The sequence below is a fragment of the Pseudomonas sp. AL10 genome, assembly GCF_029960685.1.
In the GTDB taxonomy this organism is placed as follows: Bacteria; Pseudomonadota; Gammaproteobacteria; order Pseudomonadales; family Pseudomonadaceae; genus Aquipseudomonas; species Aquipseudomonas lactis.
In genome coordinates this window covers 1-57,671 of record NZ_JASBQZ010000023.1, presented here as the reverse complement: position 1 = coordinate 57,671, position 57,671 = coordinate 1, and the positions used below count along the sequence as shown (strand labels likewise).

The following is a 57,671-nucleotide window of genomic DNA, read 5'->3' as shown; positions in this document are numbered from 1 at the left end:
AGGCTGCTCGTAACATCGAGGACTACTTGGCCAGCGGCGATGCCCTGCGCCTGAGCAGTGCCACCCAGAGCCTGGAAAGCCTGCAGCTGCAACTGGGCGAACTGCCGCCCGAATTGGCGCAAAGCCTGCGGCCCAGCCTCGCGGAGTTGGAGACCTTCAGCAAGACCGACCTGTTGGCCGCCGGTAAATTGGCTGGCGACCCGCAAGCCCTGTTGCTGCAAGCCGAACGAGAACTGGGCGCGAACCTGGAACAACTGACCCAGTACGCCAGCGGCGTCAATTCTGCGGAGGCTGCGCGCTATATGCCGCCATTGCTCGCCGCCTCACAGCACCTGGGCAAGCTGTCTCTGGCCCGCGACAAGCTGGTCAGCAGCAGGCGCGCCGAGTTGGCTGCGGATGTCGAGCGCGAAGTGACCAACCTGAGAACCCAGGCCGACCTGCTCGGGCAACTGCCCTTATTGGGAATAAAGGCCAGCGCAGAATCCAACACCGACGATTTTTCCGCGCTGATGGGCCTGGAAAACACCGAAAAAACCGAAGCCCAGGACACTGGCGTCGACCTCAAGCGCGAACTCAACAGCCTGTTGACCCGCTACCCCGCCGAGTTGCAGCGCACCCGCGAGCAGATCCAGCAACGCGCCGACCTCGCCGCCAGCACCCACCTAAAAATCACCAACGTGCAACACGCCATCGCCGGCCTCGAACCCGTGGTGCGCGCGCAACACGCGAAGATTCAGGGTGAAGTACGCGTGATGCAGGGTGTGATGATTGGCCTGATCCTGCTGATCGCATTGCTGGTCGACACCCTGCAGCGCCGCCTGGCGCGCGTGCTGACCAACCTGGCGCCGGCCTTGTCGACCTGGGCCGAAGGCGACTTCAGCCAACCGATTGACTTAGGCAAGACCAACCGCGAGCTGCACGATATCGAGGCCTCCCTTAACCGCCTGCGCGCCTACCTGGTGGACCTGGTCGGCACCATCCGTGGCAATGCCGAAGAAGTGGCGGGCAGCAGCCGCGCCCTGGCCGAACTGAGCAGCGGCCTGCACGACAGCGCCGAACGCCAGGCCGGCGACACCGCGCAAATCCGTGATTCCCTGGGCGAGCTGGAAGCCACCATCCAGCAAGTTGCCGGGGATGCCAGCCAGGCAGCCGGAGCCAGCCGCAGTGCGGGCCAAGCCGTGGAGCAAGGCCAGCGCGTGATCGGCCTGAGCCTCACCGGGCTGCATGCGCTGGTGGGCGAAGTGCAGCAAAACGCGCAGATGATCGAGAAACTTGCCGAAGAGTCCGCCACCATCGGCGGCGTGCTCACGGTGATTCGCTCGATTGCCGACCAGACCAACCTGCTTGCGCTCAACGCCGCCATCGAAGCCGCCCGCGCCGGTGAGGCAGGGCGTGGTTTCGCCGTGGTGGCCGACGAGGTGCGCTCCCTGGCACAGCGTACCGCCGGCGCCACCGCCGAAATCCAGGGCCTGATCGCCGGCCTGCAAACCGCCGCGCACCAGTCGGTAGAAGGCATGCGCGCCCAGGTCGAACACGCCGAAGCCACCGCCCAGCAAGCCCAGGCGGCGGATGGCGCGCTGGATGAGATCGTCGGGGCGATCCAGACCATCTCGGATACCGCCGTACGCATTGCCGATGTGACCGCGCAACAGAGTGGCGCCGTGAGCGAGATACGCGACAACAGTGAGCGGATTCATCAATTGGGTGAGGATAATTTGCTGCGTATTGGCCAGGGTCGCAGCCAGGGCGAACACCTGCTGGTGCTGGGCGGGCAGCTTACTACCGCCGTGCAAGCCTTCCGCGTCTGACCCGATCCAATGTGGGAGCTGGCTGATCGTTCCCACGCTCCGCGTGGGAATGTCGCCCCAGACGCTCCGCGTCCCGCTTTAAAGCCGTGACGCAGAGCATCACTGGATGCGTGCCCACGCGGAGCGTGGGCACGATCAGCTCCCACACTGACCAAATGCCGGCTCCCAGTCACAAATTTTGCGCAATCCTCGCTAATCGTGCCGGCTACTGCATAGAACTGGACAGTCACAAAGGCTTTGCGGCATAGTCGCCGGGTTCTGACGCACCCACACCAATAACAAGGAACAGCCAATGGCGACCTTACTGGTTCTTCACGGACCCAACCTGAACCTGCTCGGCACCCGTGAACCGGGCGTCTACGGGGCAGTGACCCTCGACCAGATCAACCTCGACCTGGAAAAAAGGGCCCGTGAAGCCGGCCACCATTTGCTCTACCTGCAAAGCAATGCCGAGTATGAATTGATTGATCGCATCCATGCCGCGCGCGGCGAAGGCGTGGACTTTATTCTGATCAATCCCGCCGCTTTTACGCACACAAGCGTTGCATTACGTGACGCGTTGCTGGCGGTGAGCATCCCATTCATCGAAGTGCATTTATCGAACGTGCACAAACGCGAAGCTTTCCGCCATCACTCTTACTTCTCCGACGTAGCGGTAGGAGTGATCTGCGGCCTTGGCGCCAGCGGTTACCGACTGGCCCTGGAGGCCGCCCTGGAACACATTGAAGAACAGGCTAAACGCCCCTGACCGACCCTTGGGAGTTGATGATTCATGGATATCCGTAAAGTTAAGAAACTGATCGAACTGCTGGAAGAATCCGGTATCGACGAGCTGGAAATCAAGGAAGGCGAAGAGTCCGTACGGATCAGCCGTCACAGCAAGACCCCGGCCCAACAGTTCTACGCGCCACAGATGCAAGCACCGGCTCCAGCCGCTGCTGCTCCGGCTGCCGCGCCTGCTGCCGCCGCTGCACCTGCCGCCCCAGCCGCGCCTGCGCTGAATGGCTTCGTGGTCAAGTCGCCAATGGTCGGTACTTTCTACCGCACCCCGGCACCGACCTCGCCAGCCTTCGTTGAAGTGGGCAAGACCGTGAAAGTGGGCGACACCATCTGCATCGTTGAAGCGATGAAAATGATGAACCACATCACCGCGGAAAAAGCCGGCGTCATTGAATCCATCCTGGTAGAAAACGGTCAGCCGGTTGAGTACGACCAGCCGCTGTTCACCATCGTTTGAACCGCGGAGCGCCTTCGATGTTGAAACCTGCGAAGAAACTGCAAAAAGTCCTGATCGCCAACCGCGGCGAGATCGCGCTGCGTATCCTGCGCGCCTGTAAGGAAGAGGGCATCAAGACCGTCGCTGTTTACTCGACGGCCGATACCGAATTGATGCACGTGAAACTGGCGGACGAAAGCATCTGCATCGGCCCGCCACTGGCCACGAACTCGTACCTGAAAGTCTCGAACATCATCGCCGCGGCAGAAGTGACCGGCGCTGATGGCATCCACCCAGGCTACGGCTTCCTCGCGGAAAACGCCGATTTTGCCGAACAAGTGGAAAAATCCGGGTTTGCCTTCATCGGCCCCAAAGCCGAAACCATTCGCCTGATGGGCGACAAGGTCTCGGCCAAGGACGCCATGATCGCGGCCGGCGTGCCAACCGTTCCAGGCTCCGACGGCCCACTGCCTGAAGACGAAGAAACCGCTCTGCGCATTGGTCGCGAAGTCGGCTACCCGGTGATCATCAAGGCCGCCGGTGGCGGTGGTGGTCGCGGCATGCGCGTGGTGCACAAGGAAGAAGACCTGATCGAAGCCGCCAAGCAGACCCGCTCCGAAGCGGGCGCCTGGTTCGGCAACCCGATGGTCTACCTGGAGAAGTACCTGACCAACCCACGTCACGTGGAAGTCCAGGTACTGTCCGACGGCCAGGGCCACGCCATCCACCTGGGCGACCGCGATTGCTCGCTGCAACGTCGTCACCAGAAGGTATTGGAAGAAGCCCCGGCACCGGGCCTGGACGAGAAAGCCCGCCAGGAAGTCCTGGCACGCTGCGTCAAGGCGTGCATCGACATCAACTACCGTGGCGCCGGTACTTTCGAGTTCCTCTACGAGAACGGCCGCTTCTACTTCATCGAGATGAACACTCGCGTGCAGGTAGAGCACCCGGTATCGGAGATGGTCACCGGTATCGACATCGTCAAGGAGATGCTGAGCATCGCCGCTGGCAACGTGCTGTCCTTCACCCAGGACGACGTGAAGATGCACGGCCACTCCCTGGAGTGCCGCATCAACGCCGAAGACCCGAAAACCTTTATCCCAAGCCCTGGCCTGGTCAAGCATTTCCACGCGCCAGGCGGCAACGGCGTACGTGTGGATTCGCACCTGTACAGCGGCTACAAGGTTCCGTCCAACTACGACTCACTGATCGGCAAGCTGATCACCTGGGGCGCGACCCGCGACGAGGCCATGGCCCGTATGCGCAACGCCCTGGACGAAATCGTGGTCGACGGCATCAAGACCAACATCCCGCTGCATCGGGACCTGGTTCGTGATGAAGGCTTCTGCGAAGGTGGTGTGAACATTCACTACCTGGAACACAAGCTGGCCAACCAGTAAGTGCTCCACCCAACAAAACCGCCTTCGGGCGGTTTTGTTGTTTATGGGCCACCGACCCCTGATCGTTCCCACGCTCCGCGTGGGGACGCCTCTTGTGGCGCTCCGCGCCACGCCTTAACAACGGGACGCGGAGCGTCCGAGGCGGCATTCCCGCGCCGAGCGTGGGAACGATCGTCGGCGCAGTCGTCTTCTGGCTTGCTCTCGCGTAAACTTGCGCGCTTTCGCGGCCAGCCCGCCGCACACTCATTTTATTCAAAGGTGCCCGCCATGCCTTGGCTGCAAGTCCGTCTCGCCATCAGCCCAGAACAAGCCGAAACCTACGAAGACGCGTTCCTCGAAGTGGGCGCCGTGTCGGTGACCTTCATGGACGCCGAAGACCAGCCGATCTTCGAACCGGAACTCAATACCACGCCGCTGTGGTCCCACACCCACTTGCTGGCCCTGTTCGAAGACGGCACCGACGCCGCCGCCGTGCTGGCCCATATGGAACTGCTCACCGGCGGCCCGCTGCCCGAGCATCACAGCGAAGTCATCGAAGACCAGGACTGGGAACGCAGCTGGATGGATAACTTCCAGCCCATGCGTTTCGGCCAGCGCCTGTGGATCGTGCCAAGCTGGCACGCCGCTCCAGAGCCAGACGCCGTCAACCTGCTGCTGGACCCGGGCCTGGCGTTCGGCACCGGCACCCACCCGACCACCGCCTTGTGCCTGGAATGGCTGGACGGCCAGGACCTGACCGACAGCAACATTTTGGACTTCGGCTGCGGCTCGGGGATTTTGGCAATCGCCGCCCTGCTGCTGGGCGCCAAGGAGGCCGTGGGCACCGATATCGACGTGCAGGCCCTGGAAGCCTCCCGCGATAACGCCGGGCGCAACAACATTGCCGAAGGCAAGTTCCCACTCTACCTGCCTGAGGACCTGCCCCAGGTTCAGGCCGACGTACTGGTGGCCAATATCCTCGCCGGGCCACTGGTGTCGCTGGCGCCGCAACTGTCGAGCCTGGTCAAGCCGGGCGGGCGCCTGGCGCTGTCGGGCATCCTCGCCGAGCAAGGTGAAGACGTGGCTGCGGCCTACGCCAAGGACTTCGAGCTGGACCCGATCGCCAACCGTGATGGCTGGGTACGCATCAGCGGTCGTCGGCGCTAGAATGAGCGCTTGCCTGAATCGGATGGCCGCATGACCGACAGTTTCGTCACCCAATGCCCACATTGCCAATCGCGTTTTCGCGTCAACCACGCTCAGCTGAGCGTGGCTCGCGGCGTGGTGCGTTGCGGCTCGTGCCTGCAAGTATTCAACGCCGCTCGCCAGTTGCTGGAGCAACGGGCCCAGGCGTCTGCGCCGGAGCCTGAAGTGCCGACCACCGCCGAGCCGGCCACCGAGCCGACTGTCGAAACGCCTCCCGAGCCACCGCGGGCCATCAGCCAGAAGCAGTGGACGGCCGAAGAGCTGGACCTGGATAACTTGGACAAGGAACTGGCCAGGCTGGAACGTCGCGAGATCCAGCACACCCAGGCCGTGGGCGCAGAACGTCGCCAGCCAGGTGCCGACCGTCGGCAAAAGGAAGAGTCCTTCAGCGCCAGCCGCGATACGGTCAAGGCCGAGGAAGAAAAATGGGCGGCCAGCCTGTTCAGTGAGCCACCCGAAGAGCGCACCCAGGCACCTGAAGAAGAGCCCGAGCCGGCCAAGGCTCCTGCGTCCAAACAGCGCACCGAACCGTCCATGTCGGCCCACACCGACGACCTCGATGACGAACCGGCGCTGCACGCCACCGCCGTGGATGACGACCTCGACCCGCCGCTGACCCCCACCCTCGACGAGCCGGAACCCGAAGACCGCGCGTTCGCGCGACGCAAGCGCGCAAGAACGGAGGCCGGCGCACACGACGAGCTGCTCCAGGACCTGGAAGACGACCCTCTGCACCTGTATGCACAGAAGCGCCCGTCAGGCTGGGGCCGCCGCCTGGTCTGGATAGTGCTGGTAGTGCTCGCCGCCGCAGGCCTGGCCGGCCAGTACATCGCCTACCAATTCGACGACCTGGCCCGCCAGGATGCCTACCGCCCGTGGTTCCAGGCGCTGTGCCCGAAACTGGGATGCACCGTGCCATCGCGGGTCGACATTACCCATATCAAGAGCAGCAACCTGGTGGTGCGCAGCCATCCCGAGTTCGCCGGGGCGCTGGTGGTGGATGCCATCCTCTATAACCGCGCGACCTTCTCCCAGCCCTTCCCGCTGCTGGAGCTACGCTTTGCGGACCTGAACGGCGGCCTGATTGCCAGTCGTCGCTTCAAGCCCGCCGAATACCTGAGCGGCGAGTTGGCCGGCGTGAGCGAAATGCCCTCGCAGACGCCGATCCACATCTCCCTGGACATCCTGGACCCCGGCAACAAAGCCGTGAATTACAGCCTGAGCTTCCATTCGCCCGAGTGAAACGGCGTGCCCACCGAGGTTTGACGGCGGATTATTGACTTGGCCGCCGTCGACCAAACCGATGGCGATAAAAAAGTAACTGTTCAGATTTTATCCAATTCAGCCTTTAACCCGTCATCGAGAGCGGGTATCATGCCAACCCTTTTTCGAACTCTAATGATCCGGCCCCACAACAGGGAAGTCCTATGTCGGCGGTACGCATCGGCCCATACACATTGCAAAACGGCTTGATCCTCGCCCCGATGGCGGGTGTCACCGACCAGCCCTTTCGTCAGCTGTGCAAGCGTTTGGGCGCGGGTCTAGTAGTCTCTGAAATGGTTACCAGCGACATGAGTTTGTGGAACACCCGCAAGTCGCGGATGCGCATGATCCACGAAGGTGATCCCGAGCCACGCTCGGTGCAGATCGCCGGTGGCGATGCGCAGATGCTGGCGGATGCAGCCCGGGCCAATGTGGAGCTGGGTGCACAGATCATCGATATCAACATGGGCTGCCCGGCCAAAAAGGTCTGCAACAAGGCCGCCGGTTCCGCACTGTTGAAAGATGAGCAATTGGTCGCCGAGATCCTGCAGGCCGTTGTCGGCGCAGTGGATGTGCCGGTGACCCTGAAGATTCGGACCGGTTGGGACCGGGACAACAAGAATGGCCTGACAGTGGCGAAGATCGCTGAACAGGCAGGTATTGCAGCGCTGGCGGTGCATGGCCGCACCCGTGCCGACCTTTATACCGGTGAAGCCGAGTACGACACCATTGCCGCGATCAAGCAGGCCGTGTCGATGCCGGTCTTTGCCAATGGCGACATCGACAGTGCCGAGAAAGCCCGGCGCGTGCTGCACGCGACCGGTGCCGATGGCTTGTTGATTGGCCGGGCCGCCCAGGGGCGGCCGTGGATTTTTCGTGAAATCGAGCATTTCCTGCGTACCGGTGAAGTCTTGCCGGCACCAGAGTTGGTCGAGGTGGAACGTATTCTGCTAGAGCATCTGGCCGCCCTGCACGCCTTCTATGGGGACGTGATGGGAGTACGCATTGCTCGCAAGCATGTCGGCTGGTATCTCGCCACCTTGCCGGGCGCCAAGGAATTCCGCGCTCAGTTCAATCGTTTGGATGAAACGCAGGCACAGGTCGCCACCGTTCGTGAGTTCTTCGCCGGACGCGACAAGAGCCTGGGAACAGGGGATGGAGAAGGGGTGGCCGCATGACGATGATGACCGAGACTTTAGTGAGTGGAACAACACCCGTGAGCGACAACGTCAATTTGAAACAGCACCTCAACACGCCGAGCGAAGAAGGCCAGACCCTTCGCGGGAGTGTCGAGAAAGCGCTGCACAATTATTTCGCCCACCTTGAGGGCGCTTCCGTCACGGATGTGTACAACCTGGTGCTCTCCGAAGTCGAGGCGCCCTTGCTCGAAAGCGTGATGAACTACGTCAAGGGCAACCAGACCAAAGCCAGTGAGCTGCTGGGCCTCAACCGTGGCACCTTGCGCAAAAAGCTCAAGCAGTACGATTTGCTGTAAGCATTCAATCAAACCAGAAAGGCGCCCGCGTAAAACCGGTCGCCTTTTTTGCTGACTTCCTTTGCTTTTGATGGAAATTGAGATGACCGACCAGACCACCCGCCTGCCGATCCGCCGCGCCTTGATCAGTGTTTCCGACAAGACCGGGATCCTCGAATTTGCCCGGGAGCTGGAAGCCCTGGGTGTGGAAATCCTCTCCACGGGCGGGACCTTCAAACTGCTGCAGGACAACGGCGTGGCCGCAGTAGAAGTCGCGGACTACACCGGTTTCGCAGAAATGATGGACGGTCGCGTCAAGACCCTGCACCCGAAAATCCACGGCGGCATCCTCGGCCGTCGCGGTATCGACGACGCCATCATGACCGAGCACGGTATCAAGCCGATCGACCTGGTGGCCGTTAACCTGTACCCGTTCGAAGCCACCATCAACAAGCCAGGTTGCGACCTGCCGACCGCCATCGAAAACATCGATATCGGCGGCCCAACCATGGTGCGCTCGGCAGCCAAGAACCATAAGGACGTGGCCATCGTGGTCAATGCCAGCGACTACGCCAGCGTCCTGGAAAACCTCAAGGCCGGTGGCCTGACCTACGCCCAGCGCTTTGACCTGATGCTCAAGGCGTTCGAACACACCGCCGCCTACGACGGCATGATCGCCAACTACATGGGCACCGTGAACCAGGCGGCGCCAACCTTGAGCACCGAAGGCCGCAGCCAGTTCCCACGCACCTTCAACAGCCAGTTCATCAAGGCCCAGGAAATGCGCTACGGCGAGAACCCGCACCAGAGCGCGGCGTTCTACGTGGAAGCCAAGCCGGCCGAAGTGGGCATCGCCACCGCTACTCAACTGCAGGGCAAGGAACTCTCCTACAACAACGTGGCCGATACCGACGCTGCGCTGGAATGTGTGAAGAGCTTCGTCAAGCCGGCCTGCGTGATCGTCAAGCACGCCAACCCGTGCGGCGTGGCCGTCAGCCCGGACGCTGAAGGCGGTATCCGCCAGGCGTACGAACTGGCCTACGCCACCGACACTGAATCAGCATTCGGCGGCATCATCGCCTTCAACCGCGAGCTGGATGCCGAGACCGCCAAGGCCATCGTCGAGCGTCAGTTCGTCGAAGTGATCATCGCCCCAAGCGTCAGCGAAGAAGCCCGCGCCATCGTCGCTGCTAAAGCCAACGTGCGCCTGCTGGCCTGTGGCGAGTGGTCGGCAGACCGCGCCGCCGCCTGGGACTATAAGCGCGTCAATGGCGGCCTGCTGGTACAGAGCCGCGACATCGGCATGATCGGCAGCGACGACTTGAAAGTCGTGACCAAGCGCGCGCCGACCGAGCAAGAGATCAACGACCTGATCTTCGCCTGGAAAGTGGCCAAGTACGTCAAGTCCAACGCCATCGTCTACGCCAAGAACCGCCAGACCATCGGTGTCGGCGCTGGCCAGATGAGCCGTGTGAACTCGGCACGTATCGCCGCGATCAAGGCAGAACACGCCGGTTTGCAGGTGGTGGGTTCGGTGATGGCATCCGATGCGTTCTTCCCGTTCCGTGACGGCCTGGACAACGCCGCGAAAGCAGGCGTGACCGCCGTGATCCAACCGGGCGGCTCGATGCGTGATGCAGAAGTCATCGCCGCCGCTGATGAAGCGGGCATTGCGATGGTCTTCACCGGCATGCGCCACTTCCGCCACTGATTGATCGTTCCCACGCTCCGCGTGGGAACGCAGCCAGGGACGCTCCGCGTCCCTCGGACGCAGAGCGTCCGTAGAGGCATTCCCACGCAGAGCGTGGGAACGATCATCCTAACGAGGTTTTTGAAATGAATGTTTTGATCATTGGCAGCGGTGGCCGTGAACACGCCCTGGCCTGGAAAGTAGCCCAGGACCCACGCGTGCAGAAAGTCTTCGTGGCCCCCGGCAACGCCGGTACCGCCATCGAAGCCAAGTGCGAAAACGTCGCCATCGACGTGCTGGCCCTGGAGCAATTGGCAGATTTTGCCGAGAAGAATGTTTCCCTGACCATCGTCGGCCCGGAAGTGCCGCTGGTGGCTGGCGTCGTCGATCTGTTCCGCAGCCGTGGCCTGGATTGCTTCGGCCCTACCGCTGGCGCCGCCCAGCTGGAAGGTTCGAAAGCCTTCACCAAGGACTTCCTGGCTCGCCACAAGATCCCGACGGCCGATTACCAGAACTTCACCGAGATCGAGCCGGCCCTGGCTTACCTGCGTGAAAAAGGCGCACCAATCGTGATCAAGGCCGATGGCCTGGCTGCCGGTAAAGGCGTGATTGTCGCCATGACCCCGCAGGAAGCCGAAGACGCCGTGCGCGACATGCTCGCCGGCAATGCTTTTGGTGACGCCGGTTCGCGCGTGGTCATCGAGGAATTCCTCGACGGCGAAGAAGCCAGCTTTATCGTGATGGTCGACGGCAAGAACGTATTGCCGATGGCCACCAGCCAGGACCACAAGCGCGTCGGCAACGGCGACAGCGGCCCGAACACCGGCGGCATGGGTGCCTACTCCCCGGCGCCGGTGGTGACCGCCGACGTGCACCAGCGCGTCATGGACCTGGTGATCTGGCCAACCGTGCGTGGCATGGCCGATGAAGGCAACGTGTACACCGGTTTCCTCTACGCCGGCCTGATGATCGACAAAGCCGGTAACCCCAAAGTCATCGAGTTCAACTGCCGTTTCGGCGATCCGGAAACCCAACCGGTGATGCTGCGTCTGCAATCGAGCCTGGTGCTGCTGGTAGAAGCCGCCCTCGCCCAGGCCCTGGACAAGGTCGAAGCACAATGGGACCCACGCCCGAGCGTTGGCATCGTACTGGCGGCCGGTGGCTACCCTGCCGACTACGCCAAGGGCGATGCGATCGAAGGCCTCGACGCTGCCGCTGCGCTGGAAGGCAAGGTGTTCCATGCGGGCACCGCGCTCAAGGACGGCAAAGTTGTAACCGCCGGTGGCCGCGTATTGTGCGCCACCGCGATGGGTGCCAGTGTCGATGCCGCGCAACAACAGGCGTACAAACTGGCGGCGAAAATCGACTGGAAGGGCTGCTTCTACCGCACCGACATTGGCTACCGTGCCATTGCCCGCGAACGCGGCGAGAACAACTGAGCAGCTACACTTGCAGTAGCTATCCGTTCGGTTAGGTAAGGGCCTTTGGCCCTTGCCGTACCCTGTCGCCCCGCGCATAGTTAACCCGTGCATCCAACTACCGAAGGGATTTCGCCGTGCGCTGGCTCAGGATCGCCATAGGTTTCACAATCAGTCTGCTGACTTTGCTCTGCTTGCTACCGGCCCAGGCCGCCGCGCAAGGCAGTGGCTGGGCGGTATTGCTTGATGAACAGGCCGACCTGCAACTGAGCGACATCCGTTCCGCCCGCTATACCAATCAATTCAGCCCCATCGAACTGAACCGCATCACTGCCGCGCAGCCGGACGGTGCGTTGTGGGTGCGTTTCAGGTTGCAGCCCGGCAAGCACGAACAAGTGCTGCGGGTGTTCGCCCCGGACCTGTCCAGCCTCAGCCTGTACGTGCTGGACGGCGACACCCTGGTGGAGCAACAAATCACCGGCACTCGCCAACCCCAGGCTGAGCGCCCGCTGCCCAGCAGTGACTTCATGTTACCGATGCCCCAGAGCCAACAGCCTCTGGAGGTGTACCTGCGGCTGGTCTCGGAACACGAACTGCGCCCTTACATCACCCTGGAGCCTGCAGTGCTGGCCGCGGCCAACCAGAACCAGACGCTGATCTACGGCCTGCTGTTCGGCGTGCTGTCGATGCTGATCCTGCACAACCTCACGCGCTTCGCCTACCACCGCTCGCGCAGTAGCCTGTGGCTGGCCGCGTGCGAGTTCCTGTTGATGCTTAGCCTGGCGCTGCTACTCAACCTGGTGGGGCCGTGGCTGCCGAACTGGCACGCGATCCAGACCCCTGGCGCCTATCTGGCCCTGTTGCTGACCGCACCCTGCGGGCTGATGTTTGCCTACCGCTTCTTCATGCCCCTGGGCCCGCACCCGCTGAACAAAGTGCTGATGGCCGACATCCTGCTGATCGTCCTGTGCGGCCTGCTGCTGTTGTTCGTCAACACCTTGCCGTTGAACATCATCACCTATGCCCTGGTCGCGCTGGCAGGCCTGAGCATGCTGTTTGTCTCGGCCTATCACTGGCAAAAAGGCTATCGCCCGGCGCGCCTGTTCGTGGCGGCCATGGTGGTGTTCAACATCGGCACGCTGATCATCCTGCCCGCCCTGCTCGGCCTCACCCTGGTGGCGCCACAAGGCCTGATCGTCACCCTGCTGAGCTTTATCTGCCTCAGCGGCCTACTGATGAGCCTGGCCCTCGGCGAGCGCCAGCGCGCCATTGTCGAAACCCGCTTCAGCCTCAGCCGCGACCTGGCGGCCAGCAACGCCGAAATCGCCGCCAAGGCCGAGTTCCTGGCGAAGATCAGCCACGAAATCCGCACCCCCATGAACGGCGTGCTGGGCATGACCGAGTTACTGCTGGGCACTCCCCTGTCGGTGAAGCAACGCGACTATGTGCAGACCATCCACAGCGCCGGTAACGAGTTGCTCACCCTGATCAACGAGATTCTCGACATTTCCAAGCTCGAATCCGGCCAGATCGAACTCGATGATGTGCAGTTCGATCTCAATGCATTGATCGACGACTGCATGAGTATCTTCCGCGCCAAGGCCGAGCAACAGAATGTCGAGCTGATCAGCTTCATCCAGCCCCAGGTGCCACGGGTGATCAGCGGTGACCCGACGCGACTGCGCCAGGCTTTACTGAGCCTTCTGGAAAACGCCCTGCACAAAACCGATGAAGGCGAAGTGCTGATCGTTGTCGCCCTGGATGAGCGCAGCACCAAGCCGCGCCTGCGCATTGCCGTGCAAGACAGTGGCGTACCCATGGAAGCTGCCGAACGCGACGCCCTGCTGCACAGCGAACTGCACAGCAAGAACTTCCTGTCGGCGACGCGCTTGAGCGGCCACCTGGGCCTGGTCATCGCCCGCCAGTTGATCCTGTTGATGAACGGCGAGTTCGGCGTCAAGAGCGGCAGTCACCAGGGCAGCACCCTGTGGCTGACCCTGCCACTGGACCCGGAACGCCTGGAGCACCCGACCAGCGACCTCGACGGCCCGCTCAAGGACGCCCGTGTGCTGGTGGTGGACGACAACGACACCTGCCGCAAAGTGCTGGTGCAGCAATGCACGGCTTGGGGCCTGAACGTCAGCGCCGCGCCTTCGGGCAAGGAGGCCCTGGCGCTACTGCGTACCAAGGCGCACCTGCGTGATTACTTTGACGTGGTGCTGCTGGACCAGAACATGCCCGGCATGACCGGCATGCAACTGGCGGCGAAGATCAAGGAAGACCCGAGCCTTAACCACGACATCCTGCTGATCATGCTCACCGGCATCAGTAACGCACCGAGCAAGATCATTGCGCGCAACTGCGGGATCAAGCGCATCCTCGCCAAACCGGTGGCGGGCTATACCCTCAAGACCACCCTGGCCGATGAACTGACCCAGCGCAGCAAAGGTGCCCTCGTGGCACGCCCGGCCCCCAGCGCACCGGCCGCCATCACCGTGCCCAGCGATTTCCGCATCCTGGTGGCCGAAGACAACAGCATTTCCACCAAAGTGATTCGCGGCATGCTCGGCAAGCTCAACCTCAACCCAGACACCGCCAGCAACGGCGAAGAAGCGTTGCAAGCGATGAAAGCCCAGCGCTATGACCTGGTCTTGATGGACTGCGAGATGCCGATCCTCGATGGTTTCTCGGCCACGCAGCAACTGCGGGCGTGGGAAGTGAGCCACCAACGCGTGCGTACGCCGGTGGTGGCGCTCACGGCGCACATTCTCTCGGAACACAAAGAACGCGCACGCCAGGCGGGCATGGACGGGCATATGGCCAAGCCAGTGGAGCTGTCGCAGCTGCGCGAGCTGGTGGACTACTGGGTGGCGCAGCGCCAACAGCGCCCGGAACACGCCCCATCCTGAACCTGAAATACCATCCCCTGTGGGAGCTGGCTTGCCTGCGATCCAGTCAACTCGGTGATTCAGGCACACCGAGTCGATGCCTTCGCAGGCAAGCCAGCTCCCACATTTGATCTCTGTCAGATAGACTCCTCCCCACTTCCCCCGCCCGCGAGCCACCCCCATGCTCCATGTGTTATTCAGCGTGTACCTGAAGATGCTGGTGCTCTACAGCCCGTTCTTTGTGCTGTCCTGCTTTATCAGCCTGACCCGTGGCTATTCCAGCAAGGAGCGTCGGCGCCTGGCGTGGAAAGTCGCACTGGCCACTCTGGTATCGAGCGTGCTGCTCTACCTGTTTGGCCGGGTGATTTTCAGTGTGTTCGGCATTACCGTCGACGCGTTCCGTATCGGCGCCGGCAGCGTGTTGTTTATCTCCGCCCTGGGCATGGCCCAAGGCAAGTCGGCGGTGCAGACCGACAATGTGCAGCAGGACGTGACCATCGTGCCGCTGACCATCCCCCTCACCGTCGGCCCCGGCACCATCGGCGCCTTGCTGGTGATGGGGGTCAGCCAACCGCACTGGGATGACAAGCTCACCGCCATCCTCAGTATTGCCCTGGCCAGCCTGACGGTGGGCGTGGTGCTGTACCTGTCCAACCGTATCGAACGCATTCTCGGCGACCAGGGCTTGCAGATTGTCAGCCGGTTGATGGGCCTGTTCGTCTGCGCCCTGGCCGCACAAATCATTTTTACCGGGGTACGCGGCTACCTGGTGCCCTAGATCCGGTATTTGGCGATCGCCATTTCGACTTTGTCACCGGCGCTTTCGCGCATCAGTTGGATGGTTTTCTCGTTGACCATCGAGGTATTGAGCACCAGGCAAGTCTGCCCGCTGAAGGCCTCGAACGAGGAGCTGTCCCACTCCAGGAACGGCAGGCCCACCTGTTTATCCACACCATGGGTGCTGTAGGTCACCAGCACCATGATCAACTCGCCGTCTGTTTCAGCGCAGGAGGCCAGGCCGAAATCGCCGCCCTCACGCACCGCGCAATTGCGCTTGAACAGCTCGAAAGACGCTGGCTGACGCTTCAATGCGTCCAGCGCATCGGCGGCCAGTTTTGGCAAGGCGCTGAGCAACGGCCCGGACAGCGCGGTCGACGTCAGCATCGAGGCGATGATATTCAGCGCCGCCAGTTGCACCGTCAGGCCCTTGCCCGCACGCGAGACCCGCTCAAAGCGACTGCGCAGCGGCAGCCACCCCAGGCTGACCATGACCTTGATAAATTCCTCGTACCACGCCTCGCTGCCCCGCTGGACCTTCAGCACATCGCTCACATAACTGCTGGCCAGCAGATAGCTTTTGCGCACGTATTCCCGGTTCAACGCCGACAAGCCTTCGGCAAACGAAATCACGCCGTTGTTCACCACGGCCGCATTGCAATCATCCTCGCTATCCAACACTGCCGTGGCCTGCCTGGCAGGTGCGCCCGGTAACTTGTAGGCGGCAATCAACTTGCGCCTTTTTTTGCTGTTGATCCTTCTGTGACGTCGCTCCATTTTCTGTTCTCCACAAACACCCCACATGGGGCTTGCTTCCACACTAGTCCAGGGAGCAGCGGGGTTTCCATGCGACAAACATCCCTTGGCCTGCCCCGCCCAAAACCAGCGCCCAGCAATAACAAGGTGCGAGCGGCAGGCTTCTGGTTTTCATCGCAGAAAAAAGAAAAAGCCCCGAACAACACCAGAGCAATCCCTGGGTTATTCGGAGCTTTCCGGCAGCCAACGGGGCTGTTTTCAGGAGCTGGGTTTGTCGCCATACCAACGTGGCGTGTACACCCACTCGCCGCCACCGGCGCGAGGGAACACACAGGTGGTGGATGAACCGATCAGCACCATGGTGCGCATGTCCACCTGCTCGGGGGTCAGTTGCCCCAAGGTGGTGACGCGCAGCGTCTGGCCTGGGCGGCCGATGTCACGGCCCAGCACCACTGGCGTCTGTGGCGTGCGATGCAGCGCGACGATCTCCAGGGCGCGCCCCAGTTGCCAAGGCCGCGACCGCGAGATCGGGTTGTAGAACGCCAAGGCCAGGTCGGCCTGGGAAGCCAGGTCCAGGCGTTTTTCGATGATCGACCAGGGCTTGAGGTTATCCGACAGCGACATCACACAGAAGTCATGCCCCAGCGGCGCGCCCGCCTGGGCAGCGGTGGCCAGCGAAGCGGAAACCCCCGGCAGGATTTCCAGGTCGACCTGATGCCAGGCCGGCTCACTGGACTCGTGCAGCGCTTCGATCACTGCCGCAGCCATGGCGAATACGCCAGGGTCGCCGGACGACACCACCACCACCGAGCGGCCCTGCGCGGCCAACTCGAAAGCATGGCGAGCGCGCTGCATTTCTTCGCGGTTGTCAGTGCAGTGTTGCACTTGATCGTCCCGGAACGGCCCGGCCATGCGCACGTAGGTTTCATACCCCAGCACATCGGTGCAACGCGCCAGTTCCGCCTTCACCGCCGGCACCATCAGTTCAGCGGCGCCGGGGCCCAGGCCGATCACCGCCAGACGCCCGCGCGGGCGCCCCACCTGTGACAGGTCCAAGGGCTGCTCGGCCACGGTAATGCTGATATCCGCAACGGGTGTCAGCGCAGCAAAACGCAGCGGTACGCCCAAGGCCGACGCAGCTTCATGCAACGACGCGTCAGCCATCTGCAAGTCGCTGGCCAGCAGGCAGGCCAGGGATTGCACGGCCACACCCGCCTCCTGCAGCGCCGTGCGCACACGCTCGGCCAACTGCGCACCCGGCCGGCAGGTGACGTAGACATTCTGCGGGTAAATCAGCAATTCGTTGGCTGCCGGTGTGCGTTCGGCACTGCCTACATGAATCGCCAGGCGCGCTTGTTGATCCTGAGGCAGGTTAGCGTCCTCCAGCCATGGCGCCGTGCCTTCGATACGCACGCTTTCGCCAGCCAGAAGGTCGGAGACAAAGCGTTTGCCCAACTCGATATCGGCCAATTGATAGCCCGCCGGCGGGTTGAGCAGGCAGGTGCCAAAACGCAACTCGCCGCTGGTAGTGATGGCGGCGGACACACCGAGTGCCGCTGCAATGTCGCGCGCCATCAGGTTCACGCCACCCAGGCCACCGAGCAACGGCACCACGGCGCTGCCGTCTTCGGCCACCGCCAGCACGGCGGGTTCCTCGCCCTTTTCCAACAGCAACGGCGCCAGGGTGCGGATAACAATACCCGCGGCGCACAGGGCAATCAGTGGCGTGCCCTGCTGATAGAGCTGACGCAAGGTCGCGCCGAATTCGCTGTAGGTGCGGTCTGCACCTTCAACCCGTGTGGCCAGGCCATGGATCAACGCGCCGGGATAAACCTGCTGGAGCTTGCGCGCAGTCGCCAGGCTGCCCTGGCCCAGAATCACAATCGCCGGGGTCATCAACCTTGCCACCGTTCACCGGGCACGATGATCAGTGAGAAATACGGCGAAGACATCGGCTCCACCTGGTCCAGCGGCACGATCTTCTGGTTGGCCATGGTCGCACGCTCCACATACAACGCCCGCTCGGCCAGGCCCAACTCTTCCAACACTTGGCGCACCTTCGGGAAGTTGCGCCCCAGCTTCATGATCACGGCGGCATCGGCATCCGCCAGGCGGCGCTTGAGGTCCTCATGGGGCAATACGCCGGAGAGCACCGACAAGCTCTGGTTGCGATACACCAACGGCGCACCGAGTACCGAGGCGCCACCGAGCATCGAACACACGCCTGGAATCACCTCGGCGTCGTAGCGCTCGGCCAGGCGGTCATGCAGGTACATGTAGGAGCCGTAGAAGAACGGGTCCCCTTCGCAGATCACCGCCACGTCGCGGCCTGCGTCCAGGTGCGCGGCCACGTCGAGGCTGGCGTTGTCGTAGAAGTCGCTGATCACCTGCTCGTAGGACAGCGGCGCGGGCAGCACTTCGGTGGTCACCGGGTACACCAGCGGCATCAGGGTCTGTTGCGGCACTAGGTGGTCCTCGATGATGCCGAAGGCGTTGCCCTTCTTGCCCTTGGCCACGAAGTACGCCACCACCGGCGATTCACGCAGCAGGCGCAGGGCTTTGAGGGTAATCAGTTCGGGGTCACCGGGGCCGACGCCCAGGCCGATCAAACGTCCGCGCACCTGCATTATTCGACCTCCGTGGCCAGGGCATTGACGGCGGCGGCAGCCATGGCGCTGCCGCCCAGGCGGCCTTGCATGATCACGAACGGCACCCCACGGCTGTCAGCGGCGAGCATCGCCTTGGATTCGGCGGCGCCGACAAAGCCCACCGGGAAACCCAGGATCAACGCCGGTTTCGGCGCGCCGGCATCGAGCATTTCCAACAGATAGAACAACGCGGTCGGCGCATTGCCGATCACCACCACACTGCCTTCCAAATGCGGGCGCCACAGTTCCAGTGCAGCGGCAGAGCGGGTATTGCCCAACTCGCGCGCCAGCTCCGGCACGCTGTCGTCACGTAGGGTACAGATCACCTGGTTATTGGCCGGCAGGCGTGCGCGGGTCACGCCTTCGGACACCATCCGCGCATCGCACAGAATCGGCGCGCCAGCGGCCAATGCGTCGCGCCCGGCCTTGCCCGCTCCTTCGGAGAATTGCAGGCCGTCGATGGCCTCAACCATGCCGCACGCATGAATCACCCGCACCGCGAGTTTTTCCAAATCAGCCGGGATGCGGTCCAACTTGGCTTCCGCGCGAATAATGGCGAAGGAGTTGCGATAGATCTCCTGACCGTCGCGGATGTAATCAATCATCGGTGTTGCTCCGTGGACGAGCGCGCAACAGGGCGCCCGCCGCTTCAATGGAAAGAGTGCGCGCGTGCAGCCGGCCAAAACCAGGCTGGGCTGCCTCGCGAAAATAGAGGTCGTAGTGGCCGGGGCTCACCGCCAGCAAGGTGACGGGCGCGGTGTGCGCGGCAGCGCAGGAGCGCGGGCAGCCGGACAGATGCACCTCAACGCTCGATTGCAGAGCGGCCAGTTGCACGGCGTCGGCCTTGGTGTCGGCCAGGCCTTTTGCGCAGCCGCTGGAGCCGGTGCAGGCAATCATGCGCGCCAGCGGGTGGCCGAGGGAGCAGATAAAGCCCAGTTGCGCCAGGCGCTCGGTCACGGCGTGAGGCTTTTCGACGTTGGGCACCAGCACGCCTTGCCAAGGGGTGAAGCGCAAGGAGCCGTCCCCATAGTCACTGGCCAGTTGTGCGGCGCCCTTGAGCATCGTTGGGTCCAGGCGGCCCAAGGGCGCGAGGGCGGCAACGTAGAACTGATTCTTTTGCACTTGTGGATAAGTGCCCACCTGCAGCGACGCGTCGCTGGGCGGGCGTGTGAAGCCGTCGACGGGCAGCAACGGCACCCGCAAATGGCTCAGCACGTTATCCACAGGCAAATGGCGCATGCGCGTTTGCTCTGGGGTGGCGAGGTCCAGAAACGCTTGGAGCACGGCCACCACCAACCCATGCCCCTGATGCAATGGCACGGCCGCCACGGGCGCATCCAGGCCCGGACAACCCGCCAGGCCGAACGCGAGCAGGGTTTCGCCATGGCGTACGAATGCCGACAACCACAGGTCGTGGTGATGCTCGAGCATCGCCAGGTCTTCGCCGCCGTCGAGTTGCACCGCGAACTTGGCCGACAGTTGATGGAAACTCGGATGGTTCTCCAGGGTGGCGAGAATCTGCGCGGCCAGCGGGCGGGTGTCGAACAGCATCTGCGGGTCGATGCCGGCGCTGGGGCTGAGCATCAGGTTGCGCACATCGTCACCGCCTGCGTTGCTGGGGCCCAGGCCCGCCGCCAGCAGCCGGGCGATCAACGCTTTCTGCTCGGCGCCGATGCCGCGAATCTGCAGGTTGGCGCGGTTGGTCGCCTCGATCACCCCGCCCGCATACGCTTGGGCCGCCTCTGCCACGGCGTGGGCCTGGGCGGCAGTGATCGCGCCGCCCGCCAATTTGACCCGGCAAATGCCGCCGTCCAACGCCTGGACAATACGCAGCAACCCCGGACAAGCCGAGGGGCGCAAGGTATTCACAGCAGGCGTTGAGTTCACGGGGCTACCGGTTGACGGGTAAAGGCGCGGTATTATGCCTGCTTTGTCCGGCGGCATGAAAAGCCTGCCCGTCGGATGTCGTTCAAGGAATTGATATGTCGCCCTGGCTGACGGTTGTAGGCATCGGTGAAGACGGCTTCAAAGGCCTGGGCAGGAATGCCCGGCATGCCCTGTTGCGCGCCACGCGGATTATAGGTGCTCAGCGCCAGTTGGACCTGCTGCCGCTGTGTATTGGTGGCGAGCGCCAACTGTGGCCGAGCCCGTTTTCCATGGAGCCGGTGTTGTCGCGCCGAGGTACGCCGGTGTGCGTGTTGGCCAGTGGCGACCCGATGTTCTATGGCGTCGGCGCCAGCCTGGCCCGGCAAGTGGCGGCTGAGGAGTTGACGATTTTGCCCGCGCCCTCGTCGGTATCCCTGGCGGCGGCGCGCTTGGGCTGGCCGTTGCAGGAGGTGGTGACATTGTCGGTAGTGGCGCGGCCATTGGCGGCAATCAACGCGCATTTGGCCAGTGGCGTGCGCTTGTTGGTATTGAGCAATGACGGCAGCAGTCCCGCCTTGATTGCTGCGTTGTTAACCGAGCGCAGTTTTGGCCCCAGCCGCATCAGTGTGTTTGAACACCTGGGCGGCCCGGCTGAACGGCGTATCGACGGGCACGCGCAAGCGTGGGAGCACATTACGGTTGCCGATTTGAACCTGGTCGCCATCGACTGCCTGGCGGATGCGAACGCACCGCGTCTGTCGCGTCTTGCCGGCTTGCCGGACTCAGCCTTCAAACACGATGGCCAACTGACCAAGCGCGATGTGCGCGCCATGACCCTCGCCCGCCTCGCGCCCATGCCGGGCGAACTGTTATGGGACGTGGGCGCGGGCAGTGGCTCCATCGGTATTGAATGGATGCGCACCCATCCCAGCTGTCGTGCCTTGGCGATTGAAGCCGACACCGGCCGCCAAGGCCTGATCGAACACAACCGCGACGCCCTCGGGGTGCCCGGTCTGCAACTGATTCGCGGCAAGGCGCCGGAGGCGTTAAGCGGCCTGGAAACACCAGACGCCATCTTCATCGGCGGCGGCGTCACCCGCGACGGCGTGCTCGATACCTGCTGGCAACACCTGCGCCCCGGTGGCCGCCTGGTTGCCAATGCCGTGACCCTGCAAAGCGAAATGACCTTGATGAACTGGCGTGCCGAGCATGGCGGCGAACTGACCCGCATCCATGTGGCCCAGGCGCAGCCCTTGGGCGAGTTCGATACCTGGCGCCAGGCGCTGCCGATCACGTTGCTGGAAGTGATCAAGCCGCTATGAAAAGAATTCTGCTGCTGGGCGGCGTCACGGAAGCGCTGGCCATCGCCCGCACCTTGGGGCCTGAACACGTCTACAGCCTGGCCGGCGTGGGCCGCGTACCCACCGACCTCACCTGCCAGGTGCGGGTCGGCGGCTACGGCGGTAGTGAAGGCCTGGCGCAGTTTGTACGTGCCGAACGCATCAGCCTGATCCTTGATGCTACGCACCCGTATGCGGCGCAGATCAGCCGCAACGCGGCCGAGGCTGCAAGGGCATGCGGCGTACCTTGCTGGGCATTGCGACGCCCGGCCTGGCAGCCGCAGCCGGGGGATGACTGGCGAGAGGTCGCCGACTGGGCCGAACTGGTCGAAGCGCTCAAACCCTTCAAGCGCCCGCTGTTCACCTTGGGTCGCGAACCCTTGCAGCACCTCGACGAAATCCCCGCCAACCAGTTCTGGACCTTGCGCGCACTGGATGTGTATCCGGGCAATGAGCGCTGTGAAGTGATCGGCGCACGCGGGCCGTTCCTCATCGAGGACGAGCGGGCGTTATTCGAAAAACGGCGAATTGATGTGCTGATCAGCAAGAACAGCGGCAGCACCGCCACCGAGCCGAAGCTGGAAGTGGCGCGTGAGCGTGGGGTGCAGGTGTTGGTGTTGAAGCGGCCGATGTTGGCTGCCGTAGATCGAGAGTTCACAGCAGTGCCGGCGTTGCTACAAGCAATCACTCTTTTCTAAACACCACCTATCCAATGTGGGAGCGGGCTTGCTCGCGAAGGCAGTGTGTCGGCCAAAACATCCAGCGACTGACACACCGCTTTCGCGAGCAAGCCCGCACACACTTTGGAATTGCGTTATCAAATGACGGTAGTAGATCAGCCAGCCAAGGCGCTAGCTCAATCAACTGCGCAACCATTGGCTGGAAAAAGCCCTATACCTGACTTGATCGTTCCCACGCTCCGCGTGGGAATGCATCCTGTGACGCTCCGCGTCACGGCTTTAAAAGCGGACGCAGAGCGTCCAACGCGGCATTCCCACGCAGAGCGTGGGAACGATCAGCCCGCCTGGTGCGTTGCGTCCCTTCTGCAAAATTGGCAAGCGGCCGTTCTCGTCTATCCTCAAACCCACCACTGCGACACCAAACCACACCCGCCCTTTTTACTTATCCCCCCCGATCAGGCTAAATACCCGCCTGATCGTTTAACCCTACGGATTATCCGCCATGGCCCGTCAACGCTTTGCAATTGCCTGGATCGCCTGCCTTGCAGTGCTGTTCAATGCGTTTGCCATGCCGTTGGCCAGTGCGATGCAGCAGACCGATGACCCGATCAAGCGTCTGATGTGGGGCGGGTTCTGTTCGTCCAATGGCGCCAGCCTTAAGGCGATTGCCCTGGGCAAGCTGGAAATCCCGGCACCGCCGGACGATCACTCGGCTATGCAGCATTGCTGGTGTTGCTCGGGTTCGGCGCCGTTGGTGGCGTTGCCAGGGCATGTGCCGCAGTTGTATGTGACGCGCTTCGAGGCGGTGCAGAGCCTGCCGCCGCGCTTATTGCGCAATCCCACCCCGCGCCAGCAATGGCCAAGCCTTAACCCCCGCGCCTCTCCAACGGTCTGATCTTCTTCGCAAGTGAACTGCGTTTAGAACCGTTCTGGAGAACTGCCATGCTTAAATCTTCCCTGCTTCTGGCCGCGTTGCTGCTGCCGGTGTTCAGTGCTGCCAATGCCGATGACTACAAGGCCGGCGACTTGGAGGTCAGCAATCCCTGGTCCCAGGAATTGCCGCCGAATGCGCCCACCGTCGCGGCGTACTTTGTGATTCATAACACTGGCAAGACGCCGGATCGCCTGCTCAGTGCCGAGACGCCCCTAGCGGAAAAAGCCGAGCTGCATGAGCATGTGATGCAAGGCGATCTGATGAAGATGCAACAGGTGCCCAACGTGGCCGTACCGGCCAAGGGTGAACTGACCTTCGCACCGATGGCCTATCACGTGATGTTGCTGGGCCTCAAGGACCGCAGCCTGCTGGCCGATGGCAAGCAATTCCCGCTGACCCTCATCTTCGAGAAAGCCGGCAAGGTCGAGGTGCAAGTGTCAGTGCAGAAAGTGCCACCGATGGCTGGCCACGAGCATATGCACGCTCAGTAAGCCAACCTCGATGGGCGCCTCTCGCGCCAGGTTGTCTCCCCACTACCGCGTGAAGCGCGGCAGTTGGATCAGCCTGTTCGCCATGCTGATGATCTTTATCGGTCCGCTGATTTCCCAGGCGATGCCGATGGATCATCACGCCGGTATGTCCATGGAAATGCCCATGGAGATGCCGAGCGACCACGGCGAACCCCATCACACCCAAGCCCCCGCCGAACACCACGCACTCTGGGCCAAGTGCGGCTATTGCGACCTGCTGTTCAGTTGCCCGGCCCTGCCCGGCAGCGTCTCCTACGTAACCCTCGGCACCCCGCCGCCCGCCAACGCCCTCACCCCCGCCACGCGCCTGGGCCATGCCCGGCAGAGCATCTTCCCCGGCGCCCGTAGCCGTGCGCCGCCCATCGCTTCGTAAGCCCTTCACCGCGTTACTTCACCCCGGCCGACTTTAGACAGACAGCCGTAGGCTGCTGGCCGTGTTGTTTACGATTGATTGATGGAATTTGTCATGTCCAGGTTTTCTGCTGACACCCGTTTGGGAAGTACTGCCCTGCTCACCGCGTTATGCGGCGCACTATTGGCTGCCCACGCTCACGCCGGCGAGCATGAGCTGAGCCCCACGGTCATCACCGCTATCGCCCCCAGCTCACCGCTGACCGTGGTCACCAACCCCAAAGACCCGCGCCAACCGGTGCCCGCCAGCGATGGCGGCGACTACCTCAAGACCATCCCCGGCTTCGCCCTGGTGCGCAACGGCGGCACCAATGGCGACCCGGTGCTGCGCGGCATGTTCGGCTCGCGCCTGAATATCCTCACCAACGGCGGCATGATGCTCGGCGCGTGCCCTGGGCGGATGGATGCCCCCACCTCGTACATCTCGCCGGAAACCTACGACAAGCTCACCGTAATCAAAGGCCCGCAAACCGTGCTATGGGGCCCAGGCGCGTCTGCCGGCACCATCCTGTTCGAGCGTGAGCCGGAGCAGTTCGGCGAGTTGGGCACGCGGGTCAACGCCAGCGTATTGGCCGGCTCCAACGGGCGTTTCGACAAGGTCATCGATGCCGCTGCTGGCGGCCCATTGGGCTACATGCGCGTTATCGGCAACCAGGCCCATGCCGACGATTACAAGGACGGCAACAACGACACCGTCGCCTCGCGCTATGACAAGTGGAACGGTGACGTAGCCGTGGGCTTCACGCCCGACGCCGACACCCTGCTGGAACTCACCGCCGGGCGTGGCGACGGCGAGGCGCGCTACGCCGGGCGTGGCATGGACGGCTCGCAGTTCCTGCGCGAAAGCCTGGGGCTGCGTTTCGAGAAATCCAATCTCGGCGAGGTGTTGGATAAGGTCGAAGCCCAGGTCTACTACAACTACGCCGACCATGTGATGGACAACTACAGCCTGCGCGTCCCTTCGGGCACCGGCATGATGGCGGGGCCCATGGCGTCCAACGTCGACCGCCGCACCCTTGGCGCACGCATCAAGGCGACCTGGCGCTGGGCGGATGTGCAATTGATCAGCGGCCTGGATGCGCAGACCAATGAACACCGTGCGCGCAGCAGTATGGGCATCGACACCTACAAGGATTTGCCGCGCAACAAGGACGCCAATTTCCACAACTACGGCGTGTTCGGCGAATTGACCTGGTACGCCGCCGACAACGATCGCCTGATCACCGGCGCACGCCTGGACCGCGCCTCGGCGAAGGATTTTCGTCAACGCACCGGCTCGGGAATGATGTCGCGCCCGAACCCGACTGCCGGCGACACCCGCGCCGATACATTGCCCTCGGGCTTTGTGCGTTATGAGCACGACCTGGCGGACACCCCCACCACGCTGTATGCCGGCCTGGGCCACGCGCAACGTTTCCCGGATTACTGGGAACTGTTTTCCCCCAACACCGGCGCGGGCGGCTCGGTGAATGCCTTCGACGGCGTGAAACCGGAGAAAACCACCCAGCTCGACTTCGGCGCCCAGTACAAGAGCGCCGACCTGGAAGCCTGGGCCTCGGGCTATGTCGGCCAGGTGCGCGACTTCATCCTGTTCGACTACAGGCCCGGCATGATGGGCACCACCTCCCAGGCGCGCAATGTGGACGCACGCATCATGGGCGGCGAAGTGGGCGCGGCGTACAAGCTGAGCCAACACTGGAAAGCCGACGCCAGCCTCGCCTATGCCTGGGGCAAGAACAGCAGCGACGGCAAGGCCCTGCCACAAATGCCACCACTGGACACGCGCCTGGGCCTGACTTACAGCGAAGACGACTGGAGCGCCGGCGCCTTGTGGCGGCTAGTTGCTGCACAAAACCGCATCGACTCGAACAAGGGCAACGTGGTTGGCAAGGACTACGACAAAAGTGGCGGCTTTGGCGTGTTCTCGTTGAATGCGGCATACCGCATCAACAAGAACTTCAAGGTCAGCACCGGGGTCGACAATTTGTTCGGCAAGGCTTATGCCGAGCACTTGAACCTGGCCGGTAACGCAGGCTTCGGTTACCCGGCGAACGACCCGCAGGCCATCAAGGAGCCGGGGCGTACGCTCTGGACCAAGGTGGACATGAGCTTCTAAAAGCATCGCAGGCAAGCCAGCTCCCACAGATGGATTACAGGCCCCTGTGGGAGCTGGCTTGCCTGCGATGACGATGTAACAGACCAAGAAAAATCAAAAGCCTTGTGCGGAGCACCCGATGACCACGCAAAAGATCTCCTTCTACAACCTGGCCTGGCGCTGGCATTTCTACGCCGGCCTCTTCGTCGCCCCCTTCATGGTGCTGCTGGCCCTCACCGGCATCATCTACCTGTTCAAACCCCAGCTCGACCCGCTGATGTACGGCCACCTGCTCACCGTGCCCGCCGCCGAACATGCGCTGAGCGCCGACGAGCAACTGCAGCGCGCCCAGGCCGCCTACCCTCACGCCGCGATCAGTAAATACCTGCCCCCTGCCGACGCCACTCGCAGCGCGCAATTCGTGATGCGCAACGGTGCCCACGAAGTGACAGTGTTCATCGACCCGTATCGCGGCACCGTCCTCGGTGAGCAGGATGCAAAAAACAACCTGCAAGCCATCGCCCGTGCCCTGCACGGCGAGCTGATGATCGGCACCGTCGGCGACCGCCTGATTGAACTCGCCGCTGGCTGGGGCGTGATGCTGGTGGTGTCCGGCCTGTACCTATGGTGGCCGCGGGGCAAGTCCTCGGCCGGGGTGTTGTGGCCGCGCCTGGGTAGCCGTGGCCGCTTGTTCTGGCGCGACCTGCACGCTGTCGCCGGTTTCTGGGGCGCGGCGTTCCTGCTGGTGATGCTGCTCAGCGGTATGACCTGGACCGGTTTCTGGGGCAAGCAATACGCCGACCTGTGGAACACCTTCCCGGCAGCGATGTGGAACAACGTGCCGCAGTCCGACCAGCAGGCCCGTGTGCTCAACACGGCCACCCAGCAAACCGTGCCCTGGGCCTTGGAAAACACGCCGATGCCGATGTCAGGCGACCACGCCGAACACATGAATCACGGCGCAATGCACGCAGGCCCGGCCGCACCCACGGTGCGCCTGCAACAGGTGGTCGACCTGGCCAACGCGCGCAAGGTCGAGCCCGGCTACAGCATCACCTTCCCCACCACCGCCACCGGTGTGTTCACCGTCGCGGTGTTCGCCGACGACCCGCGCAACGACGCCACCCTGCACGTGGACCAGTACACTGGCAAGGTCCTGGCCGATGTGCGTTGGGATCATTACAACCTGGTCGCACGCGCCACCGAGACGGGTGTGATGCTGCACGAAGGCAAGATGTTCGGCTGGGTCAACCAACTGATCGTGCTGGTGATCTGCCTGATGATTCTGCTCAGCGCGGTCAGCGGCGTGGTGATCTGGTGGAAGCGTCGGCCCCAGGGTGGGCTGGGTGTACCGCCGCTACGCCACGGCCTGCCCAAATGGAAAACCGCGATGGCGATCATGCTCGGGCTGGCGATTATCTTCCCGTTGGTGGGGGCTTCCTTGATCGCCGTGTGGGCATTGGATCGCCTGGTGCTGTCGCGTGTTCTTGGCCACAGAGAGCCCACTTCAGGCTCCGCCTGACGCAGGCAGTGGTGTTCACAATTCATCCTTGGGGGGACGACTGATCGACAGTTTCAACTGAGCCCCCAGGACCCCACGCACGGTCCAGAAATCCCCGCTGCGCACCACGCGAAGCTGGCCGATTCGCGCGAGTTCGGAGATGAAGTGCGAAGGCGTCGGAGCCTGCGCGGTATAGCCTGTCTGGGCCGACCATTTGTCGGGCGTGGCAAGCAGGTTGTATTCCTCAGTGCTCCAGTGCGGGGCATAGGCGAGTAGTGCGCCATCCCGTGCAGACAGATAGAACGTGACGATCGGCAGGCCCTTTCGCTTCAACTCGTGAACGTAATACGCCAACTCGCGCCACGACACGAAGTGAGTACGAAAAGCGTTCTGCGCCACATCCGCCGGCTGATCAAGGCCTGCGTGGAACAGCAGATGGGCTGCCGTGATCCGGTATTTGCCCGGCAACCCGCGGCTATCAAACAAACCTTCAGCGTGCGAGGAAGGAAAACCGTCGTCCAGCATTGGCAATACGGGAAGATGGCTGCTGCCCATAGGGTCCGTCAACAGAGCACTCAGGTACTGCTGGTCCGTGTAGCCGCCGACATACGCCTGGGAGAACCACGCGGCATCATCGCGATGAGCGTGCAACGGTCCCAATCCCAGCTGGCGCTCACCCGCAGGAATGACCGCACGCGAGCGGCCCGGCTGCCAGTGGGCCCCGACTACCCCCGCCCCCAGCCAGCTTGCGCTGGACTGCAACACCCGCAGATCCCCCGCCGCCGCGACACGTTGGATATAGTCTGTCGGGCTCAACAAGCGCAGGCGCAGATTGACCGCATCGCTGTATGAGATACCCCGCGTATCGCGCGCGACAAACTTGAGCAAGGCGCCGTCAGCACAAGAAAAATACATCGGCAGCACCGAACGAGCTGTCGTGGCTTGCACCTGATGAAACGCACCGAGCAGTTCGGTGGGCGAGAACAACCCTCGGTAGACATCATCTCCCGTGCGCACACCTCCCGCTGGGTAAAAATCTGCCTGTTCGGGCACACAGATATACATGCCCGCCAAGCCGTAGCGATACGGATAGCCCGCACTGCTGAACACCCGGCGGCGAGCCAGCTTCGAACCGCCGTCACTCACCGGCAACGTCGCCACGTAGCTACCGTTATCCATCGACTTGAGGACGTACCCGAACATCAATTGCGAGCGCTGCGCCATCTGCCCGTGGACATGCCGCACGGCATCGTCGGCCTGGATGAACATCGGGCTGTACGCGGGCTCATGGCGCGCCTGGGCATACTGGCCGTCACTTTTGGCGGGCGTCGCAAAAGCGCTCCACCCGGACACGACGCCCGGCTCCCCCCACATCGCACTGCCCTGCACCACACTCAGGGTAAAACTGCGGGCAATACGGTTGACGTACTCCGACGGCGCCAGTTCCCCTGCCCGTATCTGGCGTTCCAGTGGCGCGGTCAGCCAGTCATGACGGCTTTTGGGGTGGGTGACCAGTTGTTGCTCGGTAATTTGCGGGTACTTGCCCCGCGGCTCGGGCCATAGGCAGGTCAGCGAACCGTCAGGCCCCAGCAGGTAGTGATACAGGCGCTTCTCACCAGCCGCCAAGGCATGAGCCAGCAAGCGGGTGGAAAACGTATTGCTGTATACAGAGGCTTCGGCCGCCGTCAGCAAAAACGGCCATTGGGACGCGGGCCTCGAGTGATAGCTGGCTACCACCGTGGTGCGTATGGGGTACTCCCCCCGCGTCACCAGCTCATCGGGGAAAATCCATTTGAGATCGAAGACTTCATCGGCAATCACCAAAGGCTCGGAGGCTACGAACCCGCCGTCATCGCGACGCAGGATAAGCCCGCCGTACGCCTGCAATTGCGTCACCGCAACACGCCGTCGCACGTAGCGGGCAGCGTCGTCCATCGACACAAAGACCGGGCTCAAGCGACGGCGTGACAGGTTCGCATACGGGTTCCATAACCTGCTGACCGCGCCAGTGCGGTCCCAACAAGGACTCTGCATCACCACACGCAGCTCGCCCGCCTCGGCGACCTTGCGAATAAACTTCAGCGGTTCAAGGGTGCCGCCCTTCAACTTGGCCTCGATCGTCTCCAGGCTGTCGCCCTCGCTTTGCGAGTCAAACAAGGACTTGGGCGATGACGAGCGATAGCACAGCAAAGCCCCCTGGGGTGTCGCGATATAGACCGCCGCGCCCAGAGCGGAGCCGCGTGTGATCAAGCGTGCCTGGGACACGGCGATGTCCAGGTGCGCAGGCAACATAAAACAGCGCTCCAGCCAGGCCGTGGCACCATTGCCGGCCCATTGGTTGGTGTAATAAAGCGCCTCACACTCAAACCCCTCGGGCAGCTGATAAGTATCAGGGCCGGTACTCGCGTACAGGCTGGCAAGCGTCAGCATCGGTGATTGCAGGGTGATCGGCACACACTCGCTGGCCACGTAGTCATTGCGCGACGTGTGTTTAAGGATAAAACAGAAAAAATAGCGGTGTTGCTCCGGGTTGTAAGGTACTCGAGCGAGCGCATCCAAGGCCGCCGCGTCGGCGCTCTCAAACAGCGCGCCATGGCTCGGCTGCTCGGGACGCTGCCAGGCAATACTGCGCACGTACGGGCCCCAATCCAGTTCGATGGTCCCACTCGGCCCCCACAACGCATTGCCGATCACCACCCGCAAGGTGCCGGCCTCGGCCAGTTTGCGCACCACATCGGCGGGTTTCATCGTGCCATTGGCCAGGTTCTTGGCTATCTGACTGATACCGCTGATGGCCTCGGCTTGCCAATGCAACATCCACTCGGCTGTCGTGTGCCCTGGCTGGTAGGCGATCAGGCAGTCCTCGGCGCCGGACAGATAAGCGGTTACCCCGGCCTGCAAAATCGGGTGTACGTCCTGGTCACGGAACATCTGCCCGTTGAGCTCGGCATCCTGACGCGTCCACTTGAGCGTCAACGCCTCGGCGGGGTCGGCCAGTGACAGGGCGATGCGCGAGCCGTAAAGCCCCTGCAACCGGCACCCGGCGTGCAGAATGATCGGCGCGCCTTGCCGGTCCTTCGGGTACAGCCCCGCAAAGGCGAACGGCCAGGGCCCAGTCGCCACAGGCTCGGTCGCCACATAACGACCATCTGCGCGTTGCAGGATCGTCCCGCCATACTCGCGATCACGCCGTGCGCCGATGCGTTCGTGGGCATGACGGGCCGCATCATCGGCGCTGAGAAAGCCACGGCTCAAGCTGGGCAGGGCCACCAGGGAATAGGGTTTCCACTGTGCGTCGACCACGCCGGCACGGTCCCACAGGGCACTGGTTTTCTCGACGGTCAATTCCCCGGCTGCCGCCACCCGCAAGACGAACGCCCGGGTCAACAACGTGCCGGCTTGCAAGGCCGCCTGCGTGCCGTTGTCACCCACTTCCCCCGTGCTCGAGCGGGTAAACAACGCAGTCTCCGCCGCCGAGCCTGAAAACCGATAGCGCAGGATCGCCTCGTCGCGCATGCGGATGTACAACGACACGCCCAGGGTAGATTGGGCCCCCAGCGCATACTGCCGAAATTGCGCGATATGCGTGGCCAGCTCCAACGGGCTGACAAAGTTCTTATACAGCCAGGCATCCAGGTCAGGGTATTGGCCGGGCAAGGGCCGGGAGTGAAAGTAGATACCCAGCAGGTGAAGCCCTGTCGGCAACAGGGGCAACTGATCGCTGACGGTACTGGTGAGTTCCGGCTGCGCCGCGACAAACAACTCTTGCAGATCATGCTTGAGCAACAGCACCCGCTGCCGGGCGGTGGGAGCGCGCTGAATGCGCGACCAGGCATACGACAACGCCTGCTCAGCGCTGGTAAACACTGGCCCGCAGGGCAATGGCATCGCTGGCGCACTGAAGGGCTGATAGGGTTGCCAGTCGGCGGGAACATCCCCTGTCGAACTGCCCCAGGCAGCGCTGGATTGCACAAAGGTCAACCGGCCCACCGCAGCCAGCTTTTTGTAGATGCCTTCCAGCGTGCCGTCATGGGCATGGGGCGAGGACCATGGCCCATTGGTGTCCAGCCAGTGCACAAACCCGGCCTCGGCGGCGGAGTTGCTGGGTGTGTAGCGCAACAGCGCGCCATCTGGCCCCGAGAGATAAGCCTGGGTAAAACGCGCACGGTCCTGGTGATTGAAGTAAATGTCCGGCGTGGAATAAAAACTCATGAACGCCTGCATCTGCTGCAGCGTCCACTTGGGGTAAGTACGTTTTACAAAGTCCAGAGAACTGGGGTGAGAGTGCAGGCTCGCCACAATCTGGTAGCCCTCGGGGTTCACGAACTCGCCGGCCGCATGTTCGCGGTCCAGCAACAGATTCCAGTCGAACGTGGTGGGCTTGCCCGCGCGCGGTTCGCTGGCAACGTACAGGTTATCGCTCAGGCGCCGCAGAATGACACTGGCGTACTCCACCTCACGCTGGCTACCGATTTGCTCGTGAATATAACGCGCGGCATCGTCAGTGCTGATAAAGGCGGGGCTGAGCTGCCCCAGTTTGGCGTGGCCGCGAGGCAGTGCCGCGCGTTTGTCACGCGCAGAAGAATCGTCCATGAAAGCACCTGGATAGTCGAAAGAAGTGACCATCGTGGGATACCCGCGCGCCAAGCTTGCGCTGCATATTGCTCCGGCGCCCTTTTTTGAGGCGCGTCACGCCTGCGTCCTCTCTTGCAGCGCCAGGCTGGTGCATAACCGCCGCTGCCTGGCCCTGAATCCCCGTTAAAACCGTTGCGGCAGGTCGCAGGCACAGCCTTTGCAAAGCGCTGTGTATCTGCCCCATAACAACTATTGGTTTACGGAGATCGCACCATGAAGCGTCGCAGCTTGATCAAGGCTTTCACTTTGTCGGCATCCATTGCTGCCATGGGTTTGACCTGGACCGTCCAGGCCGCCGAGACCATCAAGGTCGGCATCCTGCACTCGTTGTCCGGGACCATGGCGATCTCCGAAACCTCGCTTAAAGACATGGCGCTGATGACCATCGACGAGATCAACGCCAAAGGCGGGGTGAACGGCAAGATGCTCGAACCGGTGGTGGTGGACCCGGCGTCCAACTGGCCGCTGTTCGCGGAAAAAGGCCGGCAGCTGCTGACCCAGGACAAGGTGGCCGTGGTGTTCGGCTGCTGGACCTCGGTGTCGCGTAAATCGGTGTTGCCGGTGTTTGAAGAACTCAACGGCTTGCTGTTCTACCCGGTGCAGTACGAAGGCGAAGAGATGTCGCCGAACGTGTTCTATACCGGTGCGGCGCCGAACCAGCAGGCGATCCCGGCGGTGGAATACCTGATGAGCGAAGAAGGCGGCAGCGCCAAGCGCTTCTTCCTGCTCGGCACCGACTACGTGTACCCGCGCACCACCAACAAGATCCTGCGCTCGTTCCTGCATTCCAAAGGCGTGGCGGATAAAGACATCGAAGAGGTGTACACCCCGTTCGGCCACGCCGATTACCAGACCATCGTCGCCAACATCAAGAAGTTCTCCGCCGGTGGCAAGACGGCTGTGGTCTCCACCGTCAATGGCGACTCCAATGTGCCCTTCTACAAAGAACTGGCCAACCAGGGCCTGAAAGCCACCGAGGTACCGGTGGTGGCGTTCTCGGTGGGTGAAGAAGAACTGCGTGGCATCGACACCAAACCGTTGGTGGGCAACCTCGCGGCCTGGAACTACTTCCAGTCGGTGGAGAACCCGGTGAACCAGAAGTTCGTGGCCGACTGGAAAGCCTATGCCAAGAAACACAACCTGCCGGGCGCCGACAAAGCCGTGACCAACGACCCGATGGAAGCCACCTATGTGGGCATTCATATGTGGGCGCAGGCGGCGGAAAAAGCCAAATCCACCGACGTCGACAAAGTGCGTGAAGCCCTGGGCGGCCAGACCTTCGCCGCGCCGTCGGGCTTCACCCTGACCATGGACAAGACCAACCACCACCTGCACAAGCCAGTGATGATCGGTGAGATCCAGGCCGACGGGCAGTTCTCGGTGGTGTGGCAGACCGAAGCGCCGATTCGTGCACAGCCGTGGAGCCCTTACATTCCGGGCAATGACAAAAAACCGGACTATGCCGTGAAGAGCAACTAACGCCCCACAGTTCGAATGTGGGACATGGTCACTGTGGGAGCTGGCTCCCACACAGCCTGCTCCCACACTGTCCCCGCATGACCAGGACATTTTTATATGCCCACTGCCCTCCACCGCCTCATCCTCGCCCTGCTGCTGTTGCTGCCCTTGGGCGCACACGCCAGCGACGCCGAAGACTTCCTTGCCGCCAACCCGGTGCAGCAAGCCAAACTCCTGCAGGACTGGGCCGCCAACCCCGACCCTGCGCGTATCGAGTTGGTCGATGCCCTTGAGCAAGGCCAACTCACGCTCAACGGCGAAACCAAGACCGTGCGTCTGAACAACCGCCTGCGCGGCTTGATCAATAACGTGCAAGCCAGCCTGCAACTGCTCGCCGCCGACCCCAAGGTGCGCCTGGACGCAGCGCGCACCCTGCAAAAAAGCGCGGTGCCTGCACAACTGAAATTCCTCGACCAGCAGGTCGCCGCCGAGACGGATGAACAGGTGCACAGCGCCCTCAGCCTGGCCCTGGCCAACCTGCAACTGGTCGATCCCGACCCGGTGGTGCGCCTGGCGGCCGTGCGCTTGCTCGGCAGCACCGGCGACCCGCTGGCCCGCACGCGCCTTGAAGCGTTGCTGGCACCCGGCGTGGAAGCCGATGCCGCCGTGCACACCGCCGCTGAAACCAGCCTGGCCCAGGTCAAACGCAAACTGATGATGGGTGAGATCCTCGGCCAGGCGTTCAGCGGCATGTCCCTGGGCTCGATCCTGCTGCTGGCGGCCCTGGGCCTGGCGATCACCTTCGGCCTGCTCGGCGTGATCAACATGGCCCACGGCGAGATGCTGATGCTCGGCGCCTACTCCACCTATGTGGTGCAGTTGATGATGCAGCGCTATGTGCCCCAGGCCATCGAGTTCTACCCATTGATCGCGTTGCCGGTGGCGTTCTTTGTCACTGCGGCCATCGGCATGGCGCTGGAACGCACAGTCATCCGTCACTTGTATGGCCGCCCGCTGGAAACCCTGCTCGCCACCTGGGGCATCAGCCTGATGCTGATCCAGCTGGTGCGCCTGGTGTTCGGCGCGCAGAACGTCGAAGTGTCTAACCCGGCCTGGCTGTCCGGCGGCATCCAGGTGCTGCCCAACCTGGTGCTGCCGTACAACCGCATCGTCATCATTGCCTTCGCGCTGTTCGTGGTGGTGCTCACCTGGCTGCTGCTGAACAAGACGCGCCTGGGCCTGAACGTGCGCGCCGTCACCCAGAACCGCAACATGGCGGCCTGCTGCGGCGTGCCCACCGGGCGTGTGGACATGCTCGCCTTCGGCCTCGGTTCCGGTATCGCAGGTTTGGGCGGCGTGGCGCTGAGCCAGATCGGCAACGTCGGCCCGGACCTGGGCCAGAGCTACATCATCGACTCGTTCCTGGTGGTGGTGCTCGGCGGCGTGGGCCAGCTGGCCGGCAGTGTCATGGCCGCCTTTGGCCTGGGGATCGCCAACAAGATCCTCGAACCCCAGATCGGCGCCGTGCTCGGCAAAATCCTGATCCTCGCGCTGATCATTCTGTTTATCCAGAAACGCCCGCAAGGACTCTTCGCACTGAAAGGACGGGTGATCGACTGATGAACCAGCCATTGATGCTTACGGCCACGCAAAAGGCCGGCCCCAAAGTCACGATGGCGGTAGGTGCCGTCATCCTGCTCCTGCTGCTGGCGTTGCCCCTGTGTTCGCTATTGTCTGCGGACAACCCGCTGCATGTGTCGGCCTACACCTTGACCCTGGTGGGCAAGATTCTCTGTTACGCCATCGTCGCCCTGGCGCTGGACCTGGTGTGGGGTTACGCCGGGATGTTGTCCCTGGGCCACGGTTTGTTCTTCGCCCTGGGCGGCTACGCCATGGGCATGTACTTGATGCGCCAGGCGGCAGGCAGCGAGTTGCCGGCCTTCATGACCTTCTTGTCCTGGACCGAATTGCCCTGGTACTGGGCCGGCACCGACCACTTCCTCTGGGCGTTGTGCCTGGTGGTCCTGGCACCTGGATTGCTGGCTCTAGTGTTCGGTTTCTTCGCCTTCCGCTCGCGGATCAAGGGCGTGTATTTCTCGATCATGACCCAGGCCCTGACGTTCGCCGGAATGCTGTTGTTCTTTCGCAACGAGACCGGGTTCGGCGGCAACAACGGCTTTACCAATTTCCGCAGCATCTTAGGTTTTGGCATCACTGAACCGGGCACGCGGGCGGTGTTGTTTATCGCCACGGTGCTGTTGCTGGTGGCCAGCCTCTACATCGGCTGGCGCCTGGCGAAGAGCAAGTTCGGGCGTGTGCTCACCGCCCTGCGCGATGCCGAGAACCGCCTGATGTTCTGCGGTTACGACCCACGCGGTTTCAAGCTGTTCGTGTGGGTATTGAGCGCGGTGTTGTGCGGCCTTGCCGGCGCGCTGTATGTGCCGCAGGTGGGCATCATCAACCCCAGCGAAATGTCACCGACCAACTCCATCGAAGCCGCTGTGTGGGTAGCGCTGGGCGGGCGGGGCACCTTGATCGGGCCGTTGCTCGGCGCCGGTGTGGTCAATGGCATGAAGAGCTGGTTCACCGTGGCCTTCCCCGAGTACTGGCTGTTCTTCCTGGGGGCGCTGTTCATCATCGTCACCCTGTACCTGCCCAAGGGCGTTATCGGCCTGCTGAAGAAATGAGGAACGTCATGCTTGAACCTATTTTCGACGCAGGCAGCGGCCGCGATGCGATTGGCATCGGCCAGGTCGCGGGCAAAGGGCTCAACACCCGTCACGGCACCATTCTGACCCTGGAAGATATCAGCGTCAGCTTTGACGGTTTCAAGGCCCTCAACGACCTGAACCTGTACATCGGCGTCGGCGAGTTGCGCTGCATCATCGGCCCCAACGGTGCGGGCAAGACCACGCTGATGGACGTGATCACCGGCAAGACCCGGCCCAGCCACGGCAAGGCCTGGTTTGGCGAAACCCTGGACCTGACCCGCATGAGCGAAGTGCAGATCGCCCAGGCCGGCATCGGGCGCAAGTTCCAGAAGCCCACGGTGTTCGAAGCCTTGAGCGTGTTCGAAAACCTGGAGCTGGCGCAGAAGACCGACAAGTCGGTGTGGGCCAGCCTGCGAGCGCGCCTCAACGGTGAGCAGAAGGACCGCATCGAAGAAGTGCTCGACACCATCCGCCTCACCGCTTCCGTGCATCGCCCCGCCGGTTTGCTGTCCCACGGCCAGAAGCAGTTCCTGGAAATCGGCATGCTGCTGATGCAAGACCCGCAACTGTTGCTGCTCGATGAACCGGTGGCAGGCATGACCGACGCCGAGACCGAGTTCACCGCCGAACTGTTCAAGCGCCTGGCCGGCAAGCACTCGTTGATGGTGGTGGAACACGACATGGGGTTTGTCGGCTCGATTGCCGACCACGTGACCGTGTTGCACCAGGGCAGCGTGCTGGCCGAAGGGTCGCTGGAACAGGTGCAGGAAAACGAGCGGGTGATCGAGGTTTACCTCGGCCGCTAACGCTGACACGAACGGCTGATCGTTCCCACGCTCCGCGTGGGAATGCCACGCTGGACGCTCCGCGTCCCGCTGCGCAACGGTGACGCAGAGCGTCACGGTATGCATTCCCACGCAGAGCGTGGGAACGATCACATTGAGGAGGTTTTGAGAATGCTGCAAGTCGACAAGCTGCACCAGTATTACGGCGGTAGCCATATTCTGCGCGGGCTGTCCTTCGACGTGAAGATCGGCGAAGTCACCTGCCTGCTCGGGCGTAACGGCGTGGGCAAGACCACCCTGCTCAAGTGCCTGATGGGCCTGTTGCCGGCCAAGGAAGGTGCAGTGAACTGGGAAGGCAAGGCCATCACCGGCTTCAAGCCGCACCAGCGTGTGCATGCCGGCATCGCCTACGTGCCCCAGGGCCGGGAGATATTCGGGCGGCTGACCGTGGAAGAAAACCTGCTGATGGGCCTGTCGCGCTTCCCCGGTTCCGAAGCCAAGGAAGTGCCGGCCTTCATCTACGATCTGTTCCCGGTGTTGCTGCAAATGAAGCATCGGCGCGGCGGTGACTTGTCCGGCGGGCAGCAGCAACAGTTGGCGATTGGCCGCGCCCTGGCCAGCCGCCCGCGCTTGTTGATCCTAGATGAGCCCACCGAAGGCATCCAGCCGTCGGTGATCAAGGAAATCGGCGCGGTGATCAAGAAGCTCGCGGAGCGAGGCGATATGGCGATCCTGTTGGTGGAGCAGTTCTATGACTTTGCCGCTGAACTGGCTGACCAGTACCTGGTGATGTCCCGTGGGGAAATCGTGCAGCAGGGCCGTGGTGAAAATATGGAAAGCGAGGGTGTGCGTGGGCTGGTAACCATCTAATCTGTAGCCTCCTAACGATAAGCACACATCATGAACCTGCCCGTTACCCCTGCCCTGTTCACCCCCAGCTGGCACGCCGAGCTGGAACTCGGCTATGCGCGTGTCAAAGACACCACACGCCCGGTACTGCGCCGCCACCTGGGCCCGCTACGGGTGCAAAAGCACCTGTACGCCGAAGGCCCCGAGGTGTGCCAGCACATCATCGTGCACCCACCCGGCGGGATTGCCGGTGGCGATCGCCTGGACATCAGCGCCCATGTCGGCACAGGAGCCTGGGCACAACTGACCAGCCCCGGCGCCGCCAAGTGGTACCGCGCCAGCGGCCCGGCGTATCAGCAACTTGAACTGACTGTGGAAGCCGGCGCGACCCTGGAATGGCTGCCTCAGGAAACCATCGTGTTCAGCGCGGCCCAGGCCGAACTCACCACGCGAATCGAGCTGTTGGGCGATGCACGGTTGTTCTATTGGGATGTGGTCGCCCTGGGGCGCCCGGCCAGTGGCGAACGGTTCGACCTGGGCCATTTTCAATCGCACCTGGACATTCGCCGCGACGGCCAGTTGCTCTGGCATGAGCGCCAGCGCATTGTGGGCGCCGATGGGTTGCTGGATTCGCCTATCGGGCTGGATGGGCAGCCGGTGTTTGCCACATTGTTGGTGACCGGTGAGATCGAACCTGAATTATTGGAACAATGCCGCTCACTGCCCCACGCGGTGCGCGGTGACCTGACCCAACTGCCCGGTTTGCTGGTGGCGCGGTGCCTGGCCAGTGAAGCGCTGCTGGCGCGGGGGTGGTTGATTGATTTATGGCGGCTTTTGCGACCGGCCGTACTCGGCAGGGAAGCGATATCACCAAGAATCTGGAGCACATGAAGATCAAACTGTGGAGCCAGCTCCCACATAAATCAGCTTCACATGGGATCTTCTATGTATTTAAGAATGAATTTTATGAAGGACCCTGAACCATGGACCTGACCCCACGGGAAAAAGACAAACTGCTGATCTTCACCGCAGGCCTGGTCGCCGAGCGGCGCCTGGCGCGCGGGGTGAAGCTCAACTACCCGGAGACCATCGCCTATATCTCCGCCGCCCTGATGGAAGGCGCCCGCGATGGCCGCACGGTGGCCGACCTGATGCACTACGGCACCACCCTGCTCAGCCGCGAACAAGTGATGGAAGGCATCCCGGAAATGATCCCGGATATCCAGGTGGAAGCTACATTCCCCGACGGCACCAAGCTGGTCACCGTCCACCAGCCCATTGCCTGAGGCGCGGCCATGATTCGTGATGCAACCGAACACGACCTGCCGGCGATTCGCGCCATCTACAACGATGCGGTGTTGAACACCACGGCGATCTGGAACGAGCAACCGGTGGACTTGGCTAACCGCCAGGCCTGGTTCAGTGCGCGCCAGGCCCAGGGCTATCCGATCCTGGTAGCCGTGGAAAATGACGAGGTCACCGGCTACGCCTCGTTCGGCGACTGGCGCCCCTTCGAAGGCTTTCGCTACAGCGTCGAGCACTCGGTATATGTGCGCAACGACCAGCGCGGCAAAGGCCTCGGTCCAGGGCTGATGGCGGCGTTGATCGAGCGCGCCCGCACCTGTGGCAAACATGTGATGGTCGCGGCCATCGAAAGCGGCAACCTGGCCTCGATCCGCCTGCACGAACGCCTGGGTTTTATCACCACCGGGCAAATGCCCCAGGTGGGTATCAAGTTTGGCCGCTGGCTCGACCTGACCTTTATGCAACTGACCTTGAACCCGGGCGCACAACCGCCCAAGGAGTGACATCGATGAGCGCTGCACAACTGCGTCGAGTCAATGCGGAAAGCTTTGCCCATTACCGCCGGGGCTTGATCGAGCTGTTGCTGGACGCGGTGCAGCATGGCGCTTCGGTGGGCTTCATGGCCGACTTCGATGAGGCCCAGGCCCGGGACTACCTGAGCAGCGTGCAAGCCGGTGTCGAGGACAGCAGCCTGCTGCTGTGGGTGGTGGTGCGCGACGAGCAGGTGATCGCCAGCGTGCAATTGGCGCTGTGCCAGAAAGCCAACGGCCTGAACCGCGCCGAGGTGCAGAAGTTGCTGGTGCACAGCAGCGCCCGTCGCCATGGCCTGGGCCAGCAATTGATGAATACCCTGGAACTCGCCGCGCGCCAGCACAAGCGTGGCCTGTTGTACCTGGACACCGAGGCCGGCTCCGGCGCCGAAGCCTTTTACCAGTCGCTGCGCTACACCAAGATCGGTGAGCTGCCCGACTATTGCCAAAGCCCGGACGGGCGCTACAGCCCGACCGCCATCTACTTCAAGACCCTGGGGCAACCTGCATGATTCCTGGTGAATATCAGATCCAGCCTGGCGAGATCGAACTGAATGTCGGCCGCCGCACCCTCACCCTCGGCGTAGCCAACAGCGGCGACCGGCCGATTCAGGTAGGCTCGCATTACCATTTTTTCGAGACCAATGACGCGCTGGAATTCGACCGAGCGGCCAGCCGTGGCATGCGCCTTAATATTCCGGCGGGCACGGCGGTGCGGTTTGAGCCGGGGCAGCGTCGGGTGGTGGAGTTGGTGGAGTTGAGTGGTGCAAGGCGGGTATTTGGGTTTGCAGGGCGGGTCATGGGCGACCTTTAGGGCCTCATCGCAGGCAAGCCAGCTCCCACAGTTGGAATGCATTCCCCTGTGGGAGCTGGCTTGCCTGCGATAGCGATTTCACATTCAACACCTATTGTTCAGGGCACACACATGAAAATCACCCGCCAAGCCTACGCCGACATGTACGGCCCCACCGTCGGAGACAAGGTGCGCCTGGCCGACACCGAGTTGTTCGTCGAAGTCGAGCAGGACTTCACCATCTACGGCGAAGAGGTCAAATTCGGCGGCGGCAAGGTAATCCGCGACGGCCAGGGCCAGAGCCAATTGCTCGCCCATGAAGTGGTCGACACGCTGATCACCAACGCATTGATCATCGACCACTGGGGCATCGTCAAGGCAGACGTTGGCTTGAAGAATGGCCGCATCCACGCGATTGGCAAAGCCGGTAACCCGGACATCCAGCCCGGCGTGACCATGGCCATCGGCGCCAGCACCGAAGTGATCGCCGGGGAAGGCATGATCCTCACCGCCGGCGGCATCGACTCCCACGTGCATTTCATTTGCCCACAGCAGATCGAAGAGGCCCTGACCAGCGGCGTCACCACCATGATCGGCGGCGGCACGGGGCCGGCCACCGGCACCAATGCCACCACCTGCACCTCCGGCCCGTGGCACCTTGCGCGGATGCTGCAGGCCAGCGATTCGTTCCCGATGAACATTGGCTTTACCGGCAAGGGCAACGCCAGTTTGCCCGAGCCGCTGATCGAGCAGGTCAAGGCCGGTGCTATCGGCTTGAAGCTGCACGAAGACTGGGGCACCACGCCCGCCAGCATCGACAACTGCCTGAGCGTCGCTGACCAATATGACGTGCAGGTGGCGATCCACAGCGACACCCTCAATGAGTCCGGCTTTGTCGAAACCACCCTCGCCGCGCTCAAGGGCCGCACCATCCACACCTACCACACCGAAGGCGCCGGTGGCGGGCATGCGCCGGATATCATCAAGGCCTGCGGTTTCCCCAATGTGCTGCCCAGCTCCACCAACCCGACGCGGCCGTTCACGCGTAATACCATCGACGAACACCTGGACATGTTGATGGTGTGTCACCATCTGGACCCGAGCATTGCCGAAGACGTGGCCTTCGCCGAAAGCCGCATCCGCCGCGAAACCATCGCCGCCGAAGACATCCTGCACGACCTCGGCGCGTTCTCGATGATCAGTTCCGACAGCCAGGCTATGGGCCGCGTCGGCGAGGTGATCACACGCACCTGGCAGACCGCCGACAAGATGAAAAAACAGCGTGGCCCGCTGCCCGGCGACGGCCCCGGCAACGACAATTTCCGCGCCAAGCGCTACATCGCCAAATACACCATCAACCCGGCGATCACCCACGGCATCAGCCATATCGTCGGCTCCATCGAAGTCGGCAAATGGGCCGACCTGGTGCTGTGGCGCCCGGCTTTTTTCGGCATCAAGCCCACGCTGATCCTCAAGGGCGGCGCCATTGCTTCGAGCCTGATGGGCGACGCCAACGCCTCGATCCCGACGCCGCAGCCGGTGCATTACCGCCCCATGTTCGCCAGCTTCGGCAGCTCCCTGCACGCCACCAGCCTGACGTTTATCAGCCAGGCCGCGCAGGCGGCCGGACTGCCCGAGGCCCTGGGCCTGAAGAAGCAGATCGCGGTGGTCAAGGGTTGCCGCGATGTGCAGAAAACCGACCTGATCCACAACGATTACCTGCCGGACATCGAGGTTGACCCGCAAACCTATCAGGTCAAGGCTGACGGTCAGTTGCTGTGGTGCGAACCGGCCGAGGTGTTGCCGATGGCCCAGCGGTACTTCCTGTTCTAGAGAATGGCGCTGATCGCTTGATCGGTCAGTGTCTGGTTCAAGGTGATCAGCTCGGCATTGATGCGGCCAAAGGTGTCATCGTAGTCTTGCTGGGGCATCAGTTGCCCCGGTTCACTTTCCGAAGCCGATCGGCCCAGGCGCCGGGCCGCCTGGCTGATGGTTTGACGCAGGGCCTGCCTCGCTCTCTCGGGGAGGTGGGCAGCGCCAGCCCATTGTTCCTGCGCGGCCTGATAGTCGATCAGTGCATCGAACTTTGCGGCAATCGGCGCGTAGTCAGCGGAATGAGCGCGCTGCAGAAAGTCGGTCCACATCGGTTGCTCCAGCAGGTTGCCACGCAGCAGTTCGCCTTGGTCCAGCAGTTGTACGCGGTTGAATGCCGTCTCGACCATGGGCGCCGTCACATAATCCTCGCGGAACATCATGCTCCGCGATTGCCAGGGCAGGTCCAGGCGGGTTGCCAGTGGCGTTGTGTACGCCAGGTAGATCTCGACTTCGTCGATATCGGCGATCACATTGCCGTGGGCATCGTAATGATCGACGCGTGCGCCTTGCGCGTCGTACTCCGGAAACTTGACGCCGTCGGCCTGCAGTTGGGACACGCGCTCATGGGCGATACGGCCCAACTCATCGAGCCGCCACTTGCCCCTGGCCAGGTTGAAGACAGCCTTGCGCACGGAGGCCACATCCTCGCTGAAGTACGCCGACCAATGCAGCACGGCAACGCCCATCGCATTGAACATCAGGGCTCCGGCGTCCACGCAGGCTGCGGGGTCCCTGGCCATCAGGAACAGTTGCTCGCGCAACTGGGCATCCTCGCCCATGGCCTCGAGCATGCGCCAGACCTTCGCTGTCAGCTCTGGCAACCACACACCGCTAGCGGCTGTCGCATCCCCCGAACGCCTGACGGCACGAAGAAGATTGAAAAAACCCTCGGAGCCAAACGACTCTTCCAACATGTCCCACAACACTTGCCTGGAGGGCCACTCCTGCGCCGAATAACCGGTTTTCCACTGCTGGCTGTCCAGCGCCCCTCTCTTGGGCAACTGGCGATCCGGATCGCGGCCGACGGCCTCGATGTACCGCTTGAATTGAGCAAGCAGCTCAGGCGTCAGCTCTTCACGGGTGAGGAAGGTTTTCGCCACAATCAGTGCCTTATCCGAGCCCGGCGCGAACTCGGGAATCCGCGCTATCGGGTTCTGCCGCATATCCAGAATGAAATTTTCCGGCCTGGGCACACGGAACACACTGGCAGGCCACTCCTCCAGGCTTGTGTCATTAAGCAGCAAGGTCTGTAAGCGCGGCATGCGCCCGACATCGGGTGGCAAGCCGAGTGGGTTCATGTCCAAAAACAACTCCTTGAGATGCACCCGATCTTTCAAGCGCAGGACGTCTTCAGGCGTCAGGACAATATCGTTGCCGCCCAAATGCAAGCGCTGCAGATGCGGCATGTGTTCGATGGCGGACGGCAGGCGTGTCAGTTGAGCAGCCTCGATCCCCAATCGACGCAGCCCGCGAAAGTTCGCGAGCAATGGCTGCACGTCCGCATCCGCCAGCTCCGAGCCTGCGGTTCCGACAATGCCCAGGTAACTGACATGGTCGAAGTCTGCGGTCAGCGCGGGCAAGGTCCGTAACTGCTGCGCCAGGTCCTCTTCCAACCATTCGATTTTCTGCCCCAAGAGCCGCCCACTTCTGTCGTAGTGCCGTGGGCCAACCTTTCGCCAGGCGTCATCCAGCGCTGCATAAATCTTGCGCCTGGCCCTTAGCATCTTGCGATGCTGTTCACCAAACGCCTCCATGCCCTCGGGTTGTGTGCTCAGCCATTTATGCAAGGTGGATTGCAGGGTCTTGTGCTCTTGCTCCAGCGCGCGCAGCCAGCTCAGATCCAGCGCGCCGCGCTCGTTGATCATGGCGAGCATTTCGTCCCGGGTGATCTCCGGGTACAGGCTGCGAATCCGTTCCCGTGTGATCCTCTCCCAATCAGTGCCACCCCGCCCGCTCAATGGATAGCCGCGACGCTCACCCGGCAACACGCTCGGCGGTCGAAAAAACGCCAGTTTTTCCGGCGACATGCCCAAGGCTTTGCGCAACGGTACTCGGCCTATTGCATGCTGCTTGATCAACCCCTTCAATTGCTCACCCTGGCCGACGTGGGGCACGCCAATCGCGTTGCGATGGGCATCGGTCAACGCATGCTGCAAAGCACCATAGAAACCATTGAGCCCATGCAGGTGCTGGCCGCGCTCATCAAAGGCTTGGTAGCGCCCATCCTCCACGCGCACCAGCACCTTGCGATTGCTCGCCTCCAGAGGGCCAAAGCTGGCGCGCAGCGGGCCTTCAAGCCGGCCTTCGCGAACTTCCAGACGCAGATTGTCCGACCAGCCGGGAAGCGCCGCCAGTGTGTTGAGGGCCAGGGTTTCGGTGTCTGGGCCGGCCAACGCGTCGAGGTACAAGCCTTCATACGCGAGGGTCAGGCGCATTTGCTGCTGCGCCCGGCGCGCCTTTTCAGCGAGGCGCAGGGGAATGCGCTTGGCGCGGTTCATCGTGTCGCGCTCGCTCGGCGTCGCGTCCACCAGCACTTCGCGCGCCAAAATCGTCGGCACGCCACTGAAGTCGCGCTGGATCAGCATAATCGCGGTGTCGGAGGGTGGCTGCTGCTCGACGTAGATACTCTTCATCAACCGCTCGCGCACCTCGATGGCCCTTTGTTCGAGTTTCAATCTCAGGGCCTCGGTTCTCGCCTCGGGTGTGCGGGCGGTGTAACTGCCCACCAGAGCATCGCGCTGAGGTTCGCTGAGCGCTTCGATAATGCGTATGGGCAACTGGCCGCTCATCAAATCGGCGCGGTGGACCTGCACGGTGTCCGCCGCCGCGGCCTGCTGATTACCGTATTTGATCGACGGCCCGCTCAACTCGGTGCCGGCAAATGCCTCGATCGCCTTGCTCGCTGGCCATCCCCGCAACTCCACCGCCAGGGATGCGGCATAGCTGCACAGTGCGCTGCTGAGCGAGCCCTGGCGAATGCCGTCGGCGACGTTCACCGCATCGCGATACGCCCTGAACTGGCGCAGGGTGTCGAGCAGGATCGCCGGTACCGCCTCGCCTTCCACATGCACGCGGCGCAGCACGTCCTCACTCACAGCCGCCACGCTGCGCGCCTGCTCCAACTCGGCATCGCTGAAGCCCTCCGTCACCGGGCCCAATCGCCGCATCAACGTGGCGCCTTCCCAGGTGTGCGGGCGTTCCACTTCATGGTTCCAGAGGCCAGCGCTGTTGCTCTTCAATATCGGTTGATAGGCCTCGGCACGTGTGGGATGGAGGATGCGGAATTGCTCGGTCAGCGGGTCTTGTTGCACGGCATAGCGTTTGCCCTCCAACGGCAGCACGGTCTGGCCGTTGTGCCGGTGCAGGCCTTGCTCATCCGCCGCCACTGAAGGGAGGGACGCGGTGTGCTCATAGGCCGACAAGTCGGGTTTCCAGAGCCGAGTCTTGCCACTGGGCAGGGTAACGGCCTTGAGCTGCTCGATAAACGGCGACACGGTGAAGTGCACCACGGCTGCCTGTACCGCCAGCGCCGCCAGGTTTTCCACCACGTCGGTGATGTGCGCCCAGCCCGCTTCGCGGTCGCCTTCGCTCAGCTCGATAACACCGTCGATGACTTCGTAAAGTAGTTGCCCGGCCATCGCCACAGCCATCACCACACCCAGCGGCGGCACCGCCATGGCCACCAGGTTCAGGCCGAACAGGCCGATACTCAGGTAATGCGCAGCGCGCAGTGAACGCGAGGCCTCATCGACATCGGCGGTGCTCACCGCACGATGCCGGGCGTTCTCGAACAGCCGCGTACGCAGGCTGCCCAGGCGATAGGTCCACAGGTCTGCAACTTGCCATAGGTCCGTCAGGGTGTGGGCGCGAATGTTGAATTCAGGGGCAGTGGCATGCACGCGCACGTAGGGCTGGGGTTCGCCCAGTGCCGAAGGCGTGGCAAAGGACGGAGAAGTCAGCAAGCGCCCCCACTCCGATCGCAAGGCCTGTGCACCAAACGGCTGGGGAGGTGCGTCCAGCACCAGTTCGGTCAGTCGTTTGTAGTAGTAGGCGCGGTCTTTGTCGGCAACGAACCGGGCAAAAAAATGCTGGTTCGGCGTAGCCTTCCAGCCTTGGGAGCGGTCAGCTTGCTGGGTGGTTTTCGCGCTCAGGCGCTCGGTCAAATCATTGCGAAAGTCATTGAAGCTTTCATACCGCTTGATGGGATGGTCGGGGTCATCGGGAATATAGACGATGACCCAGCAGGTGTAGCCAGGCTTGGCGCAAGTGTCGATGACCAGGCAATCGTGCACATGCAGGTTCATCAGGCTCAGGCTGCGATACCCGATGGGCTTACCGTCGCTGAGAATATGTTTTTCCCCGGCCGCCACCCGCATCAGCAGCGCGTGGTCGCTGTCGCCAATGTCGCCTTTGAGCAACGCCAGGTACGCCGCCGCCTTGAAGGCGGCTTTCTGATGCCGGACGTAACGTTCGCGCAGTTCGGCTTGGGATTTGGCGTCGTCAGGTTTCAACTGTGCCTTGAGGTGAGCCTGGTACTGCTTGCCCAGGTCCAGGTCTCGGCACAGCTGGGTGAACGCATGAATCTTCAGGGTCGTGGTGTGGCGCTCGAAATGATCGCGCACGTCCGGTTGGGTAATGAAACCTGAGGCGCTGTTGAAATAGCCCTCTCGAGTCTCCCGTTGCTCAAAGTTGCCGAGGGCAGCGTGCAGCAGGGAGAACGTTTTGACCCTGAAGCCACCGGTCTTCACGCCAAAGGCATCTTCGACCGGTACATACAGGCGCAACCAGGTTTGATTGACGTCCAGCTCATGGCCGATAGCCTTTAGCTTGGCTTCCAGCAAGGGTTGGGCAAACGCTTGCTCCGAGCGTATGTGACTGAAAGTTTTCTCCAGTTCGTTGAGCGACTCGCAACGGGCGTCCAGCAGCACTTTGAGCTGATCTTTGCGTGCCTGGGAAGCGGCGTCATACCAGCGGGGAATAGCCGGCGGCGTGTCCTTGAGGGCCTTGCGACGGGAGGGCGAACTGTTGACCAGGCAAGTGGGGATCGCCTGCTTGATCAGTTCGTAATGCTGGCCCTGCTCACCAGGAGGCGGGGTGGCGGGGTCGGTGACTTGAAGGTCCGGCATGGGATGACAACCTTTTCTTGGAAGAGGTTGTCATCCTAGGCGCGCCGTTTTTGCGGCTGGCGCTAACTAAATCAATGACCCGTTCAGAACTGCTCGCGCGGATTGAACGCAGCCTTTTGCGCCAGGGCCTCCCACAATGCCTTGACCTCATCATCCGCCGCCTTGGGCATGACGGCCTTGAGCTGGATGAACAGATAGCCGCGTTGCCCGGCCTTGTTCAGCAAACCATGGCCCTTGGCACGCATACGCTGGCCGTTCTGGCTACCGGCAGGCACCTTGAGGTTGATCTTGCCGGTGAGAGTCGGCACGGCCACTTCCGTGCCCAGCGCCAGTTCCCAGGGTGCCAGCGGCAGGTTGATGATCAGGTTTTCGCCGTCCACCTCGAACTTGGGGTGGGGTGCGAACTTGATGATCAGGTACAAATCACCATTGGCCCCGCCACCAATGCCCGGCGCGCCCTGGGCCTTGAGCCGAATGCGCTCGCCATCGGCCACACCGGCCGGGATCTTCACGTTCAGGCTTTTGGTGGTGTTGCTCACATGCCGACCGGAAGCATCGTACTGTGGCACCTGGAAGCTGATCTGCTTGGACTCGGTGGACAGGGTTTCCTCCAGGGAAACCATGAGCTGCATCTCCACATCCTGGCCCTTGCGCCCGGTAGGACGGCGCTGGCCGCCACCGAAGGCATCGCCGCGCGAACCGAAGATCGAACTGAAAAAGTCCGAAAAATCGCCCGCGTCCTGGCCGCCACCAAAGCCTCCACGGCTCTGCCAACCCGGTGGCCCCTGGAACGGCTGGCCATGCTGGCCGTATTTGCGCAGTTCATCGTATTCGGCGCGTTTGTCGGCACTTTTCAGCGCTTCATAGGCCTCGGACGCATCCTTGAACTTGGATTCGGCATCCTTTTCCTTGCTGACGTCCGGGTGATATTTACGCGCCAGCTTGCGATAAGCCGACTTGATCTCCTTGTCGTCAGCCGTCGGCTCGACACCGAGAATCTTGTAGTAGTCTTTGAAATCCATGGGGGCATCACCATCCGTTATCGATATCGCGCAGCCCGCCACACGGCACGCCATGGCTGGCAGCCTGGGAATTGATGTCAGGGCGCGTCATAAGTTAAGCGGCGGCACACAGACGTCATGCAATGGCTGTGTACCGCCTGGATATGCCCACAAGATTGGGGCAAAACGCCGCCTTTCAAGATGGGATAGCGCTATTTACGACGACGGACCGATTACCGATGCGGGTAGGATCAGGCGAACTGCTTTTTTATCATCCCCTCGGTGTACTGGTAGTCCATGCGCAGTTCGGTGCCCGCGGCGATAGCTTCTGTGGCGAAAAGAGCGTTGAGGATGAAGGGTTTGCGCTTTACCTGCGCCCCTGGCCCCACGCCCAGCCACATATCGGCCTCGACATCAAACCCCACCGTCTCGACGTTATAGCCACCTGGCGCCTGGCGCAGCGGCTTGCCGTTGTCGTCGTACTCAAAGTGGGTGTTTATCCGCGACAGAATATTGTCCCCCGACAAATGGATCGGCAGCTCCACCAGACTATTGCCCTGGGCAACCCTCTGGCTGCCCACCTTCATGGTGTAGGTCTGGCCGCCCTCGCCGAAGATACCCGACGGCAATACGGTACCGCCGTATACACCGACGATTTCCCCTTTGGCAATACGCCGGTTGGCCACCACCATGGACTGGCCGATCAACGCCTTTTCGCCCGGCACTTTCACATCCTGTGCCGTGAATGTGCGCAGTTGCAGTTGCGCTTCATAGCGTGCGCCGACGTGCTCATACCCTTCAAACTGAATGTAGGGTTTGACCTGCGCGGAGGTGTATTGGGTGCCGGAGTCCAAGGTCACTTGCCTTTCCAGGGAGCGGATACGGATCGGCCTGCCCTGGTAATCCCTGAGGGGGTACTTGCCATTGTTGGCGCGGATGTAACTGCCGACCGGATTAGGGTTGGCCGTGAAGTGCACTTCCCGGCGCATGTAACTGAGTTCGGCCGTGGTATAGGGCTTCACCGGCATGGATTCCGAAGCATCGACAAACTCATCGTCGGACCCCGGCTGCACCATCCCGCCCGCCAGGCCTCTACGTCGCCACACTCCATTGACATCAGGCTTGGCGACGATTGCGCTGCTGGTCAAACGCAAGGGGTTATCCGCCGCTTGTACCCATAACACGTAGTGCTCGCCATCGCCCGCATCGGGCATGCTCGCCACGAAGTAGCGCTTGCCATTAAAGTCGATGGCTTGCGCCTGAGACAGTTGCAGCCCGGGGCCGGCGCTTTCTACCAAGACTTCAAGGCTTGCCGTCGGAACCAGCGCCTGCGCCACTTCATCGCGACTCAAGCGTTCGATCAATTGCGCTTCTTCGATCTCGAACTGCGCCTGCAATGCCTTGACCTTGGTGTCGTAGCTGGCGCGAGGCAGTGTCCCGGCCTCGAAATCGCGCTGCAAGGCTTCCATTTGATCGTGATGGGGGTCGTTCTGTGCTTCAAACTGCGCACGGTATTTATTCGCCACATAGTCTTTCCAGAAGTCTCTGGCGAGCATGGCTTGCAACTCCTGGGCGGAGTTATCCAGGCTGAGCACCCGTAGGTAGGCCGCATCGAGCATTTCCTGGGTCACATTGCCGAAATGGGCAAACCGGGCGTGCTGTGGTTGACCGGGCAATTCAAGGCGATCCTTGAGCTCATGGCGATACGCCATGCGCACCTCAACCTCTTCCACGGCCCTCAAGGCCCTCTCACGTTGGGTGGGGGTCAAGCCCTCGCGTGCGGTGATCGCGGCTCTGCGCTGGTCGATATCCTCCAGGGCGATCTTTTCCAGCTCATCGAGACGGAACAGCCCCTTGGACAGCTTCAGCAGGGCCGCACCCTGGGTCGAGTCCAAAGCGAGCGCCTTGGCGTTGTGGGTCATCAGCAGGATCTCCAGGTTGCTGAAGGTCAATGCCGCCCGGTCACAGCAGGCCGCCCGCCCCGCCCACTCGAACATCTCCTTGCGCAACTGCTCGGACTCATTGCTGTTTTGCGTGATGCCATCGATCACCTCCCAGATGCGGCGCTGCAAGTCCTCAAGACCGGCGGGCGCTATTTCCAGGTCCCGGAGCACTTCAAAGAAGCCGTCCGAACCGGGTAATGCACGCAGGGTGGACCACTGGAGCCGGCGCTGCGCCAATTGCTCAGTGGAAAAGCCCGTGGACCAGCGCCGAAACGGAGCATCCGCGCCATGCAGCTCCACCGGGCCATCCACCGCACTCGTCACGCTGGCGACCAATCGATTGGCTGCTCGTTCTGTGGCGGTGAGCCGGTCGCCGTAGGCGTTGATGCGTTGACGCGTATCGGCGGACAGCGGGTTCAGGCCCAGGTCGGTGACCCGGGTGACCCGCAGTGTCTGTTCCAGTTGCTCATCCGACGGTGCGACCAGCGCATCGGGCAAGGTGGAAATATTGTTGCCTCGCAGGTACACCATGTCCAACAGGGGGAGCTCGTCCAACCCGGTAGGCCACGTATCGAGGCCGGTGGCCCCCATGCCCAACGAGTGCAGATTGGTCATTTGGCTGAAGTCCGGCGCCCTGCTCAGAGGGTTTGAATTGAGCACCAGAGCCTTGAGTGTGATGCGTGAGGAAAGTATCGCCGCGGAATCGGCAGTCAGGCGGATCCGGTTGTTTTGCAGGGACAAGCGGGTCAAGCCATGCATCTGCCCAACCGCCGGCGGTAACTCACGCAACTGGTTGTTCGACAAGTCGAGCCAGCGCACGCCGCGAAAACGCGCGAGGAACCCTTCCGGCGAGGTTCGCAGGTTCATATTGCTCAGTTTGAGCGAACCCACATGGCTGAAATCCGCATCCAGGTCAGGCAGGCTCGGCAGGTTCAGATCACTGAGGTTCAACTCAAGCCCGAAAGGTTCGCCATCATTGGTGAGCTGTTGCGGTGTGTCTTGCCTCCAGCAGCGCAAGATACGCTCCCAGGCATGGTGGCGGTCACGCAAAGACCCTGCGTCATTGGCACGCTCGCCGACACGCACATAGCGCTGGCGCTCACCACCGCCTGAAAACAGCCATCCGTTCAACTGCCGGAGCAGCACAGAATGCTCTTGCCAAAGGCGGTTCAGCTGCGCCTCAGCCCCTTCACCCCAGGACCAGATAAGCGCCCTGGCCTTCTGCACGGAGTACTCAGGGTACATGTACACCACCTTCTCGATGCGCGGATTTTTACTGTCGAAAGCGCCCTCAAGCGCCCCTTGCAACAGGTCGGGTCGAGACTGGGCCAGGTCCTGCCAGTACTTATCGAAGGTTTTCCAGTAATCGGGCGGGAAGCGATTATCCTCAAGCAAGGTGACATTGTTGATCCGTGCCACGGCTTCCAATTGATCCGCGGGCGGCACCAGGTTGTCCTGCGGTACCTGTTGCAGACGGTTCTGGCGCAGGTCGAGGCGCTCCAGCCCGGCCTGCTCTCTCAACCCCGACGGCCACCGCTCGATTCGCGTCCAGAATAGATTCAGCTCTCTTAAATGGGGCATGCCACTGAAGTCTGGCGTCACCCCCAATGGGTTACTCGACAGGTCGAGCACTTGCAGCGCATTGAGATCGCTTAACAGTCCCGCGCTGCGTTCGGTCAACTGCAGGCCGTTGGCGTGCAGCTTCAGCGACGTGAGCTGTTTCATGTCGCCAATCACCGCAGGCAGCTCGGTCATTTCGGCCCCCGTGATGCTCAGGCTGTTCAACTCGGTAAAGTTTTCGAGGAACAACGCACTGGAATGCCCACCCCATTTGACATTCGACAACACCAACTCCCGGACATGGTCGAAGCCCCCTTTTATGCCGGGCAAATCCACCCAATAGAGACTGTCCCTCGGCAGGCGAATGTGCAGTTGGTTCCCGGTCTCACGGCGCCAGCAGCGTTTGATCTCTTCGCTCACACGCCACTCCTCGCTGTAAGGGGCCAAGGCCCGCGGCCCCTTTGCTTGTGCCCAGACCTTCAAGGTTTTTTTCAGAGTGCGGTACTCCAACTCACGGCTGGCCAACTCGCCCCGCACGTCTGTGCCCAGCGACTCAATGAACGCTGTGACCTGTTCGTCGCTGAAGGTTGGAAACAACCGCCGTACCCGCTCCGCCGGGGAGCGAAGCACACTCCCTGCCGTCCTTAACAACTGTCGCACCCCAGGCGCGCCGCCCAACAGCCTGGCCATCGGGTCATAGTCAGGCTTACGCAACGGGTTCTCCTCCAGCACCGTGCGCAACGGTTCACGCGGTAACGGGCTGCGTTGAATCGTCTGCTTCAGTTCAGCGGCACTGCTCAGACCCAGGCGCTGGCGTTCATCGAGCGGCAATTGTTCCCATATAGCGCTGTAAAAATCGCCGGGCATGGAGGCTTGGAAGTCGCCGCGTTCCAGCAATACCAGCGTGCGTTTATGCGGAAAGTCAGGGGAGCCGATGGCATCCAGCACCGTGCCTTCAGCCGAATACTGACGCAGCTCGATGCGCGAGCCGCGGTGCCAGCCCGGCAGGGTTTCCAGGGTGCGCAAGGCCAGGCGCTGGCTGTCGAGGTGCGTCAGGGTGTCCAGGTGCAACCCTTCATAGGCACGGGCCACCCGGGTTTCCTGGGCACACCATCGGGCTTGCGTGGCCAGGGGCTCGGGCAAGCGGCGCGTGTTGCGAAAGGCCTGCAGTTGATCTGTCGTCGCCCCTTGCAACACACGCTCGGCGACCGCTGTGGGCAAGGCAGGATAGGTATCCAGCAAACGTTGTACATCGGCATCGGTCGTAGGGTTCAGCACTTGGTAGCGTTGTTCCAGCAACGGCCCCTTGAGGGTGTCAACGGCATCGCCGAGATAATGGCGCAGCTTGCCCGCGCGCACCTCCAGCGATTCCTCGGGGCTACCTGGAAACTCTTTGAGCAGCGGGTCGACACCCTGCAAGGTGTACAGCAACTCCCGGAGCAAACGGCCCTGGGCCATGGCGCTTTCGGTCACCACCATGACGCGCTTGCTGGCCGACGCCGGTGCATCAGCTGCCTCCCAGAGCACCTCGCCCTGAGGGCCGATAACTTTCAGCGCCACGTTGTCGGGCAGCAGGCCACGGCGCTGAAGCAGGTCAAATTGCAGCGCCGGTTCGGCTTTCGAGTACACCAATGGGTCGCTGCTTTTTATCTGCTCGACAAAGGTGGTGAGCTGTTGGTGCAATTGGAAGCGCTTGAGCGTGTCTTCCAGCAGCAACGGCAGTGGCTCGTGATGGACCGCGGCCTGGCGCAACACGTCGGTGTCGACGCCGCTGATACGCAGCGGGTCGGCCTGCTCGGCAAGCCCCAAGCGTTTGAGCAGGGTTGATTCGTCCCAAGTCAGCGGTTCTTCCAGCTCGTGGGTCCAAACGCCGTTGTGGTTGTGCTCCAGCTCCGGTGCATAAGCGTCGAGCCGCGTCGGGTGCTGAATGCGGTAATCGCCGGTGTGAGGGTCTTGCCTGACCTGATAATGCGCATCCTCGAATGCCAGCAACTGTTGACCGTCGTGGTTATACAGGCCCAGCGCGTTGGCCTTGGCCTCGGGCGCCGGTTTGACCGGCGACGCGTAGGGCGCGAGGTCAGGGTTCCACAGCACCTGCTTGCCGGACGGCATCGTCACAGGCTTGAGGTGGTCCACCGCGCTTTGCCATTTGATGGCGGGCAACACCTTGGCGCCGGTGGCAATAAACGCCACGTTCAACGCCACCGACGCAAAATGCGCCCACATTTGCCGTGGCTCGCCTTGCCCATAGGCTTCTATCCCTTCAAACACCTCGTAGCACATCTGCGACGCGCCCACGGCCAGCATGATAGGCCCCAGCCCTGGCACCACGAAGGCCGCCAGGTTGAACACGCTGACAGCGGCATCGAAAAAACTTTCCAGGCGCTCCAGCCGCGCCTTGCGGTCCTCGTCCTCGGTGGGTACGGCCACGGCCCGCGCATCACTCAAGATCTTGCGGATATGCGCCTGGCGACTGCGCTGCCAGAGATCACCGCTGAGGAGGAACTCGTCCATGGGCAAATGCACCAACGCCTTACGCAGCGGATAATCCGTCCCGCCGTTGTCATTGTCGGCGGGCTGGTACAACCGGTTGAAACGAGCGAAAAATCCGCCTTGCTCGCGCACCGGTACAAAGCGGCTGAAAAAGCGTCGATACGACGCGCTGTGCAAGCGCATGCGCAGGTCGACCATGAACTCGCCACTGGAGGCGTACTCCTTGACCGGCTGTTGCGGGTCGCCGGGTATGTACACCACCAGGCGCTCGGTACGGTCCGAATGTGCACGGTCTGGCCCGATCAGCAGCGGCCCCACCAGCACGCTGTCCAGTACCTTGAGGGCGGCATAGGTAACCGGCTTACCCGCAAGCTTCGGCGTGCCGGAACCGGCTACCACCTGTTTGAGCATCTGATAGGCATCGGCACTCAACGCGCCGTTTAACTGCAACCGGGCAATCTCGATGCTCAGCGCCAGTTGCTGGCGTTGATGCTCCTCAAGCACTTGCTCCAGCGCCTCGCGCTCCTGGGCGGCGTCGGGTTCGACCACCTCCTTGATGTGCTTGTGATACTGGGCGCCGAGGTCCAGGGAGCGGCACAGCTTGGCAAACTCATGGGGCTTGATCGCCACGGCGTGGGCGCTGACGGCCGCGAATGTCGCGATGATATGGGGGTTGTCGGGGTTCCAGCGGGTAATGAGTTGGCAATCGTTGCACGGCGATGGCTGTTCTTCATCGGCCTCGAAATTGGCCAGGGCCGCTTCCAGCAGGGAGACACCTCGGTAGGTGTGGGTCAGGGAGGGATCGTTTTGCTGGTCAAACACGAAGGCGCCATAAAAATCATCGCGAGCACCTTTGTAGGCATATTTGCGCACGAAGAACACATTGCGTACATCCAGCTCCAGGTTGAACTGCTTTTTGAGTGCGTCCTTGAGCGGCTGCTCGGCGAACGCGAGGATGTCGTCGATCTGGCCGAGATGCGCTTCGATTGAATTGAGGGTTTCGCGAAAACGTGTGTGCTGCGCGGCCAGGGCGGTTTTGTCCTGGTGAGTCGCGGCCAGGTACCAGGAAGGAATGTCCATCTCGTGCTGGCCCAGCTCTTCCTGGCGCTGGGTCGTGCCCTCCAGGAACCAGCTTGGCACGCGTTGTTTGAGGAAGTCGTAGTGCACGCCGCGCAGGTCGGCGGTGAAGGTTGCATCAGGCATAGCGGTTCATCCGTGAGCGGTAAAACCGCAGCCTAGCCAAACCCCGGCAGGCTCAAGACGTAGCTATGTAGCACGAATGCCGGTGGATTTACGGATCACCGGTCTACGCATCCGCGCGCCAGTGGCATACACTGCGCGGCCGTTTTTTGCCCGGAACCTGTGAGACATGAAAAACGCATCCCCAGCCCGTGCCTGCGGCATCGACTTCGGCACGTCCAACTCCACCGTCGGCTGGATCCGCCCCGGCGAGGAGACGCTGATCGCGCTGGAGGACGACAAGATCACATTGCCGTCAGTGGTCTTTTTCAACTTCGAGGAGCGCCGCCCGGTGTACGGTCGCCTGGCGCTGCACGAATACTTGGAGAACTACGAAGGCCGCCTGATGCGCTCGCTCAAGAGCCTGCTGGGTTCCAAGCTGATCAAGCACGACACCAGCGTGCTCGGCACCGCCATGCCCTTCACCGACCTGCTGGCCCTGTTTATCGGCCAACTCAAGAGCCGCGCCGAAGCCAACGCCGGCCGTGAGTTCGAAGAAGTGGTGCTGGGCCGCCCGGTGTTCTTCGTCGATGACGACCCGATGGCCGACCAGGAAGCGGAAAACACCCTGGTGGACGTGGCGCGCAAGATCGGCTTCAAGGACATCTCCTTCCAGTACGAACCGATTGCTGCTGCCTTCGACTACGAGTCCACCATCACCAGAGAAGAGCTGGTGCTGATCGTCGACATCGGCGGTGGTACCTCCGACTTCTCCCTGGTGCGCCTGTCGCCGGAGCGTCGTCACAACGACAACCGCCAGAGCGACATCCTCGCCACCGGCGGCGTGCACATCGGCGGTACCGACTTCGACAAACAGCTCTCGCTAGCCGGCATGATGCCGCTGTTCGGCTACGGCAGCCGCATGAAAAGCGGCGCCTACATGCCTACCAGCCACCACATGAACCTGGCCACCTGGCATACCATCAACTCGGTGTACTCACAAAAATCCCAGCTGGCCCTGGGCAGCATGCGCTACGACATCGAAGACACCGGCGGCATCGACCGCCTGTTCAAGCTGATCGAACAGCGCGCCGGGCACTGGCTGGCCATGGAAGTGGAAGAGACCAAGATCCAGCTCACCCAGGCAGACAGCCGCCACGTGCCGCTGGACCGCATCGAAGCCGGCCTGAGCGTAGACCTGAGCCGCGCGCTGTTCGAGTCGTCCATCGACAATCTGCTGGAACGCGTACGCGGCAGCGTCACGCAGTTGCTCAACGACGCCTCGGTGAGCGTGGCGCAAGTGGACACGGTGTTCTTCACCGGCGGCTCCAGCGGCATCCCGGCACTGCGCCACAGCATCTCGGCAATGCTGCCGAATGCGCGGCATGTGGAAGGCAATATCTTCGGCAGTATTGGCAGTGGTTTGGCGATTGAGGCGAGCAAGCGTTACGGTTGCTGAGTTGTAGCTGACACCGTGGCGCCCCCCTCCGACAGTAACCACGATGCGAAGCGAGCCGCTCTTGATCTTGATCTGCTTTTGATCTCAAG

40 protein-coding genes (1 of these 40 running past the window's edge) are annotated in these 57,671 nt (G+C 62.3%); 31 read left to right on the top strand and 9 right to left on the bottom strand.

Going from position 1 to position 57,671, the window contains the following annotated elements:
* From QK296_RS19620 to QK296_RS19565, 12 genes are all read left to right on the top strand, one after another.
* Positions 1 to 1,808: the 3' portion of a methyl-accepting chemotaxis protein gene (locus QK296_RS19620; RefSeq protein ID WP_282391206.1), read on the top strand. Its footprint begins 154 nt before the window's first position; only the last 1,808 of its 1,962 coding nucleotides appear in the window; the start codon falls outside the window, past its left edge; it ends in the stop codon at positions 1,806 to 1,808.
* Between the two features lie 292 nt (positions 1,809 to 2,100).
* The gene (gene aroQ, locus QK296_RS19615; protein ID WP_003188192.1) at positions 2,101 to 2,556 is read left to right on the top strand and encodes a type II 3-dehydroquinate dehydratase; all 456 of its coding nucleotides are present in this window, start codon (positions 2,101 to 2,103) and stop codon (positions 2,554 to 2,556) included.
* A 24-nt stretch (positions 2,557 to 2,580) separates the two neighbouring features.
* Entirely contained in the window at positions 2,581 to 3,045 is a 465-nt protein-coding gene (accB, locus tag QK296_RS19610; protein WP_003188191.1) for an acetyl-CoA carboxylase biotin carboxyl carrier protein, read from the top strand.
* A gap of 17 nt (positions 3,046 to 3,062) precedes the next feature.
* Entirely contained in the window at positions 3,063 to 4,424 is a 1,362-nt protein-coding gene (gene accC, locus QK296_RS19605) for an acetyl-CoA carboxylase biotin carboxylase subunit (RefSeq protein ID WP_003188188.1), read from the top strand.
* 267 nt (positions 4,425 to 4,691) lie between these two features.
* Positions 4,692 to 5,570 (top strand): 50S ribosomal protein L11 methyltransferase, encoded by an 879-nt coding sequence (gene prmA / locus QK296_RS19600; protein WP_003188187.1) that lies wholly within the window; start codon positions 4,692 to 4,694, stop codon positions 5,568 to 5,570.
* Positions 5,571 to 5,600: 30 nt separating this feature from the next.
* Positions 5,601 to 6,851, top strand: coding sequence for a DUF3426 domain-containing protein (locus tag QK296_RS19595; RefSeq protein WP_057709634.1), 1,251 nt, complete (start codon positions 5,601 to 5,603; stop codon positions 6,849 to 6,851).
* 185 nt (positions 6,852 to 7,036) lie between these two features.
* Entirely contained in the window at positions 7,037 to 8,050 is a 1,014-nt protein-coding gene (gene dusB / locus QK296_RS19590) for a tRNA dihydrouridine synthase DusB (RefSeq protein ID WP_003188182.1), read from the top strand.
* Entirely contained in the window at positions 8,047 to 8,367 is a 321-nt protein-coding gene (fis, locus tag QK296_RS19585; RefSeq protein WP_002555375.1) for a DNA-binding transcriptional regulator Fis, read from the top strand. The genes dusB and fis overlap by 4 nt, the downstream gene beginning before the upstream one ends.
* An 82-nt stretch (positions 8,368 to 8,449) precedes the next feature.
* Positions 8,450 to 10,057, top strand: coding sequence for a bifunctional phosphoribosylaminoimidazolecarboxamide formyltransferase/IMP cyclohydrolase (gene purH, locus QK296_RS19580; RefSeq protein WP_003188169.1), 1,608 nt, complete (start codon positions 8,450 to 8,452; stop codon positions 10,055 to 10,057).
* 125 nt (positions 10,058 to 10,182) lie between these two features.
* Positions 10,183 to 11,475 (top strand): phosphoribosylamine--glycine ligase, encoded by a 1,293-nt coding sequence (gene purD / locus QK296_RS19575; RefSeq protein ID WP_282391205.1) that lies wholly within the window; start codon positions 10,183 to 10,185, stop codon positions 11,473 to 11,475.
* 116 nt (positions 11,476 to 11,591) lie between these two features.
* The gene (locus tag QK296_RS19570) at positions 11,592 to 14,363 is read left to right on the top strand and encodes a hybrid sensor histidine kinase/response regulator (protein WP_003188166.1); all 2,772 of its coding nucleotides are present in this window, start codon (positions 11,592 to 11,594) and stop codon (positions 14,361 to 14,363) included.
* A gap of 160 nt (positions 14,364 to 14,523) precedes the next feature.
* Positions 14,524 to 15,120, top strand: coding sequence for a MarC family protein (locus QK296_RS19565; RefSeq protein ID WP_003171467.1), 597 nt, complete (start codon positions 14,524 to 14,526; stop codon positions 15,118 to 15,120).
* Here QK296_RS19565 and QK296_RS19560 read toward each other — a convergent pair.
* The 5 genes from QK296_RS19560 to cobG form a co-directional block, all read right to left on the bottom strand.
* On the bottom strand, positions 15,117 to 15,896 hold the full coding sequence (locus QK296_RS19560) for a hypothetical protein (protein ID WP_034134791.1): 780 nt from the start codon (positions 15,894 to 15,896) through the stop codon (positions 15,117 to 15,119). The genes QK296_RS19565 and QK296_RS19560 overlap by 4 nt on opposite strands.
* 237 nt (positions 15,897 to 16,133) lie before the next feature.
* A complete protein-coding gene (gene cobJ, locus QK296_RS19555; protein WP_282391204.1) occupies positions 16,134 to 17,771 on the bottom strand; it encodes a precorrin-3B C(17)-methyltransferase in 1,638 nt (545 codons plus the stop codon).
* Complete coding sequence (locus QK296_RS19550; RefSeq protein WP_032893769.1) at positions 17,771 to 18,502, bottom strand: precorrin-2 C(20)-methyltransferase; 732 nt, start codon at positions 18,500 to 18,502, stop codon at positions 17,771 to 17,773. The genes cobJ and QK296_RS19550 overlap by 1 nt, the downstream gene beginning before the upstream one ends.
* Positions 18,502 to 19,128, bottom strand: a complete 627-nt coding sequence (locus QK296_RS19545; protein ID WP_003188162.1) for a precorrin-8X methylmutase — start codon at positions 19,126 to 19,128, stop codon at positions 18,502 to 18,504. Before QK296_RS19545 ends, QK296_RS19550 begins: the two co-directional genes overlap by 1 nt.
* Positions 19,121 to 20,467 (bottom strand): precorrin-3B synthase, encoded by a 1,347-nt coding sequence (gene cobG / locus QK296_RS19540; protein WP_094774986.1) that lies wholly within the window; start codon positions 20,465 to 20,467, stop codon positions 19,121 to 19,123. The genes QK296_RS19545 and cobG overlap by 8 nt, the downstream gene beginning before the upstream one ends.
* Before the next feature lie 38 nt (positions 20,468 to 20,505).
* On the opposite strand from cobG, the gene cbiE reads away from it, so the two are divergent.
* The 7 genes from cbiE (at position 20,506) to QK296_RS19505 (ending at position 27,901) form a co-directional block, all read left to right on the top strand.
* Entirely contained in the window at positions 20,506 to 21,711 is a 1,206-nt protein-coding gene (gene cbiE / locus QK296_RS19535; RefSeq protein ID WP_282391203.1) for a precorrin-6y C5,15-methyltransferase (decarboxylating) subunit CbiE, read from the top strand.
* Positions 21,708 to 22,427 carry a cobalt-precorrin-6A reductase gene (locus tag QK296_RS19530; RefSeq protein WP_034134786.1) on the top strand — a complete coding sequence of 240 codons (720 nt, stop codon included), beginning with the start codon at positions 21,708 to 21,710 and terminating at the stop codon, positions 22,425 to 22,427. The genes cbiE and QK296_RS19530 overlap by 4 nt, the downstream gene beginning before the upstream one ends.
* Positions 22,428 to 22,911: 484 nt before the next feature.
* On the top strand, positions 22,912 to 23,304 hold the full coding sequence (locus QK296_RS19525; protein ID WP_003188156.1) for a DUF2946 domain-containing protein: 393 nt from the start codon (positions 22,912 to 22,914) through the stop codon (positions 23,302 to 23,304).
* Between the two features lie 47 nt (positions 23,305 to 23,351).
* Positions 23,352 to 23,834: a copper chaperone PCu(A)C gene (locus QK296_RS19520; RefSeq protein WP_282391202.1), complete on the top strand. Its 483-nt coding sequence runs from the start codon at positions 23,352 to 23,354 to the stop codon at positions 23,832 to 23,834.
* Positions 23,835 to 23,844: 10 nt separating this feature from the next.
* Positions 23,845 to 24,246 (top strand): DUF2946 domain-containing protein, encoded by a 402-nt coding sequence (locus QK296_RS19515; RefSeq protein ID WP_282391201.1) that lies wholly within the window; start codon positions 23,845 to 23,847, stop codon positions 24,244 to 24,246.
* Positions 24,247 to 24,339: 93 nt separating this feature from the next.
* The gene (locus tag QK296_RS19510; RefSeq protein ID WP_034134783.1) at positions 24,340 to 26,400 is read left to right on the top strand and encodes a TonB-dependent copper receptor; all 2,061 of its coding nucleotides are present in this window, start codon (positions 24,340 to 24,342) and stop codon (positions 26,398 to 26,400) included.
* Between the two features lie 118 nt (positions 26,401 to 26,518).
* Complete coding sequence (locus QK296_RS19505; RefSeq protein WP_282391200.1) at positions 26,519 to 27,901, top strand: PepSY domain-containing protein; 1,383 nt, start codon at positions 26,519 to 26,521, stop codon at positions 27,899 to 27,901.
* A 15-nt stretch (positions 27,902 to 27,916) separates the two neighbouring features.
* Here QK296_RS19505 and QK296_RS19500 read toward each other — a convergent pair whose 3' ends face one another.
* Positions 27,917 to 32,473 (bottom strand): DUF4329 domain-containing protein, encoded by a 4,557-nt coding sequence (locus QK296_RS19500; RefSeq protein WP_282391199.1) that lies wholly within the window; start codon positions 32,471 to 32,473, stop codon positions 27,917 to 27,919.
* 255 nt (positions 32,474 to 32,728) lie between these two features.
* Between QK296_RS19500 and urtA the strand changes: the two genes are divergently transcribed.
* The 11 genes from urtA (at position 32,729) to ureC (ending at position 42,779) form a co-directional block, all read left to right on the top strand.
* Complete coding sequence (gene urtA, locus QK296_RS19495; RefSeq protein WP_003188149.1) at positions 32,729 to 33,994, top strand: urea ABC transporter substrate-binding protein; 1,266 nt, start codon at positions 32,729 to 32,731, stop codon at positions 33,992 to 33,994.
* A gap of 96 nt (positions 33,995 to 34,090) precedes the next feature.
* On the top strand, positions 34,091 to 35,593 hold the full coding sequence (gene urtB, locus QK296_RS19490; RefSeq protein WP_003188148.1) for an urea ABC transporter permease subunit UrtB: 1,503 nt from the start codon (positions 34,091 to 34,093) through the stop codon (positions 35,591 to 35,593).
* Positions 35,593 to 36,660 carry an urea ABC transporter permease subunit UrtC gene (gene urtC / locus QK296_RS19485; protein ID WP_282391198.1) on the top strand — a complete coding sequence of 356 codons (1,068 nt, stop codon included), beginning with the start codon at positions 35,593 to 35,595 and terminating at the stop codon, positions 36,658 to 36,660. Before urtB ends, urtC begins: the two co-directional genes overlap by 1 nt.
* Positions 36,657 to 37,490, top strand: a complete 834-nt coding sequence (gene urtD / locus QK296_RS19480; RefSeq protein WP_014716710.1) for an urea ABC transporter ATP-binding protein UrtD — start codon at positions 36,657 to 36,659, stop codon at positions 37,488 to 37,490. The genes urtC and urtD overlap by 4 nt, the downstream gene beginning before the upstream one ends.
* Positions 37,491 to 37,640: 150 nt before the next feature.
* The gene (gene urtE, locus QK296_RS19475) at positions 37,641 to 38,339 is read left to right on the top strand and encodes an urea ABC transporter ATP-binding subunit UrtE (protein WP_003188142.1); all 699 of its coding nucleotides are present in this window, start codon (positions 37,641 to 37,643) and stop codon (positions 38,337 to 38,339) included.
* A 30-nt stretch (positions 38,340 to 38,369) separates the two neighbouring features.
* Positions 38,370 to 39,209: an urease accessory protein UreD gene (locus tag QK296_RS19470; protein ID WP_282391197.1), complete on the top strand. Its 840-nt coding sequence runs from the start codon at positions 38,370 to 38,372 to the stop codon at positions 39,207 to 39,209.
* 92 nt (positions 39,210 to 39,301) lie between these two features.
* Positions 39,302 to 39,604, top strand: coding sequence for an urease subunit gamma (gene ureA / locus QK296_RS19465; RefSeq protein ID WP_003171437.1), 303 nt, complete (start codon positions 39,302 to 39,304; stop codon positions 39,602 to 39,604).
* 9 nt (positions 39,605 to 39,613) lie between these two features.
* The gene (locus tag QK296_RS19460) at positions 39,614 to 40,126 is read left to right on the top strand and encodes a GNAT family N-acetyltransferase (RefSeq protein WP_003188138.1); all 513 of its coding nucleotides are present in this window, start codon (positions 39,614 to 39,616) and stop codon (positions 40,124 to 40,126) included.
* A 5-nt stretch (positions 40,127 to 40,131) separates the two neighbouring features.
* Positions 40,132 to 40,665: a GNAT family N-acetyltransferase gene (locus QK296_RS19455; protein WP_003188137.1), complete on the top strand. Its 534-nt coding sequence runs from the start codon at positions 40,132 to 40,134 to the stop codon at positions 40,663 to 40,665.
* Positions 40,662 to 40,967, top strand: a complete 306-nt coding sequence (locus QK296_RS19450; RefSeq protein ID WP_282391196.1) for an urease subunit beta — start codon at positions 40,662 to 40,664, stop codon at positions 40,965 to 40,967. Before QK296_RS19455 ends, QK296_RS19450 begins: the two co-directional genes overlap by 4 nt.
* 111 nt (positions 40,968 to 41,078) lie before the next feature.
* The gene (ureC, locus tag QK296_RS19445) at positions 41,079 to 42,779 is read left to right on the top strand and encodes an urease subunit alpha (protein ID WP_003188133.1); all 1,701 of its coding nucleotides are present in this window, start codon (positions 41,079 to 41,081) and stop codon (positions 42,777 to 42,779) included.
* Here the strand turns inward: ureC and QK296_RS19440 are convergent.
* The 3 genes from QK296_RS19440 to QK296_RS19430 form a co-directional block, all read right to left on the bottom strand.
* The gene (locus tag QK296_RS19440) at positions 42,776 to 47,947 is read right to left on the bottom strand and encodes a DUF6543 domain-containing protein (protein WP_282391195.1); all 5,172 of its coding nucleotides are present in this window, start codon (positions 47,945 to 47,947) and stop codon (positions 42,776 to 42,778) included. The two genes, ureC and QK296_RS19440, sit on opposite strands and share 4 nt — an antisense overlap.
* Positions 47,948 to 48,030: 83 nt before the next feature.
* A complete protein-coding gene (locus QK296_RS19435; protein WP_003188131.1) occupies positions 48,031 to 48,969 on the bottom strand; it encodes a DnaJ C-terminal domain-containing protein in 939 nt (312 codons plus the stop codon).
* A 230-nt stretch (positions 48,970 to 49,199) separates the two neighbouring features.
* Positions 49,200 to 56,147, bottom strand: coding sequence for a DUF6543 domain-containing protein (locus QK296_RS19430; protein ID WP_057709621.1), 6,948 nt, complete (start codon positions 56,145 to 56,147; stop codon positions 49,200 to 49,202).
* Between the two features lie 166 nt (positions 56,148 to 56,313).
* Between QK296_RS19430 and QK296_RS19425 the strand changes: the two genes are divergently transcribed.
* Positions 56,314 to 57,582, top strand: a complete 1,269-nt coding sequence (locus QK296_RS19425) for an Hsp70 family protein (protein ID WP_003188125.1) — start codon at positions 56,314 to 56,316, stop codon at positions 57,580 to 57,582.
* Positions 57,583 to 57,671 lie beyond the last annotated feature (89 nt).

What these genes read in the sequence shown, in the direction of transcription:
- aroQ (WP_003188192.1), top strand. Translation starts at nt 2,101, where the DNA reads ATGGCGACCTTACTGGTTCTTCACGGACCCAACCTGAACCTGCTCGGC.
- accB (WP_003188191.1), top strand. Translation starts at nt 2,581, where the DNA reads ATGGATATCCGTAAAGTTAAGAAACTGATCGAACTGCTGGAAGAATCC.
- accC (WP_003188188.1), top strand. Translation starts at nt 3,063, where the DNA reads ATGTTGAAACCTGCGAAGAAACTGCAAAAAGTCCTGATCGCCAACCGC.
- prmA (WP_003188187.1), top strand. Translation starts at nt 4,692, where the DNA reads ATGCCTTGGCTGCAAGTCCGTCTCGCCATCAGCCCAGAACAAGCCGAA.
- QK296_RS19595 (WP_057709634.1), top strand. Translation starts at nt 5,601, where the DNA reads ATGACCGACAGTTTCGTCACCCAATGCCCACATTGCCAATCGCGTTTT.
- dusB (WP_003188182.1), top strand. Translation starts at nt 7,037, where the DNA reads ATGTCGGCGGTACGCATCGGCCCATACACATTGCAAAACGGCTTGATC.
- fis (WP_002555375.1), top strand. Translation starts at nt 8,047, where the DNA reads ATGACGATGATGACCGAGACTTTAGTGAGTGGAACAACACCCGTGAGC.
- purH (WP_003188169.1), top strand. Translation starts at nt 8,450, where the DNA reads ATGACCGACCAGACCACCCGCCTGCCGATCCGCCGCGCCTTGATCAGT.
- purD (WP_282391205.1), top strand. Translation starts at nt 10,183, where the DNA reads ATGAATGTTTTGATCATTGGCAGCGGTGGCCGTGAACACGCCCTGGCC.
- QK296_RS19565 (WP_003171467.1), top strand. Translation starts at nt 14,524, where the DNA reads ATGCTCCATGTGTTATTCAGCGTGTACCTGAAGATGCTGGTGCTCTAC.
- QK296_RS19560 (WP_034134791.1), bottom strand. Translation starts at nt 15,896, where the DNA reads ATGGAGCGACGTCACAGAAGGATCAACAGCAAAAAAAGGCGCAAGTTG.
- cobJ (WP_282391204.1), bottom strand. Translation starts at nt 17,771, where the DNA reads ATGACCCCGGCGATTGTGATTCTGGGCCAGGGCAGCCTGGCGACTGCG.
- QK296_RS19550 (WP_032893769.1), bottom strand. Translation starts at nt 18,502, where the DNA reads ATGCAGGTGCGCGGACGTTTGATCGGCCTGGGCGTCGGCCCCGGTGAC.
- QK296_RS19545 (WP_003188162.1), bottom strand. Translation starts at nt 19,128, where the DNA reads ATGATTGATTACATCCGCGACGGTCAGGAGATCTATCGCAACTCCTTC.
- cobG (WP_094774986.1), bottom strand. Translation starts at nt 20,467, where the DNA reads ATGCCGCCGGACAAAGCAGGCATAATACCGCGCCTTTACCCGTCAACC.
- cbiE (WP_282391203.1), top strand. Translation starts at nt 20,506, where the DNA reads ATGTCGCCCTGGCTGACGGTTGTAGGCATCGGTGAAGACGGCTTCAAA.
- QK296_RS19530 (WP_034134786.1), top strand. Translation starts at nt 21,708, where the DNA reads ATGAAAAGAATTCTGCTGCTGGGCGGCGTCACGGAAGCGCTGGCCATC.
- QK296_RS19525 (WP_003188156.1), top strand. Translation starts at nt 22,912, where the DNA reads ATGGCCCGTCAACGCTTTGCAATTGCCTGGATCGCCTGCCTTGCAGTG.
- QK296_RS19520 (WP_282391202.1), top strand. Translation starts at nt 23,352, where the DNA reads ATGCTTAAATCTTCCCTGCTTCTGGCCGCGTTGCTGCTGCCGGTGTTC.
- QK296_RS19515 (WP_282391201.1), top strand. Translation starts at nt 23,845, where the DNA reads ATGGGCGCCTCTCGCGCCAGGTTGTCTCCCCACTACCGCGTGAAGCGC.
- QK296_RS19510 (WP_034134783.1), top strand. Translation starts at nt 24,340, where the DNA reads ATGTCCAGGTTTTCTGCTGACACCCGTTTGGGAAGTACTGCCCTGCTC.
- QK296_RS19505 (WP_282391200.1), top strand. Translation starts at nt 26,519, where the DNA reads ATGACCACGCAAAAGATCTCCTTCTACAACCTGGCCTGGCGCTGGCAT.
- QK296_RS19500 (WP_282391199.1), bottom strand. Translation starts at nt 32,473, where the DNA reads ATGGACGATTCTTCTGCGCGTGACAAACGCGCGGCACTGCCTCGCGGC.
- urtA (WP_003188149.1), top strand. Translation starts at nt 32,729, where the DNA reads ATGAAGCGTCGCAGCTTGATCAAGGCTTTCACTTTGTCGGCATCCATT.
- urtB (WP_003188148.1), top strand. Translation starts at nt 34,091, where the DNA reads ATGCCCACTGCCCTCCACCGCCTCATCCTCGCCCTGCTGCTGTTGCTG.
- urtC (WP_282391198.1), top strand. Translation starts at nt 35,593, where the DNA reads ATGAACCAGCCATTGATGCTTACGGCCACGCAAAAGGCCGGCCCCAAA.
- urtD (WP_014716710.1), top strand. Translation starts at nt 36,657, where the DNA reads ATGAGGAACGTCATGCTTGAACCTATTTTCGACGCAGGCAGCGGCCGC.
- urtE (WP_003188142.1), top strand. Translation starts at nt 37,641, where the DNA reads ATGCTGCAAGTCGACAAGCTGCACCAGTATTACGGCGGTAGCCATATT.
- QK296_RS19470 (WP_282391197.1), top strand. Translation starts at nt 38,370, where the DNA reads ATGAACCTGCCCGTTACCCCTGCCCTGTTCACCCCCAGCTGGCACGCC.
- ureA (WP_003171437.1), top strand. Translation starts at nt 39,302, where the DNA reads ATGGACCTGACCCCACGGGAAAAAGACAAACTGCTGATCTTCACCGCA.
- QK296_RS19460 (WP_003188138.1), top strand. Translation starts at nt 39,614, where the DNA reads ATGATTCGTGATGCAACCGAACACGACCTGCCGGCGATTCGCGCCATC.
- QK296_RS19455 (WP_003188137.1), top strand. Translation starts at nt 40,132, where the DNA reads ATGAGCGCTGCACAACTGCGTCGAGTCAATGCGGAAAGCTTTGCCCAT.
- QK296_RS19450 (WP_282391196.1), top strand. Translation starts at nt 40,662, where the DNA reads ATGATTCCTGGTGAATATCAGATCCAGCCTGGCGAGATCGAACTGAAT.
- ureC (WP_003188133.1), top strand. Translation starts at nt 41,079, where the DNA reads ATGAAAATCACCCGCCAAGCCTACGCCGACATGTACGGCCCCACCGTC.
- QK296_RS19440 (WP_282391195.1), bottom strand. Translation starts at nt 47,947, where the DNA reads ATGCCGGACCTTCAAGTCACCGACCCCGCCACCCCGCCTCCTGGTGAG.
- QK296_RS19435 (WP_003188131.1), bottom strand. Translation starts at nt 48,969, where the DNA reads ATGGATTTCAAAGACTACTACAAGATTCTCGGTGTCGAGCCGACGGCT.
- QK296_RS19430 (WP_057709621.1), bottom strand. Translation starts at nt 56,147, where the DNA reads ATGCCTGATGCAACCTTCACCGCCGACCTGCGCGGCGTGCACTACGAC.
- QK296_RS19425 (WP_003188125.1), top strand. Translation starts at nt 56,314, where the DNA reads ATGAAAAACGCATCCCCAGCCCGTGCCTGCGGCATCGACTTCGGCACG.